At 67.7% G+C, this 56970-nt stretch carries 47 protein-coding genes, 2 tRNA genes and 1 pseudogene (1 of these 50 only partly in view); 16 read left to right on the plus strand and 34 right to left on the minus strand.

The features are described from left to right. A pseudogene (locus tag G7B69_RS01855) lies at positions 1–400 on the minus strand (energy transducer TonB); the annotation flags it as partial. Between the two features lie 116 nt (positions 401–516). Then, positions 517–2577: an ATP-dependent DNA helicase RecG gene (recG, locus tag G7B69_RS01860; protein WP_166176168.1), complete on the minus strand. Its 2061-nt coding sequence runs from the start codon at positions 2575–2577 to the stop codon at positions 517–519. 133 nt (positions 2578–2710) lie between these two features. Between recG and G7B69_RS01865 the strand changes: the two genes are divergently transcribed. The 3 genes from G7B69_RS01865 to mfd all read left to right on the plus strand — a co-directional run bounded on the left by G7B69_RS01865 (position 2711) and on the right by mfd (position 7149). Next, on the plus strand, positions 2711–3223 hold the full coding sequence (locus tag G7B69_RS01865; protein WP_166175541.1) for a hemerythrin domain-containing protein: 513 nt from the start codon (positions 2711–2713) through the stop codon (positions 3221–3223). A gap of 31 nt (positions 3224–3254) precedes the next feature. Next, positions 3255–3527, plus strand: a complete 273-nt coding sequence (locus G7B69_RS01870; RefSeq protein WP_166175543.1) for an FAD assembly factor SdhE — start codon at positions 3255–3257, stop codon at positions 3525–3527. A gap of 136 nt (positions 3528–3663) precedes the next feature. Then, positions 3664–7149: a transcription-repair coupling factor gene (gene mfd / locus G7B69_RS01875; protein ID WP_166176170.1), complete on the plus strand. Its 3486-nt coding sequence runs from the start codon at positions 3664–3666 to the stop codon at positions 7147–7149. On the opposite strand, the gene G7B69_RS01880 is transcribed toward mfd, so the two are convergent. Then, entirely contained in the window at positions 7146–7949 is an 804-nt protein-coding gene (locus tag G7B69_RS01880) for an EAL domain-containing protein (RefSeq protein WP_166175545.1), read from the minus strand. The genes mfd and G7B69_RS01880 overlap by 4 nt on opposite strands. Positions 7950–8059: 110 nt before the next feature. Between G7B69_RS01880 and G7B69_RS01885 the strand changes: the two genes are divergently transcribed. Then, positions 8060–8845: an NAD kinase gene (locus G7B69_RS01885; protein WP_166175547.1), complete on the plus strand. Its 786-nt coding sequence runs from the start codon at positions 8060–8062 to the stop codon at positions 8843–8845. A gap of 10 nt (positions 8846–8855) precedes the next feature. On the opposite strand, the gene G7B69_RS01890 is transcribed toward G7B69_RS01885, so the two are convergent. Beyond that, entirely contained in the window at positions 8856–9086 is a 231-nt protein-coding gene (locus G7B69_RS01890) for a hypothetical protein (protein WP_166175549.1), read from the minus strand. A gap of 277 nt (positions 9087–9363) precedes the next feature. On the opposite strand from G7B69_RS01890, the gene G7B69_RS01895 reads away from it, so the two are divergent. Then, positions 9364–9438 (plus strand) — tRNA-Asn (locus G7B69_RS01895). A gap of 39 nt (positions 9439–9477) precedes the next feature. Here the strand turns inward: G7B69_RS01895 and G7B69_RS01900 are convergent. The 6 genes from G7B69_RS01900 to G7B69_RS01925 form a co-directional block, all read right to left on the minus strand. Continuing rightward, complete coding sequence (locus tag G7B69_RS01900) at positions 9478–10227, minus strand: class I SAM-dependent methyltransferase (protein ID WP_207785927.1); 750 nt, start codon at positions 10225–10227, stop codon at positions 9478–9480. Positions 10228–10266: 39 nt separating this feature from the next. Continuing rightward, a complete protein-coding gene (locus G7B69_RS01905; protein WP_166175551.1) occupies positions 10267–10464 on the minus strand; it encodes a hypothetical protein in 198 nt (65 codons plus the stop codon). A 57-nt stretch (positions 10465–10521) separates the two neighbouring features. Beyond that, entirely contained in the window at positions 10522–11724 is a 1203-nt protein-coding gene (locus G7B69_RS01910) for an MFS transporter (protein WP_166175553.1), read from the minus strand. Further along, the gene (locus G7B69_RS01915; protein ID WP_166175555.1) at positions 11714–12580 is read right to left on the minus strand and encodes an SMP-30/gluconolactonase/LRE family protein; all 867 of its coding nucleotides are present in this window, start codon (positions 12578–12580) and stop codon (positions 11714–11716) included. The genes G7B69_RS01910 and G7B69_RS01915 overlap by 11 nt, the downstream gene beginning before the upstream one ends. Before the next feature lie 63 nt (positions 12581–12643). Beyond that, the gene (gene secA / locus G7B69_RS01920; RefSeq protein ID WP_166175557.1) at positions 12644–15388 is read right to left on the minus strand and encodes a preprotein translocase subunit SecA; all 2745 of its coding nucleotides are present in this window, start codon (positions 15386–15388) and stop codon (positions 12644–12646) included. Between the two features lie 82 nt (positions 15389–15470). Continuing rightward, positions 15471–15740 carry a hypothetical protein gene (locus G7B69_RS01925; RefSeq protein WP_166175559.1) on the minus strand — a complete coding sequence of 90 codons (270 nt, stop codon included), beginning with the start codon at positions 15738–15740 and terminating at the stop codon, positions 15471–15473. Between the two features lie 127 nt (positions 15741–15867). Between G7B69_RS01925 and argJ the strand changes: the two genes are divergently transcribed. Continuing rightward, positions 15868–17094, plus strand: a complete 1227-nt coding sequence (gene argJ, locus G7B69_RS01930) for a bifunctional glutamate N-acetyltransferase/amino-acid acetyltransferase ArgJ (protein ID WP_166175561.1) — start codon at positions 15868–15870, stop codon at positions 17092–17094. Between the two features lie 8 nt (positions 17095–17102). Continuing rightward, positions 17103–17903, plus strand: a complete 801-nt coding sequence (locus G7B69_RS01935) for an inositol monophosphatase family protein (RefSeq protein ID WP_166176174.1) — start codon at positions 17103–17105, stop codon at positions 17901–17903. Here the strand turns inward: G7B69_RS01935 and trxA are convergent. The 8 genes from trxA to ahcY all read right to left on the minus strand — a co-directional run bounded on the left by trxA (position 17900) and on the right by ahcY (position 30731). Further along, on the minus strand, positions 17900–18220 hold the full coding sequence (trxA, locus tag G7B69_RS01940) for a thioredoxin (RefSeq protein ID WP_166175563.1): 321 nt from the start codon (positions 18218–18220) through the stop codon (positions 17900–17902). The two genes, G7B69_RS01935 and trxA, sit on opposite strands and share 4 nt — an antisense overlap. A gap of 60 nt (positions 18221–18280) precedes the next feature. After that, positions 18281–21745, minus strand: a complete 3465-nt coding sequence (gene addA / locus G7B69_RS01945) for a double-strand break repair helicase AddA (protein ID WP_166175565.1) — start codon at positions 21743–21745, stop codon at positions 18281–18283. Next, entirely contained in the window at positions 21742–24690 is a 2949-nt protein-coding gene (gene addB, locus G7B69_RS01950) for a double-strand break repair protein AddB (protein WP_166175567.1), read from the minus strand. Before addB ends, addA begins: the two co-directional genes overlap by 4 nt. A 10-nt stretch (positions 24691–24700) precedes the next feature. Further along, on the minus strand, positions 24701–25417 hold the full coding sequence (locus G7B69_RS01955; protein ID WP_243414993.1) for a nucleotidyltransferase family protein: 717 nt from the start codon (positions 25415–25417) through the stop codon (positions 24701–24703). Then, a complete protein-coding gene (locus tag G7B69_RS01960; protein WP_166175569.1) occupies positions 25414–26391 on the minus strand; it encodes an aminoglycoside phosphotransferase family protein in 978 nt (325 codons plus the stop codon). The genes G7B69_RS01955 and G7B69_RS01960 overlap by 4 nt, the downstream gene beginning before the upstream one ends. After that, the gene (tsaE, locus tag G7B69_RS01965) at positions 26388–26822 is read right to left on the minus strand and encodes a tRNA (adenosine(37)-N6)-threonylcarbamoyltransferase complex ATPase subunit type 1 TsaE (RefSeq protein WP_166175571.1); all 435 of its coding nucleotides are present in this window, start codon (positions 26820–26822) and stop codon (positions 26388–26390) included. The genes G7B69_RS01960 and tsaE overlap by 4 nt, the downstream gene beginning before the upstream one ends. Further along, positions 26819–29161, minus strand: coding sequence for a sensor histidine kinase (locus G7B69_RS01970; protein ID WP_166175573.1), 2343 nt, complete (start codon positions 29159–29161; stop codon positions 26819–26821). Before G7B69_RS01970 ends, tsaE begins: the two co-directional genes overlap by 4 nt. Before the next feature lie 163 nt (positions 29162–29324). Continuing rightward, a complete protein-coding gene (gene ahcY / locus G7B69_RS01975; RefSeq protein ID WP_207785928.1) occupies positions 29325–30731 on the minus strand; it encodes an adenosylhomocysteinase in 1407 nt (468 codons plus the stop codon). Between the two features lie 169 nt (positions 30732–30900). On the opposite strand from ahcY, the gene G7B69_RS01980 reads away from it, so the two are divergent. Next, entirely contained in the window at positions 30901–31380 is a 480-nt protein-coding gene (locus G7B69_RS01980) for a peroxiredoxin (RefSeq protein WP_166175575.1), read from the plus strand. A gap of 66 nt (positions 31381–31446) precedes the next feature. Here the strand turns inward: G7B69_RS01980 and G7B69_RS01985 are convergent, their stop codons facing one another. Then, on the minus strand, positions 31447–33021 hold the full coding sequence (locus G7B69_RS01985) for an amino acid permease (protein WP_166175577.1): 1575 nt from the start codon (positions 33019–33021) through the stop codon (positions 31447–31449). Between the two features lie 147 nt (positions 33022–33168). Here G7B69_RS01985 and panB point away from each other — a divergent pair, with 147 nt between their 5' ends. Together panB and G7B69_RS01995 are read left to right on the plus strand one after the other, a co-directional pair. Continuing rightward, positions 33169–34038 carry a 3-methyl-2-oxobutanoate hydroxymethyltransferase gene (gene panB, locus G7B69_RS01990; RefSeq protein ID WP_166175579.1) on the plus strand — a complete coding sequence of 290 codons (870 nt, stop codon included), beginning with the start codon at positions 33169–33171 and terminating at the stop codon, positions 34036–34038. 229 nt (positions 34039–34267) lie between these two features. Then, positions 34268–35404 (plus strand): alpha/beta fold hydrolase, encoded by a 1137-nt coding sequence (locus G7B69_RS01995; protein ID WP_166175581.1) that lies wholly within the window; start codon positions 34268–34270, stop codon positions 35402–35404. A 102-nt stretch (positions 35405–35506) separates the two neighbouring features. Here the strand turns inward: G7B69_RS01995 and G7B69_RS02000 are convergent, their stop codons facing one another. Next, a complete protein-coding gene (locus tag G7B69_RS02000; RefSeq protein WP_166175583.1) occupies positions 35507–36430 on the minus strand; it encodes a DUF8021 domain-containing protein in 924 nt (307 codons plus the stop codon). Positions 36431–36856: 426 nt separating this feature from the next. On the opposite strand from G7B69_RS02000, the gene G7B69_RS02005 reads away from it, so the two are divergent. Next, positions 36857–37900 carry a DUF475 domain-containing protein gene (locus tag G7B69_RS02005; protein WP_166175585.1) on the plus strand — a complete coding sequence of 348 codons (1044 nt, stop codon included), beginning with the start codon at positions 36857–36859 and terminating at the stop codon, positions 37898–37900. Here the strand turns inward: G7B69_RS02005 and G7B69_RS02010 are convergent. From G7B69_RS02010 to G7B69_RS02035, 6 genes are all read right to left on the minus strand, one after another. Beyond that, positions 37887–38837, minus strand: a complete 951-nt coding sequence (locus tag G7B69_RS02010) for a bile acid:sodium symporter family protein (RefSeq protein WP_166175587.1) — start codon at positions 38835–38837, stop codon at positions 37887–37889. The genes G7B69_RS02005 and G7B69_RS02010 overlap by 14 nt on opposite strands. 39 nt (positions 38838–38876) lie before the next feature. Next, positions 38877–40676 carry a tetratricopeptide repeat protein gene (locus G7B69_RS02015; protein WP_166175589.1) on the minus strand — a complete coding sequence of 600 codons (1800 nt, stop codon included), beginning with the start codon at positions 40674–40676 and terminating at the stop codon, positions 38877–38879. Beyond that, positions 40660–42024 (minus strand): PEP-CTERM-box response regulator transcription factor, encoded by a 1365-nt coding sequence (gene prsR / locus G7B69_RS02020; RefSeq protein WP_166175591.1) that lies wholly within the window; start codon positions 42022–42024, stop codon positions 40660–40662. Before prsR ends, G7B69_RS02015 begins: the two co-directional genes overlap by 17 nt. Beyond that, positions 42024–44117, minus strand: coding sequence for an XrtA/PEP-CTERM system histidine kinase PrsK (gene prsK, locus G7B69_RS02025; RefSeq protein WP_166175593.1), 2094 nt, complete (start codon positions 44115–44117; stop codon positions 42024–42026). The genes prsR and prsK overlap by 1 nt, the downstream gene beginning before the upstream one ends. Then, positions 44114–45499 (minus strand): TIGR03013 family XrtA/PEP-CTERM system glycosyltransferase, encoded by a 1386-nt coding sequence (locus G7B69_RS02030; RefSeq protein WP_166175595.1) that lies wholly within the window; start codon positions 45497–45499, stop codon positions 44114–44116. Before G7B69_RS02030 ends, prsK begins: the two co-directional genes overlap by 4 nt. A 120-nt stretch (positions 45500–45619) precedes the next feature. Next, on the minus strand, positions 45620–45901 hold the full coding sequence (locus tag G7B69_RS02035) for a hypothetical protein (RefSeq protein WP_166175597.1): 282 nt from the start codon (positions 45899–45901) through the stop codon (positions 45620–45622). A 147-nt stretch (positions 45902–46048) separates the two neighbouring features. Here G7B69_RS02035 and G7B69_RS02040 point away from each other — a divergent pair, with 147 nt between their 5' ends. Continuing rightward, positions 46049–46477 carry a hypothetical protein gene (locus tag G7B69_RS02040; RefSeq protein WP_166175599.1) on the plus strand — a complete coding sequence of 143 codons (429 nt, stop codon included), beginning with the start codon at positions 46049–46051 and terminating at the stop codon, positions 46475–46477. Positions 46478–46531: 54 nt separating this feature from the next. Further along, positions 46532–47164 carry a nuclear transport factor 2 family protein gene (locus G7B69_RS02045; protein ID WP_166175601.1) on the plus strand — a complete coding sequence of 211 codons (633 nt, stop codon included), beginning with the start codon at positions 46532–46534 and terminating at the stop codon, positions 47162–47164. Positions 47165–47185: 21 nt separating this feature from the next. Here G7B69_RS02045 and G7B69_RS02050 read toward each other — a convergent pair. From G7B69_RS02050 to efp, 4 genes are all read right to left on the minus strand, one after another. Beyond that, positions 47186–47270: transfer RNA gene (locus tag G7B69_RS02050), tRNA-Leu, on the minus strand. A gap of 55 nt (positions 47271–47325) precedes the next feature. After that, the gene (locus tag G7B69_RS02055) at positions 47326–48162 is read right to left on the minus strand and encodes an inositol monophosphatase family protein (RefSeq protein WP_166175603.1); all 837 of its coding nucleotides are present in this window, start codon (positions 48160–48162) and stop codon (positions 47326–47328) included. Positions 48163–48168: 6 nt separating this feature from the next. Further along, positions 48169–48540 carry a hypothetical protein gene (locus G7B69_RS02060; protein WP_166175605.1) on the minus strand — a complete coding sequence of 124 codons (372 nt, stop codon included), beginning with the start codon at positions 48538–48540 and terminating at the stop codon, positions 48169–48171. A 2-nt stretch (positions 48541–48542) separates the two neighbouring features. Further along, on the minus strand, positions 48543–49106 hold the full coding sequence (gene efp / locus G7B69_RS02065; RefSeq protein ID WP_166175607.1) for an elongation factor P: 564 nt from the start codon (positions 49104–49106) through the stop codon (positions 48543–48545). Between the two features lie 100 nt (positions 49107–49206). Here efp and G7B69_RS02070 point away from each other — a divergent pair, with 100 nt between their 5' ends. Both G7B69_RS02070 and G7B69_RS02075 read left to right on the plus strand, forming a co-directional pair. After that, positions 49207–49554, plus strand: coding sequence for an elongation factor P (locus G7B69_RS02070; RefSeq protein WP_166175609.1), 348 nt, complete (start codon positions 49207–49209; stop codon positions 49552–49554). 51 nt (positions 49555–49605) lie between these two features. Next, entirely contained in the window at positions 49606–50958 is a 1353-nt protein-coding gene (locus G7B69_RS02075) for an FAD-binding oxidoreductase (RefSeq protein WP_166175611.1), read from the plus strand. Here G7B69_RS02075 and G7B69_RS02080 read toward each other — a convergent pair. The 3 genes from G7B69_RS02080 to G7B69_RS02090 form a co-directional block, all read right to left on the minus strand. Then, on the minus strand, positions 50955–52697 hold the full coding sequence (locus tag G7B69_RS02080) for an acyl-CoA dehydrogenase C-terminal domain-containing protein (RefSeq protein WP_166175613.1): 1743 nt from the start codon (positions 52695–52697) through the stop codon (positions 50955–50957). The two genes, G7B69_RS02075 and G7B69_RS02080, sit on opposite strands and share 4 nt — an antisense overlap. A gap of 8 nt (positions 52698–52705) precedes the next feature. Further along, positions 52706–53086, minus strand: a complete 381-nt coding sequence (hisI, locus tag G7B69_RS02085; protein WP_166176180.1) for a phosphoribosyl-AMP cyclohydrolase — start codon at positions 53084–53086, stop codon at positions 52706–52708. Between the two features lie 329 nt (positions 53087–53415). After that, complete coding sequence (locus G7B69_RS02090; RefSeq protein ID WP_166175615.1) at positions 53416–54159, minus strand: ComF family protein; 744 nt, start codon at positions 54157–54159, stop codon at positions 53416–53418. A gap of 74 nt (positions 54160–54233) precedes the next feature. Between G7B69_RS02090 and G7B69_RS02095 the strand changes: the two genes are divergently transcribed. Next, positions 54234–54998 (plus strand): methyltransferase domain-containing protein, encoded by a 765-nt coding sequence (locus G7B69_RS02095; RefSeq protein WP_166175617.1) that lies wholly within the window; start codon positions 54234–54236, stop codon positions 54996–54998. Here G7B69_RS02095 and ppdK read toward each other — a convergent pair. Beyond that, on the minus strand, positions 54984–56970 hold the 3' portion of the coding sequence (gene ppdK / locus G7B69_RS02100; protein ID WP_207785929.1) for a pyruvate, phosphate dikinase. It continues 680 nt past the right edge of the window; 1987 of the gene's 2667 nt are visible here — the last part of the coding sequence; the start codon falls outside the window, past its right edge — the gene reads right to left on this strand; its stop codon occupies positions 54984–54986. The genes G7B69_RS02095 and ppdK overlap by 15 nt on opposite strands.

A 56970-nucleotide genomic window follows, 5' to 3' on the forward strand; every position in this document is an offset into this window, starting at 1 on the left:
CGTCGCCGGCACCGTTCCCCTCGCCGCCGAGGCCGCCGCCGCCGTTGCCGTCGCCGACGCCGCCGGCGCCCTGCCCCGGCCCGGGCAGCGCGGAGGCGCCGGTGTTGGCGGCCGGGCCCATTCCCGCCTGAGAAGCGGTCACGACCGGCGGCGGGACGATGAGCGGGCGCACCGGCGGCGCCACGATCTGCGTCGCCTGGTTGCGCAAGTTGCGCGGCGATGCCCGGTGCTTCGGCGCCGGCTTGTCGACATGGCGCACTTCGGGCGGCTTGGGCCGCTCGGTCGGCTGGGGTTGCGGCGACGAGAGCGCCACCGAGACCAGCGACAGGGATTGCCGCGCCGCCTGCCGGACTCCCAGGCCGAGCACGAGCAACGCGGCCATCAGCGCGACGATCGCCACCGACGATGCCGCCGACAACGCGCGAGGAGGGTGCCAAGCATACATCTGTGGCGACCTAACAGCGAGGGCATGCACCTTCACTGAATGTTCCAGTCAGGCTTGCGATCCCCGTACGGTTACCCGCCGCGCAGCAACTGCACGCCCCAATCGCGCTCGAACAAATAGAGCAACAGCCGCGCCGCCTCACCCCGTTCGCCGGTCAGCCCGCCGTCGCGCTCGACCAGCAATCGGGCGTCGTCATGCGCCAGGGGCAACAGGCGCTGGATCTGCTCGAGGTCGGCGATGTGGAAGGGGGTGTCGCCGCTCTGCCGGGTTCCGAGCAGTTCGCCGCCGCCGCGCAGCTTGAGGTCTTCCTCGGCGAGACGGAAGCCGTCCTGCGTCTCGCGCATCAGTGCGAGGCGCTGCTTGCCCGTTTCGCTAAGCTCGGCGCTGCGCAACAGGAGGCAGACCGACTTGGCGCTGCCCCGCCCGACCCGTCCGCGGAGCTGGTGGAGCTGGGCAAGACCGAAGCGTTCGGCTTGCTCGATCACCATCAGCGTGGCGCTCGGCACATCGACGCCGACCTCGATCACCGTGGTCGCGACGAGGAGCTTGGCGCCTCCGGAGGAGAACCGCTCCATCGCGGCGTCCTTGATCTCGGGCCTGAGCTGGCCGTGGACCAGCACGACCTGGTCGCCGAACCTGTGCTGCAAGGCGGCAAAGCGGGCCTCGGCGGCGGCGATGTCCTCGCTCTCGTGCTCGCGGACCATCGGGCAGACCCAGTAGGCTTGGCTACCGCTTTCGAGATGTCGGGCCACTCCGTCGACCACCTCCGGCAGCCGCTCGACCGCGATCACGCGGGTATCGATCGCTTGCCGTCCCGGGGGCATTTCGTCGAGCTGGCTGACCTCCATCTCGCCGTATTGCGCCAAAACCAGCGTGCGCGGGATCGGGGTCGCGGTCATCGACAGGGTGTGCGGCGTCAGCTTGCCCTTCTGTGTCAGCAGCAGCCGCTGCGAGACCCCGAAACGGTGCTGCTCGTCGATCACCACCAGGCCCAGATTCTTGTATCCGACCGTCTCCTGGAAGATCGCGTGGGTGCCGACGACGATCTGGATGCTGCCGTCCATCAGGCCGATCAGGATGCTCTCGCGGGCGCGGCCCTTGTCCCGGCCGGTGAGCAGCGCGATTTGCACGCCGGTCGCCGCGGCGAGCTGGCGCAGCGTGTCGTAGTGCTGGCGGGCGAGGATCTCGGTCGGCGCCAGCAGCGCCGCCTGCGCGCCGGCCTCGACCGCGATCAGCATCGCCTCGAGCGCAACCACCGTCTTACCTGAGCCGACGTCGCCCTGCAGCAATCGTAGCATCGGGTGCGGCTGGGCCATGTCGCCCTCGATCTCGCCGATCGAACGCCGCTGCGCGCCGGTCAGCGAATAGGGTAGTCGGAGCTTTGACCGCAGCCGCCCATCGCCCTGCAGCGGCTGCCCCTTGCGGCGGCGATTGTCCGCGCGGACGAGCAACAGCGCGAGGCTGTTCGCCAGCAGCTCGTCGTAGGCCAGGCGGTCGCGCGCCTCCGGATGCTCGGCGCGGTGGGCGAGCGCCAGCGCGTCGCGCCAGGCCGGCCACTTGTGCTTGTCGAGCAGGCCGGGCTCGATCCATTCGGGCAGCTCGGGCGTGCGATCGAGCGATTGCGCGACGAGGTCGGCGACCCTCGGCTGAGTCAGCCCCTCGGCCAGCGAATAGACCGGCTCGACGAGATGCCCCATCAGCCCGGCGCTGCTCTCGGCCACATGGTCCGGGTGGACGATCTGCAGCATGTCGCCATAGCGATCGAGCCGTCCGGCGACCCAGCGCGTCTCGCCGACCGGCAACTGCTTTTTGGCGGTATAGCTGGCGCGGCCGAAATAGGTCAGCGCGAGGACGTTGCCCTTCACGTCCTGCGCCAGCACCCGGTACGGCCCGCGGTTGTTCCTCGGCGCGCGGTGCTCGACGGGAGTCAGCGCGACGACGATCTGCTCGCCTTCGGCGGCCTCGTCGAGATCGGTCACCGCACGGCGCTGCACGAAGCGGTCGGGCAAGTGATAGATCACATCGCGCACCCGGGTCAGCCCGAGCTTCTCCAGCGGCTTCTTCAACTTGGGGCCGACGCCTTCGAGGCTGTCGGCTTCGGCGAACAGCGGGTTGAGGCGGTCGGGGCGCATGGTCACGGTCTAATCGCCCCGCCCGGCGTCGTCACCCGCCACCGCGCTGAGATATGTTAATTGGGGGAACTTCGCCATGATTGAGGCTTTAGGCGAGCAAGGGCGCTCCCTGCCCCCACCACAGGAGCAAATCATGGCGCAACAGGAGTTTACCGACGCGATCGCGATGCTGAAAGCGGACCATCGCAAGGTCGAAGAGCTGTTTTCGAAATTCGAGAACGCCAGCGGCGACGGCAGGAAGCAGCAGCTCGCCGAACAGATCTGCAACGAGCTCAAGATCCACACAATGCTCGAGGAAGAGATCTTCTATCCCGCGCTCGAAGGGAAGATCGAGGAAGACACCCTCAGCGAAGCCTATGTCGAGCATGACGGGGCCAAGGTACTGGTCAACGACATCATGGCCGGCGGCCCGGACGACGACTACTACGACGCCAAGGTCAAGGTGCTGGGCGAGGAGATCGAACACCACGTCAAGGAAGAGGAAGCGCCGAGCGAAGGCATGTTCTCGCAAGCGCGCGACACCGACGTCGACCTCGTCGAGCTGCGCGACCAGATGCTGGCACGAAGGGAAGAACTGCTGGCGCAGGTCGAAAGTGGCGGCCTGCCGCCGGCTCAGCCGACCGTTGTGACGCCCCAAGCGGCTTGACGCGCCCCGGCTGAAGGGAGAGGGGGCGGGCATGATTGCCGCCCCCGATCTCGCCCCTCGCCTGGCCCGCGCCCGCTTCCGGGCCTGGCATCGCGGCACGCGCGAGGCCGATTACATGATCGGCGGGTTCTTCGACCGGCACCACGCCGCCTGGTCACAGGCCGACCTCGAATGGTTCGAAGCGCTGCTCGAGGAAGACGATGTCGAGATCATGGCCTGGGCTCTCGGCAGCGCCGAGGTGCCGGAAAGCTATGCTGGTCCTCTCATGCAGGCGCTGAAAAAGCTCGATTACGTCACCATATAGCTTGCGCGATGCGCGCCTGGCCGCCTAGGCGGCTCGCAACGCACAAATACCCGCCGGTGACGCCGTTTCAAAACGCGCCGGCGGGTATTCGCGCGTGCCCGCAACCCGTGACTACCAGGACTTTCCGACCCAGCGCATGCCCGATCTGAGCCGAATTCTTTCCGCCGACAGCCCCCTGACCCTCGCCTCACTGGCGCGCGGCGCACAGCCACTGGTGATGGGCGACCTCGCGCGCGCTTCAAAAGGCCGCGCGGTGTTCGTAGCGCCCGACGAGCAGGCGATGCGCGAGGTGGTCGACGCCGCGCGCTGGTTCGCGCCCGAGTTGCAGGTGATCGAGCTGCCCGCGTGGGACTGCCTGCCTTACGACCGCGCGAGCCCGGCGTTGTCGGTCAGCGCGCGGCGGCTTTCGGCGCTGCACCAGCTTCAATCGGGAGAGCGCGGCAAGCAACTGCTGGTGACGACGGTCAACGCGCTCCTGCAACGCGTGCTGACGCCGTTCCGTATCCGCGAATCCGTCCGCGAGTTGAAGCCGGGCATAACGATCGGGCACGAGAGCCTCAGCGCGCTGCTACAGCGGCAAGGCTACTCGCGCACCGACACCGTGGTCGACAACGGCGAGTTCGCGGTGCGCGGATCGATTTTCGACCTCTTTCCGTCCGGTCTCGAGCAAGGGCTTCGCCTGGATTTCTTCGGCGACGAGCTCGAAAGCCTGCGGCTGTTCGACCCCGGCACCCAGCGCACCACCGAAGTGATCGACGGGCATTTGCTGCTGCCCGCGAGCGAAGCGCTGCTCGACGAGGAATCCATCAAGCGCTTCCGCTCCCGCTATCGCGAGCAGTTCGGTGCGCATGCGACGCAGGACCCGCTCTACCAGGCGGTCAGCGAAGGCCGCCGTCTCGCCGGGATGGAGCACTGGCTGCCGCTGTTCGAGGACAAGCTGGCTACGTTGTTCGATCACCTTGGCCACGACGACCTGATGGTAATCGATTCCGCCGCGCTGGCGGCCGCGGACGAGCGCTTCAAGGACATCGACGACTATCACCGCCAGCGCGGCGAGATCACCGGGCAGGCAGCGGGGAGCTACCGCCCGCTGGCCACTGACGCGCTTTACCTCTCGCCCGACGAATTCGCCGGGAAGCTGGTGGGTTGGCCGGTCCACCGCGCGGACATCTTCGCCCAGCCCGAAAGCGCCTCGGTGCTCGACTTCGCCTTTCGCTCGGCGCGCGATTTCGCCCCCGAACGCTCACGCGGCGACAACGTCTACGAAGCGGCCGCCGCGCACCTCAAGGCCGTCGCCAAGGATGGCCGCAAGCCGCTGTTCGCCGCCTATTCGACCGGGTCGCGCAGCCGCATCGTCTCGATCCTCGAGGAAGCCGGCGCCAGGGCGCGACTGGCCGATAGCTGGCAGGAAGCGCTCGGTCTCGCCGCCAAGGGGCCGGTGGCGCTGGTCCTGCCGCTCGACACGGGCTTCTCGAACGACGCGATAGACTTGTTCACCGAACAGGACCTGCTCGGCGACCGGCTCGTACGCCGGCGCAAGAAGCGCAAGGATTCGGACGCCTTCCTCGCCGAACTGGCCGCGCTCAATGCGGGCGACTTGGTGGTTCACATGGATCACGGCATCGGCAAGTACCTGGGCCTCGAGCCCATCCAGGTCGGCCAGAGCCAGCACGACTGCGTGCGGCTCGAGTATGCCGGCGGCGACAAGCTGTTCATTCCGGTCGAGAACATCGACGTGCTCAGCCGCTACGGTTCCTCGGAGGAGCTGGTCCCGCTCGACCGGCTCGGCGGCGAAGGCTGGCAGCGCCGCAAGGCGCGGCTCAAGGAGCGCATCCGCGAGATAGCCAACGACCTGCTGCGCACCGCCGCCGCCCGCGCGCTGCGCAAGGCGCCGGTGTTCGTGGCCGAGGAGAGCGCCCTCGCCCAGTTCGTCGACCGCTTCCCGTGGGACGAAACCGACGACCAGGAACGCGCGATCGAGGACGTGCTCGGCGACCTCGCCGAAGGCAAGCCGATGGACCGGCTCGTCTGCGGCGACGTCGGTTTCGGCAAGACCGAGGTCGCGCTGCGCGCCGCGTTCGTGGCGGCGATGAACGGCGAGCAGGTCGCGGTGGTTGCGCCAACCACCCTGCTCGCGCGCCAGCATTTCCAGAACTTCTCCGATCGCTTCACCGGTTTCCCGCTCAAGGTCGGCCGCCTGAGCCGCCTGGTCGGGGCCAAGGAAACCAAGGAAACGCGCGAGGGCCTCACCGACGGCACGATCGACATCGTCATCGGCACCCACGCGATCCTGTCGAAAACTACCAGGTTCAAGCGCTTGGGCCTTGTAATCGTTGATGAAGAACAGCGCTTCGGTGTCACCCACAAGGAAAAGCTCAAGCAGCTTCGCGCCGACGTGCATGTCCTCACGCTCACTGCCACGCCGATCCCGCGCACGTTGCAGATGGCGATGAGCGGGCTGCGCGAATTGTCGACCATCCAGACCCCGCCGGTCGACCGCCTCGCGGTGCGCACCTACGTCATGGAATGGGACGACATGGTCATGCGCGAGGCGCTGCTGCGCGAGCATCATCGCGGCGGGCAGAGCTTCATCGTCGTCCCCCGCATTGCTGACATGGAATCAGTCAGCGACTGGCTCCACAAGCACGTCCCGGAAGTGAAGTTCGTCACCGCCCACGGTCAGATGAGCCCGACCGAGGTCGAGGAGCGGATGGGCGCGTTCTACGAGAAGAAGTACGAAGTGCTGCTCTCGACCACCATCGTCGAGAGCGGGCTCGACATCCCGAGCGCCAACACCATCATCATCCACCGTGCCGACCGCTTCGGGCTCGCCCAGCTCTACCAGCTGCGCGGGCGCGTGGGGCGGGCCAAGCTGCGCGCTTATGCCTACCTGACAACGGGGAAGGACACGCAGCTGTCGGAGGTGGCCGAGAAGCGGCTCAAGGTGCTCGGCGACCTCGACAGCCTCGGCGCCGGGTTCCAGCTCGCCAGCCACGACCTCGACATCCGCGGCGCCGGCAACCTGCTCGGCGACGAGCAGTCGGGCCACATCCGCGAGGTCGGCTTCGAACTCTACCAGTCGATGCTCGAGGACGCGATCCTGGCCGCCAAGGCCGGTGAAATGGGCCTCGAGCGCGAGCGCGAGAGCGTCAGCCCGCAAATCACCGTCGACGCCCCGATCATGATTCCCGACACCTACGTGCCCGATCTCGCGGTGAGGATGGCGCTTTATCGCCGGCTCAACGATGCCGAGCCGGGCGACATCGAATCACTCGCCGCCGAGATGATCGACCGCTTCGGCCCGCTGCCGCAGCCCACGGCCAACCTGATAAAGCTGATCGAGATCAAGCACCAGGCGATCGCCGCCAACGTCGCCAAGATCGACGTCGGCGCGCGCGGCACGCTGGTCACCTTCCACAACGACGATTTCCCTGATCCGGCCGGCCTGATCGCCTACGTCGAGCGGCTCCAGGGGACCGCGAAGCTGCGCCCGGACATGAAACTGGTGATCAACCGCGCCTGGGGCGACCCAGCAGCCCGGCTCAACGGTCTGGTCCAGTTGACCAAGGGACTCAGCGGCATCGTGAAACGCGCGGCGAAACGCGAGAAAGTGCCGGCTTAGCCGGCGGCGAAGTCGGCGAAGGCCCTTGCCGTCATCGGCGCGCCGCCTAGGAAGCCCTGCCATTTCTCGCAGCCTTCTCGGGCGATGGCGAGGCGCTGTTCCTCGGTTTCGACCCCCTCGGCGACGACCCACAGGCCGAGCGCCCAGGCCATCGCGACAATCCCGCGCAAAACCGCGCGGTCGCGCTCGTCGTCGACGATACCCTCGATCATCGAGCGGTCGAGCTTGAGCCCGTCGAGCGGCAAGTGCTTGAGATAGCGGAAATTGCAGAATCCGGCGCCGAAGTCGTCGAGCGCGATGCGAATACCGCGGCGCGCCAACCGGTCGAGTTGGACACCGCTACGGTCCAGTTCGGAGACGAGCGCCTGTTCGGTGAGCTCGATCGTCAGGCGCTCGGGACCGAAATCGGCGACGGTCAGGGCGGCCAGGATCGTGGTGCCAAAATTGTCGTCGAGGAGATCGGCTGCCGAGATATTGATCGACAACCGCAAATGCTCCGGCCAGGCGCTGGCGACGGCGAGCGCGCGGATCGCAATGTGGCTGGTGAGTTCGGTCGCGCGGCCGCAGCGCTCCGCAATGTCGAACAGTGCCTCGATGCCGATCCGGCCCAGCCGGGGATGATTCCAGCGTGACAGCGCTTCCGCGCCGACAAGCCGGTTTCCGGCGCTGGCGAACTGTGGCTGGAAGAGGATCTCGACCTGGCCCAGTTCGATCGCCGCGGTCAGTTCCTCCGACCGCTTGCCGCCGCCGCGCCGGTCGGCAAGCCCACGGCGGTCGGGAATGGTGTCGGCGCTGAACATTGCCGTGCTCTGGCTGACTGCGCGTCCCGCGTCTGCCGTTTCGCGGTGCGCGTTGCAAATCGGGACGGGGGTCCATAGGTATCTGCCGCGCCGCCAAGGAGGGGCCGCCGATGGGCGTGAAGACGGAATTCGAACGGCTCGCCCTGCTCGCCTCACCCGTGGAGAAGGCGCAGGAAACCGCTCGCCAGCTTGCCGGCGCGGCCGACTGGGTGCCGCTGGAGGAGGCCGACGCCGCGGTCGTGCTCGGCGGCGACGGGTTCATGCTGCAAACGCTGCACCAGATGCTCGACGAGGGGCGCGTGATCCCGGCTTACGGGATCAATTTGGGTACCGTCGGCTTTCTGATGAACCCGCATCGTTCCGGGAACGTCGCCGCCCGGCTCGCCAAGGCGCGGCACATCGCAGTCGCGCCGCTGCGCATGACCGCGATCACCCAGGACGGCGCGCATCACGTGCACAACGCGATCAACGAGGTTTCGCTGCTGCGCGAAACGCGCCAGACGGCTAAGATCGAGGTTACCGTCAACGACAAGGTGCGCATCCCCGAGCTGGCTTGCGACGGGGTGCTGCTGGCGACGCCGGCCGGCTCGACCGCCTACAACCTGTCAGCCAATGGGCCGATCCTCCCGCTCACCTCCAACATGCTCGCGCTGACGCCGATCAGCCCGTTTCGGCCGCGCCGCTGGCGCGGCGCGATCTTGCCCGATCAGAGCACGGTCACGTTACGCGTGCTGGAACCTGCCAAGAGACCGGTCGCCGCCGTCGCCGACCAGAAGGAAGTGCGCGACATCGCCGAGGTGCGGCTGGCGATCGATCACGGCAGCGAATTGACGCTGCTGTTCGACCCCGGCCACAGCCTCGACGAAAGAATTGTCAGCGAGCAGTTCGTCGCCTGAAGATCGTCGCCTACGGGCTGACCGGCTTGTTGTTGTTGTCGCTCGAGGACGCAATCACCGCGACGATGGCGACCGCCAGAATGGCGATCAATGCTGGAAGCGCGGCACCAGGTACGCCGGCGAGTTCTTCGCTGTCCCCTGTCGGCGAGCTGGCACGAACCGCGCTGGCGGCAGCAGCCGGCTGCGACAGCAAAAGGCCGGTTGCGGCCAGACAGGTAAGAGCGCTCTTCATCGGCTTCATGGTGATCTCCGTGTTGCAACCCGTGGTGCGCCGGGTGGCACATCCACACAGGAGCATCGCCCGGCGCGGACCTGAGTTCCGCGTCATGCGATCAAGGGTTTTTCCCAGGCGGCGAGCCGAGCGGCGGAAGATCTCGCAAGATACAGAGATATAAGGAAAAATGCGGAACGGATGCTCGCCGGCGGAGGCAGATTGGACACCGGCGAACTTGCCCGTTCGACGGGCTTGCAAAACCCCGAGGCCGCCCATATAGGCGCGGACCTGCCCATCGGGCTGCTCCCCGATAGCTCAGCGGTAGAGTAGGTGACTGTTAATCACTTGGTCGTTGGTTCGAATCCAACTCGGGGAGCCAATTTTCCGCCGTCGCTGACGCCGCCGGCCCGCTCTGCGGTCAGCCCGGCTTCTTGAAGCGCAGCGCCAGCTTGTCGGTCTCACCTTGGATCGAGGGATCGCGCACCCCGAGCTCGTGTGTGTCCTTCGGGTTGGCAAGCAGGGTCGATTGCGCATCGAGCTTGAAGCCGGCTGCCTGCACCTCTGAAGTCACCGCCGCCGGGTCGATCCGGTGCAGCGTCGAGGTCGTGGTCGTGCCCGCGCCGGCGGCCGCGGCGTGATCCTCGATGAAATAGACGCCGCCCGGCTTCAGCGCGGCGAAGGCCGCGGCATTGAGCCCGGGGATGTTGGCGGTCGGGCCGTTGTGGAAATCGTGGTAATTTTCGGTCGTCCACACGACGTCGACCGGAGTGTCGAGCTTGAAATTGGCGAGGTCGGTGGGGACCACGGTGACGTTGCCGTACTGCGCGGCGAGCGCGTTGAGCGCGTCGAGCCCGCCAGGGCGATTGGCAAACCCTGTCGGCACCAGCGCATAAATGTGGCCCTTGGGCCCGACGGTCCTGGCGAGGATGCGCGTGTAATACCCGCCGCCCGGCATCAATTCGGCCACCTTGTCGCCCGGCTTGACCCCGGCGAAGGCGACGATCTGCGCCGGTTTGCGATGGACGTCGCGCGCGGTGTCGGCGGCCGGGCGCTGGGTGTCCGCAACGGCAGCGGAAATCGCCGGCGAAACGTTCTGCGCCGCCGCGCTCACTGCGAGGCTCGAGGTGGCGAGGGCTAGCGAAGCGGTAAAGGCGAAGGCAAGTCTCACGATGTCTCTCCCGGTCCTGGCGTTGTTGGAAGCCTGGATTTAAAGCGAAGCGGCCTTGCGGAAGCGTTCGGCCGCTTGCGTCGCGATGTTCTTCTGCTCATCCTCGCAATCGGCCTCGACAAGATCCTCGATCTCTTCGGCCGCGCGCTTCAGCAGATGCTGCGCCGCTTTTACCTTGGCTTCGGAATTGGCGAGCTCGTGCTCGAGGTCGCGCGCCGACTCGTTTCCTTGCGTCATCTGGTGACCCTCCTGACTGCCGCGCGATGCTAAGCCAATCGGGCGGCAAGGCAAGGGTTAGCCGGGTGCGGCAGCAGGCTTGCGCGCCTGCACGGCGATCTGCAGCGCCAGTGGCACTGCCAGCGCGATCATTGCGGCGCCGGCGTACCATGGGGCGTCGTGTCCGAACTCGTAGATCAGGCCGAACGTCGGCGGCGCGATGATGCGGGAGAATGCGTTGGAAGCCATCAGCAGCCCCATCACACTGCCTTGCCGCTCCGGCGGGACCGTGCGGCTGGTGAGCGCGCCCGAGGTCGGAAACGCCAGGCTGTGACCCATCATCAACGTGCCCATCAGCAGCACGGCGACGTAAGGCTCGCGCAGGATCGGCTGCAGCAGCATCGATGCGGCGAGGACGACGATCCCGCCGGCGATCACCCGCCCCTCGCCGAAGCGCACGACAAGCGGATGAAGGAAGAACAGCTGCACGATCAGCCCGCCTGCACCGATGGCGATGAAGGCGAAGCCGAGGTCCCTCGCGGTCCAGCCGAAATTGGCCTCGCTCCACAAGCCGTAGACCGCCTCCATCGAAGCGAACGCAGCGATGCCCAGGAACGAGATCACGAACAGTCGCAGCAGCAGGGTGTGCGAGGTCACGTAGCTCACCGCCTCGCCATAACGCGGCAACGGGGCGGCCCGGCCGAGCGGCGCGCGCGCGTCGCGCAGCACCAGCAGCGACCAGACTGCGGTGATCGCCGACAGCGCAGCGGCGGCGAGGATCGGGGCATGGAAATCGGCCAGGCTTCCGCCCTCGCCGGCAAGCAGCCCGCCGATCACCGGCCCGAAAGCAAAGCCGAGCGAGAAGCTCGCTCCGAACAGGCCCATGGCCTTGGCCCGCTTCTCCGGTGGTGACGCATCCGCGAGGAATCCTTGCGCGACGCTCAGCGTGCCGCCGAAGAAGCCGTTGACCACGCGAATGGCGATGGCGATCCAAAGCCCCGGGGCATAGGCGAACGCGACATAAGTGATCGCCGCGCCGGCGGTGGTCGCCACCAGCACCGCGCGGCGGCCCCAGCGGTCGGACTGGCGGCCCCAGAAGATCTCGCCGAACACGTTGCCCAGGCTGTAGGCGGCGAACAGCAGGGCGACCTCGAAGGCTCCGGCGCCGAACAGGGGGCCGTAAAACGGTAGCAGCGGCAGGATCAGGCTGAAGCCGGCGATGTTGACGAACACCGCGAACATCAGCGGCAGCATCCGCTTGTAGTCGATCTCACCCGGCATAGCGCGGCTCCGGCAGGCCCTGCACGTTCAGCCCGTCGATCACGAAGCAGCAACCGTCGTCGGGTGCGGCTTGGCGGCCGGGGATGAACGAAGGGTCGATAGTGGGCACGAACAGGCGGTCTAGCTCGGCCCCGAAGAACATCACGCTGGCGGGGATTCGCGTCGGGAAGGCGATCTCGCGCAGCACTTCGCCGGCCGGGCTGACGCACAGCACCACCCCGCCCTCGCATATCGCGGTCCACAGGTTGCCGCCGGCATCGACCGTCGCACCGTCGGGGATCGGGCCCCACGGCGAACTGTCGAAGAACGGACGCCGGTTGGTCGCGGCGCCGGTCTCGAGGTCGTAGTCGTACGCGTAGATCAGGTGGCGCAGGCTGTCGGCGTGGTAGAGCGTGCGGCTGTCGGGCGACCAGCACGGGCCGTTGCCGAGGTGAATGTCCCCGTCGAGCTGGGTGAGCAACCCCCGCTCCAGCGAATAGAGCCCGCCCTTCGGCTCCTTCATCGCCCGGTGGCTGGTGCCGAACACGAAACGGCCAGCGCGATCGACCTTGCCGTCAGCGAGCTGCACCTCAGGATCCGGCGGATCGAGCAGCGCCAGCGGCTCGACCGCACCGGTTCGAAAATCGAGCGAATGCACCCCCGATCCGAGCGCGACGATTGCTCCACCGCCTTCGCGCAACGCCATCGAACCGATGACCTCGGGGACGCCCCAACGCTTCACATCGGGCGAAGCGGGGTCCCAGCGGAACACGGCCTTTTCGACGATGTCGATGTAGTACAGTACCTGCTCGGCGACGTCCCACACCGGCCCTTCGCCGACCTTGCATTTCGGCAGGTCGAGCTTGCTGATCTTCATTGGCGGCGCTTCCTCTCGCCGCAATCCTAACAGTCGTTACGATTGCGGCAAGGGGGTTGCCGCTTAGTCGGCGGCGCCGTGGCAGTGCTTGTATTTCTGGCCCGAGCCGCAGGGGCACGGCGCGTTGCGGCTCAAGTCCATCCCGGCGTAGGGATTGTCGCGGTCAGCGCCGCCCGCTTCGGCGGCGGCGAAGGTCGTCGCCCCGAGCGCGCCGAACATCTCCGGAATTCGCGCCGACCCATCCCGGTCGGCCGAATCGTCCATGCCCGTAAACGGATCGATATGCCCGGTGAGGAAATCGGGCAGCTCAGGCAGGCTCGCCTGTTGCGGAGCGATACGCAGCTGGCTGTTCAGCAGAATGCGTGTCACATCCTCGCGAATGGTCTCGAGCATCAGCTCGAACAGGCCGAACGCTTCCTGCTTGTATTCGTTGATCGGCTGTTTCTGGGCATAGGCGCGCAGGAACACCACCTGACGCAGCGCGTCGAGCGTCGCGAGGTGCTCCTTCCAATGGTAGTCGAGCCGATCGAGCAGGACCTGCTTTTCGACCTGGCGCCAGACCGCGCCGTCGTTCTCGGCGATCTTGTCGGCCATGATCTTGTCGGTCATCGCGACCAGCCGTTCCTCGATCATCTCGGGCTCGACCGCATTTTCCTGCAACCAGTCCTGGAGAGGCGGCTCGATGCCGAGGACGTCCTTGATCTTGGCGGCGAGGGCTTCGATGCCCCAATTCTCGGGGTACGATCCCGGCGGGCAGGCGGTGCCGACCATGGCGTTGATGGCATCGTGGCGCATGTCGACCACCACATCGTCGACGCGCTCGCTGTCCATGATCTCGCTGCGCTGCTCGTAGACCACCTTGCGCTGGTCATTCATCACGTTGTCGTACTCGACGACTTGCTTGCGAACTTCGTAGTTGCGCGCTTCGACCTTCTTCTGCGCGGTCTCGATGGCCTTCGACAGCCACTTGCTGCCGATCGCCTCGCCGTCGGCGAGGTTCGAGTTCATCATCCGCGCGAACAGCGTATCCGGGCCGAAGATGCGCAGGAGGTCGTCCTCGAGGCAGAGGTAGAAGCGTGACAGGCCGGGATCGCCCTGACGGCCCGAGCGGCCGCGCAGCTGATTGTCGATGCGGCGGCTCTCGTGGCGCTCGGTGCCGAGCACGAACAGGCCGCCCGCGGCGAGCACCTTCTCGCGCTCGGCGGCGACCTCGGCCTTGATCTGGGCGATGGCCGCATCGCGCGTGGGGCCTTCCTCGAGGTCCTTGAGCTCGTCCTCGATGCGGAACTCGACGTTGCCGCCGAGCTGGATGTCGGTCCCGCGGCCGGCCATGTTGGTGGCGATGGTCACCGCGCCGAGCCGGCCGGCCTGGGCCACGATGTGCGCTTCCTGCTCGTGGAAGCGCGCGTTCAGCACGGCGTGCTTGACCCCCTCCTTCTCGAGATAGCTGGAAAGCAGCTCCGACTTTTCGATCGACACCGTGCCGACGAGCACCGGCTGGCCGATCTGCTGCTTCTCCCGGATCGACTTGGCGATCGCTAGGAACTTGTCCGCCGTGTTCTTGTAGAATTCGTCTTCCTCGTCGATCCGCGCGACCGGCTCGTTGGTCGGGATCTCGACGACGTTGAGCTTGTAGATTTCCCAGAACTCGGCCGCCTCGGTGGCGGCGGTGCCGGTCATGCCGGAAAGCTTGGGATACATGCGGAAGTAGTTCTGGAAGGTGATCGTCGCCATCGTCTGGTTCTCGGGCTCGATCTGCACCCCTTCCTTGGCCTCGACCGCCTGGTGCAGGCCGTTCGACCAGCGGCGCCCTTCCATCATGCGCCCGGTGAACTCGTCGATGATGACGACCTTGCCGTCCTTGACGATGTAATCGATGTCGCGCTTGAAGATGATGTTGGCCTTCAGCGCCTGGTCGAGGTGGTGGACGACCTGGGTGTTCTCGACGTCGTAGAGGTTGTCGGTCGAAAGCAGCCCGGCTTCGGCGAGGCGCCGCTCGATCTCCTCGTTGCCTTCCTCGGTCAGGCTGACGTTGCGGGCCTTCTCGTCGACCTCGTAGTATTCCGCCTCGAACGTCTTCACGACCTCGTCGAGCTGGATGTAGAGATCGGCCTTGTCCTCGGTCGGGCCGGAGATGATCAGCGGCGTGCGGGCCTCGTCGATGAGGATCGAATCGACTTCGTCGACGATCGAGAAATTGAACGGCCGCTGCACTTGCTGCTCGCGCTCGTGCTTCATGTTGTCGCGCAGGTAATCGAAGCCGAACTCGTTGTTGGTGCCGTAGGTGACGTCGGCGGCATAGGCCTCGCGCCGTTCCGGCTCCGAGAGGTTGGGCACGATCACGCCGACGGTGAGCCCGAGGAACTTGTGAATGCGGCCCATCCATTCGGCGTCGCGCTTGGCCAGGTAGTCGTTGACCGTGACGACGTGGACGCCCTTGCCCTCGATGGCGTTGAGATAGGTCGCCAGCGTGGCGACGAGGGTCTTGCCCTCGCCGGTCTTCATCTCGGCGATCTCGCCGCGGTGGAGCACGATGCCGCCGACCAGCTGGACATCGAAGTGGCGCATCCCGAGCACGCGAACCGAAGCTTCGCGAACGGTGGCGAAGGCCTCCGGGAGGATGTCGTCGAGCGTCTTGCCGTCGGCGAGCTGCTCGCGGAATTTCTGCGTCTGCGCCTGCAGCTCGGCATCGCTGAGCGCCTGGATTTGCGGCTCGAGCGCGTTGATGGTGGCGATCGTCCGGTCGAGCGAACGGACGTAGCGGTCGTTGGCCGACCCGAAAATGGCTTTGGCAATGGTGCCGAGCATGACGAATTCCTGGTGTTGAAACGAAACAGGCGGCCGCGCGGCTCGGCGCGGCCGTAGCTAAACGACTGGCGGAAGCGTCAGGCTATTCGAGCGCGCGGTCGGCGCGGAGCATCACCGGTGGCAGCACGACCGGCGGCCGCGGCTTGGGACAAGGCGCCTTGCCGGCGTCCTTCTGCGGTGCCGGCGGTGTGAGCGCGGGGCCGCTGCTCGGCAGCGTGCACTTGCTGACGAACTCGGCACTGGCGACCAGTCGCACGCTGGCGACGTCGCTCACCTGCGCCGCCTGCGCCGGAGCGCCGGCGGCGGCCAGTCCGGTGAGGATCGCAAGGATGGTGAGCAATCGGCGCAGCATGTCTCCGGATAGATAGCAATGCGGTCTGATTTGTCCATGAAAAGCGCCCCGGTTTTCAGCCGGAACGGCAGCCCGATGGCGCAGCCGATTGTCGCGCCGTCCGCGATTGCCTATGCGCTGACCCGCCATGGACCTCGAACGCTCGCCACTTGCCCTGCCGTTTCCCGCCATCCCGCCGATCGCCGGCGTGACGCCGCGCGTCGCCCGCGCACACTACAAGGATTGGGACCGCTGCGACCTGACATACGTCGAACTCGCCGAAGGCACCGCTGTCGCCGGGGTGTTCACGCAGAACGTTTGCTGCTCGTCCGAGGTCGAAATGGGGCGCGAGCAAGTGCGGCTCGGCCGCGCGCGCGCACTGGTTGTGAACGCCGGCAATGCCAACGCGTTCACCGGTTTTCGCGGACGCGAGGCGGTCGAGCAGATCATGGCGCAAGTCGCCCAGCACCTCGGCTGCGAGCCGAGCGATGTGTTCGTCTCCTCGACGGGGGTGATCGGTGTGCCGCTGCCAAAGGACAAGGCGCGCGAAGGCGTCGCCGCGGTGTTCGCGGCACCTCAGTGTTCATGGGAAGAAGCCGCCGCAACCATCGGCACGACAGATACATTTCGCAAGGGCGCACTGGCGACCGCGGTGGTCGACGGGCGCACCGTCACGATCGCCGGGATCATCAAGGGCAGCGGGATGATCGCGCCCGACATGGCGACGATGCTCGGCTACGTGTTCACCGACGCGGCCGTCGAATCCGCATTCCTCCAGCGCCTGCTCAGCGCTGCGGCGGCCGATACCTTCAACTGCATCACCGTCGACAGCGATACTTCGACCAGCGACACCGTGCTCGCCTTCGCCACCGGCGCCCCGGGCAACGCTCCCCTAGCCTCCTTCGACGACCCGGGCGCAGACGCCTTCGCCTCCGCCCTGCACGACGTCTGCCGGCAGCTCGCCCAGCTTGTCGTCCGCGACGGCGAAGGCGCGCAGAAGTTCATCGAGGTGCGGGTCACCGGCGCGACCAGCGACGACAGCGCGCGCCGGATCGGCCTCGCGGTGGCCAACTCGCCGCTGGTCAAGACCGCCATCGCCGGGGAGGACGCGAACTGGGGCCGCGTGGTGATGGCCGTCGGCAAGGCGGGCGAGCCGGCCGACCGCGACAAGCTCTCGATCGGTTTCGGCGGCACCTGGGCGGCGCGCGACGGGCAGCCGCTCGCCGATTACGACGAAGCCCCCGTCGCCGCGCACCTCAGGGGCCGCGAAATCCAGGTCGAGATCGATCTCGGTCTCGGTGAGGGACGCGCGACGGTGTGGACCTGCGATCTGACCCACGGCTACATCGCCATCAACGCCGACTACCGCTCGTGACCGACATCATGGCCTTCCACCAGGCCGTGCATGATCTCCTGCGCGAGGTCTCGCAGAAGGCGATCCTGCCGCATTTTCAATCGCTGGCGGCCCACCAGATCGAGGAAAAGGCCGCCGACGATTTCGTCACCGTGGCCGACAAGCTGTCCGAAGAGCTTTTGACCGAAGGGTTCGGCAAGATCATCCCCGGGCTGCCCGTCGTCGGCGAGGAAGCGGCCTTCGCCGATCCCACAGTTCTCGAGCGCTTGTCCGGCCCATGCTGGATCGTCGACCCGATCGACGGCACCCACAATTTCGCTCACGGGCGGCAACCCTTCGGCATCATCGTGGCGATGGCCGAGGCGGGTGTGGCGCACACCGGCTGGATTTACGATCCGCTCAGCGATCGCCTGTGCATCGCCCATCGCGGCAAGGGGGCCTTCATCAACGGCGAGAAGATCGTCGCGCGAGCCACCGGCACCGAGCCGCCGGTGGCCGCCATTTCGCTGATCTTCGTCGACCCCTCGCGCCGCGAGGCGATCCGCGAGCACATCGCGCCGCATTACACCTTGGTCGACATTCCGCGCTGCTCGGCCGAGCAGTATCCGCACCTGGTGCTCGGGCAGAACGACCTCTCGCTGGTCGAGCGCACGCTCGCGTGGGATCATGCGGCAGGCGCGCTGTTCCTCAACGAAGCGGGCGGCAAGGCAGCGCGGCACGACGGCTCGGCCTACCGCGTCGACGAATGGGACAAACCTGGCCTGATCTGCGCCTCCTCACCCCGGCTATGGGACGAGATGGCCGAGCGGCTTGCGGCGCTGGCCGCCTAGATTACGCTCTCGATCCAGCCCTTGAGCTGGCTCTTCGGCGCCGCGCCGAGCTTTTGCGCGACCGGCTTGCCGTCCTTGAACAGGACCATCAGCGGGATCGACTGGACGCCGATCTTCCCCGGAATTTCGGGGTTCTCCATGATGTCCATCTTGGCGATGGTCACCTGCCCGGCAAGCTCCTCGGCGATTTCCTCGAGCGCCGGGGCGATCATCTTGCACGGCCCGCACCAGTCGGCCCAGAAATCGACCAGCACGGGCGTCGACGACTCGAGCACGTCGGTCTGGAAGCTGGCATCGGTGACGGCTTTGGTGGGCATCGGAGAGGCTCCTTCGGGTGTTCTCGCCAATCTAGGGCTCTCGCGTGGGGTTGCAACGGCTCACCCGGGAAAGCTTTCCTCAATCCCCACCAATCGGGCCTTGTGCTCGGCGAGCAAGGCGGCAGGGATCGGCACGATCAGCGGCGTCTGGGTGTAGAGCACCGCCGACTCCACCTTGCGGCCGGGATAGATCGCCTCGAGCGCCGCCGTGTAGGCGGCCATCTGCCTGAGTGTCGCCGGCGGGATCTCGGACAGGCTGGCCGGTGGCCGGCGCGCGGTCTTGAAATCGACCACCAGTACGCGGCCGGGCTCGACCAGCAGGCGATCGGCGGTACCGGCGATCACTTGCCCGGCGACGGTGGCAGCCAGCGGGACTTCGGCAAGCGCGGAAGGTGAAAATATCTCCGCCCAGCCCGGCGCTTCGAGGACCACCAGCACCGATTGCAGAATCGCCTCGCGCTCGGCTTCGGCGACGTCGGCGGCCTGGCGCGCGAGCCATTCGCGTGCCCTGCCCAGCCGCTCCTCGGGCGCGAGCTCGGGCAGGCGCTCGAGCAGCTTGTGGATCAGCACCCCGCGGCGCGCGGCGAAGCTGTCGGCGCCGGGCGGCAGCGGCGGATCGGCGCCTTCGTCCTGTCCCGCCGAGGATGGCGCCAAAGGCCTCGGAGGTCGCGGCTCGGGGCCGATCGGTGTCGTGGCCCAGGAAGGAAGCACGGCGCGCGCGGTGGTCGTGCTGCCCGCCTTGGCGACGATCGCCGCTGCCCGCTCGCCGCGCACCTGCCGCGCGCCCCAGATCGGGTCGACGACCGGCTCATCGCCGAACAACGGCGCCAGCCGGGCATACCAGCTGTCGGGCGCCGGCTCTTTCTCGCCGCTCAGCAGCGCGCCGCCGATGAACAGCGCTTCCTCGGCGCGGGTCATGGCGACGTAGAGCAGGCGCCAGTGCTCCTGCCGGTCGGCCGCCGCGGCTTCGCCTTCGGCGGCGGCAATGCGGCCGACCTTCTCCTCCTTCGACAAGTCGGGCAGCGGAATCGTGCGCCCGCCGCCGCCCGGCAGGTCTTCCTTGAGCGTAAGCCCGCGCGTCGGCGAGCGGTCGGGATTGCCGGTGGCGTCGGCGAGAATCACGATCGGCGCCTGCAGGCCTTTCGAGCCGTGGACTGTCATCACCCGCACCAGCCCTTCGCTGGCGCCGGTCTCGCGCTTCAGCTCGCCCTCGCCCGCATCGAACCACTGGATAAACCCGGCCAGGCTCGGCGTGTGCGAAGCCGAGTGAGCCAGTGCGGCGTTGAGCAGCTCGTCGATGGGGTCATTGGCCTCACGCCCGAGCCGCGAGACCAGCTTGCGCCGCCCCTGCCACGGGCCAACCAGCATCCAGTGGAGCAGCGCTTGCGGCGGTTCGAAGTCGGCGCGGGCGAGCAATTGCCGCAGCTCGTCGGCGACGCGCATCGCCTCGGGCGAACGGCTGCGTCGCAGGTGGTCCCATAGCGCCACACCTTTGTCGCGGTAGCCGTGCTCGAGCAGTTCGTCCTGACTCCAGCCGATCAGCGGCGAGACCAGCAGGCAGGCAAGGCTGAGATCGTCGAGCGGCTGGGCGGCGAAGCGCAGCGCAGCCATCAGGTCCTTCACCGCGAGCGGCGCGCCGAGGCGCAGGCGGTCGACGCCCGCCACCGGCACCCCCGCGGCGTGCAATCGCGCGACGATCAGCCCGGCCAGCTCGCGGCGCTTGCGCACCAGCACCATGATGTCGCCCGGTCCGGCGTTGCGCGCCCGGCCTTTGACGAGCGGGAAGCCCCCACCTTCGCTTTCCGGGCGCAGCCACGCCTTGACTTGCGCGGCGATATTGTCGGCCATCGCGCGCTCGGGGCCCGGCAGCCAGCTGTCGGCCGCCTCGGGCTCCTCGGCCTCTTCCTCGCTCTCGCCGCCGACGGGGTGCCACAGCCCGACGAGACCGGGGCGCTTGTCACCGACATGCGGATCCGGCGGACGGTCCAGCCCGAACGCCTCGTGGCCGATGGCGCCGATCGCCTCGTCGACGAAATCGAGCACCGGTTGCGCGGTGCGGTACGAGCGGCCGAGGCCGAGATTTTGCAGCCCGCGCGCGTCGAGATTGTCGAGCGCGGCATCGGCCATCGCCTTCTCGAAGCGCCTGCGGGCATTCTCGAAGTTCTCCGGGCTGGTGCCCTGGAAGCGGAAGATCGCCTGTTTGTAGTCGCCGACCGCGAAGACGGTGCGCAGCTTGTTGTCGCGCTGGCCCTCGCCGGCAAAGAACTCCTCGGTCAGGGCGTAGATTATCGACCACTGCGCGGCGTTGGTGTCCTGCGCCTCGTCGATCAGGATGTGGTCGAACTGGCGATCGAGCTTGTAGCGAATCCAGTCACCGAGGTCGCGGTTCTGGAGCAACGCCGCGGCCTGGCGGATCTGGTCGTCGAAATCGATCAGCCCCTCGCGCGTCTTGGCCTCGTCCCACGCGAGGGCGAAGCGGCGGCCGACGGTGAGCGCCGGGGTGAGCAGGTCGGCCAGCGCCAGCAGCGCGGCCTGCTCGCGGACGGCATCGAGGCATTGGCGCACCCGTTCGGCCATGCCGGCATAATTGGCATCGAGTCTTTCGAGGTAGCGCAGCGAGCGCACGCTGCCCTCGTTGGTGAACAGCGCCTTTGCCAGCAGTTCGCAGTCCGTTGCACGCGCCGCGGGATCGGCGGCAAGCCATTCGCCGATCGCCTCGATGCACTTCTGCGCCGTCGCCGTGCCCCACGCGGCGTTGATTTCGACGCAGCGAACGAGCGCCGCGCGGTCGAACACATCGTCGCAGCACAGCGCAGCGAGGCTGTCCGGCCCGGCATCGAGCGGCAGTCCGATCAATTGACGCACGCGATCGCCCAGCGGCTCCTGCCACCCGCCGGGGCCGAGCCAGGCATCGCGTGCCTCGGCGCAACGCATCAGCCACTTGCGCGCGCCGTCGGGGCCCATGCGCACGCTGAGCATTTCGAGACCGTCGAGCAGCGCGCGCTCGCCGCGCTCCTCCCACTCGACCAGCAAGTCGGCGAGCACGCGCATGGCGAGGATCTCGCGGTCGCGATCCTCCATCGGCTTGGTGCCCGGGATCAGCCCCGCTTCCTCCGGGAAAGCCGCGAGCAGCCATTGCGAGAAGGCGTGGATCGTGTCGATCCGCAGGCCCCCGCCGGGGCAATCGAGCACTTGCGCGAACAGGGAGCGCGCGCGAGCGATGGTTTCGGGCGTTGCCTTCTCGCCGATGTTGGTCAGCGCCTTGGCCAGCTCGGTCGATTCGAGCCGCACCCAGCTTGCCAGCACTTCGTTGACCCGGGTCGCCATCTCAGCGGCGCCGGCCTTGGTGAAGGTCAGGCAGAGGATCTGCCCGGGCTCGACGCCCTCGCGCAGCAGCAGCCGCAACACCCGCGCCGAGAGCACTTGCGTCTTGCCCGTGCCGGCCGAAGCCGAGAGCCAGACGCTGTCGCGCGGATCGACGGCCTGGGCCTGCTCGTCCTTGAGCGGATGGACCTCCCCGCTCATGCGCCGCGCCCCAGCCATTCGTCGAGCCGCATCAGCTGGTCGAAGCTCGAGTAGCCCGGCGCATCGGGGTTGAGCCGCGCGGTGAAAGGCTGGTCGCCGAGAATCCAGCGGTCGAGGGCGTCGTCGAGGTAACGCTGCGCTTCGGGCAGGAAATCGCCCGGCGCGATCCCCGTGCGCTTGCCGTCGACCAGCAGCGGCGTGGCGACGAAGCCGAACTTGTCCTTTTCCTTGCGCGACTTGGCGAGCGACCAGTACTCGAAGACCGTCGTTTCGCCTTGAAGGTCGGCAAACGCGCCGTGGCGCACCATCAATCCCGTGGTGCCGAGCTGCAGCGCGTAACCGTTCTCGACCTGCTTCCCGCTGGGCGGCTGGCCGGTCTTGTAGTCGGCCACCGCCAGCGTGCCGTCGGGCAACCGGTCGATCCGGTCGGCCTTGCCGCGGATCAGCACCCCGCGGTACGTCCACTCACCCTTCTTCTCGATCAACGTCGGCACGCGCCCGGGGTTGGCGGCGATCTCGCCTTCAACCCATTCGAGCGCCTTCATCAACCGCGGCCGCCACAGGGCGCGCATCAGCGGGTGGTGGTTCATCTCGGCGAGCACTTCGTCGGCGATCTCGTGCATCGGCCGGCCGGTGTTGTGCCAGGTCTCCAGCACCTTGTGCGCCGCGGTGCCGCGCCATTGCGGCGTCGGCTCGACGTCGAGCGGATCGAGCTCACCAAGCTGGAGGATCTCGGAGGCGTAGAACTGGTACGGATCGGAGCGCAGCCGGTCGAGACCGGTCACGCTGACCCGCACCCGCCGCTGCTCGGCGCTCGGCCTCGGCTCCGGGCGCGGGTACAGGTTCGCCGGCTCGCCATCGTCGAGCGCGCGAGCAAGCGCGGCGATCTCGCGTTCCTCATGGCGCTCGCCGAGGTCGCGGCCAAGCAGCGCCTTGACGCGCAGGAGGAAGCGCGAGGGGATCGCCGGCCCCTGAACGTCGCGTTGGGATCGGCTCAGCACCACCTCGGGTGTGCCAAGCAGGCCGGCGAGGTCGTGCGCCGAGAGCCCGATGCGGAAGTCGGCCGCCGGCACCCCGAGCGCGCGCAGCACCCCTGGCGGCAGCAGCGGGTCGAGCGAGGGAGTGGCCGGCCAGGTGCCCTCGTTGAGCCCGGCGCAGATCACCAGCTCGGCGCGGGTCATGCGCGCTTCGAGCAAGCCGTAGATCGCCACCCGCGGATGGCCGCCATAGGGCGGGCGCACGGCGACCCGCTCCATCGCGTCGCGCAGCGCGGCGGGCAGTTCGCTGGGGTCGATGGCGAAGCCGGTCTCGGCGGCGTGGAGGCGCAAGTCCTCGATTAGGGCGGACAGCGCGCGGCCGTCCTCGCGCGCCCAGGCGCCGTCGCCGCACAACTTCTCAGCAGCGACCACGAGCTTGTCGAGAATCTCCGCCAGCGGCCGACGCTCCTGACTCATCAGCGGTTCGAGAATGGCGGCGACGCCGGCCCACCAGTGCTCGACACCCGCCCTCGCGGCGATTGCCTTCAGCGGGGCCAGCCCCGGCGCGGGGCGCGGGCCGCGCAGCTTGAGCTCAAGGGCCCGGACATTGTCGAGCCATCCGCCCCGCCCGTCGCCGGAGCGCACCAACGGGTGCTCGAGCAACGCCATGAGCGGCACCGGCGCGGCTTCCTCGGCGGCCGTTTCGGCGAGCAGCAGCAGGAGCCGACCGGCGGCGGTCTGCGACAGCGGGCGTCCGGCGGAATCGTCCGCCTCGATGTTCCATCTGCGCAAGTGGTGGACCACGCGCCGCGCGAGGCCGCGATCGGGAGTGACCACGGCGGCCCGCTTCTCAGGGTCCTCGAGCGCCTCGCGCACCAGCAGGGCGATCGCCTGGGCCTCCTCCTCGGGATTGGCGGTTTCGAGCAGCCGCACGCCCGAAAGCCGCCGCCTGTCCGCCGGCAGCGAGACCCACGCCTTGCTCGCCTCGGGCGGCAGGAACAGGTTGGAGATCGCGTGGCTGCGCTCGGGCGGTCCAACGCCGAGGCCGGCGCGATGCCACTGGTCGACCTCGCCGCGAGCCACGCCCATGCGGTTGAGCAGCAGCTTGAGATGGTACTGCGGATGCGTCACCGCGTCGCCCCGCGCGAACGGCGGATCGCTATCCGACGCTCCGGCTTCTCCGAGTTCCTCCCACACGTCGGAAGGCATCGACAAGTCGAGGTCCGGCAGGATCACCGCGCCGTTCGGCAGCTCGGAAACGACCCGCAGCAGCTCGGCCAGCGCGGGCGCGGCGCTGGTCACGCCGGCGGCGACGATCGGCGTCGCCGGCGGCTCGGCGCGCCACTTCTCGGCCGCGCGAGCAAACAACCGGTTGCGCCGCGCCGCCGCGTCGATCTCGCCGCGCGCGCGAAGTTCGTCGCGCCACATCGCGTGGACGGCGGCGAACAGCTTGGTGTTGGCCAGCCAGTGTTCGGACATCTCGGCGAGCACTTGCCGCACGCGTTCGCCGAACAGGGCTTCGGGGTCGATATCCTCGACCAGCAGCCGGTCGATCGCCCGGGCGATTTCCTGCGCCATCCGCAGCAGCGCCGCGCCGCGCGGCGGCTCGCGCTTCAGCGCCGTCATCGCGGCAGGGAGGAACTCCGCCAGCTTGAACAGCCGCCGGGTCGGATCGGCCGCGGGCGGGATCGCCGAGCCGGCGCCAAGCGGGTCGAGCAGCGGGCCCAGAGTCTCGTCCAGGTCGAGATCGCCGACCACCGCCATCCGCGGCATCAGCAGGCCCGCCCCCGACAGGCGGATGAAGGCCTCGCTGACCGTCCGCACCGTGCGCGTGCTCGGCAGCAGCAGGGTCAGCCGGGCAAGGCCGACCTCGGGTTCGGAGTATCGCGGCAGCAACCCGGCCACGAGCGCATCGGCGAAGCCCCGGTGCGCGGCAATCGAATAGACCTGCGGTTTGCGACCCCCCATCAGTGCGTCTTCAGCCCTCCCTCAGCGCCGCTTCGGTAGCAGGTATCGCCGCCGGCGTCCCGACCTCGAACCACTGTCCGGTGAAGGCAATGCCGTAGAGCCGGCCTTCCTCGATGGCGCGATCCCACAGCACGTTGGTCGAGAACGGACCTTCGGGCGCATCGCGCAGCAGGCGGTGGCTGACGAGCTGGATGCCGGTGTAGATGAACGGCGCGATGCGCCCGGAGCGGCGGCGGGTGACATGGCCGGTGGCATCGAGTTTGAAATCGCCCTTGCCGCGGAAATTGTGCGCCCCGCGGTGCGGCACCAGCGCCAGCAGTGCGTCCATTCGCGCCGCATCCCAGGCGTCGGACAAGTCGTGGAACACGTCTTTCGGACCGTCGAGCCAGATGTTGTCGCTGTTGATGCAGAAGAACGGGTCGGGGAGCAGCGGCAATGCCCGAACCATCCCGCCGCCGGTTTCGAGCAATTGCTCGCGTTCGTCCGACACGGCGACCATCGGCGCGGCTCGGGCCGTCACATGGGCTTCGAGCGCGTCGGCGAGGTAATGGACGTTGACCACCGCCTTGGCGATCCCCGCCTCGGCTACCCGGTCGAGCGCGTGGTCGATCAGCGGCTTGCCGGCGACCCGCACGAGCGGCTTGGGCTGGCTGGCGGTGAGCGGCCGCATCCGCTTGCCCAGCCCCGCGGCGAGCACCATCGCGGTGTCGGAGGCGAGCTCGCTCACTGAAGCTCGCCGCCGCCGGTGTCGCGCACTTCCTGCGGGATGTTGCGGGCGAACCAATCGGCGACCGGCGCCAGCGCGGGATGCTTGAGGTCGCGTTCCAGCGCTTCCCACACGCGCGGTATGAAGGCGAGGTAGCGCGGCTTGTCGTCGCGCTTCCACAGGCGGCTGAAGATGCCGACGATCTTGGCGTTCCGCTGCGCGCCGAGGCGGGCATAGTCGGCTTCGAAATGCTCGCCCGCGTCGACCCGCGCCAGGTAGCGGTCGAGCATTCGCCGCTCGAGCGCGGGCGATACGTCGCGCCGCGCGTCCTGCAGCAGCGAGACGAGGTCATAGGCCGGATGGCCGACCAGGGCGTCCTGGAAGTCGATCAGGCCCTGGTGACCGCCACCCAGCAGCATGATGTTCTCGGCGTGGTAATCGCGCAGGACCGTCACGCCGGGATCCTGGCGCGGCAGCATCGGCAGCAGGACTTCCTCGAACGCCCGGCGATAACCCTCTTCGTCGACAGCGAGCCGCATTGCCGGGCAATACCATTCGGTGAACAGCCCCGCCTCGCGCTGGTAGGTGTCGAGATCGTACGGCGCGAACGGCCCCGGCGGCGATTGGTGCAGGCGAACCAGCGCGTCGATCGCGCGCTCGTAGACCTCCTCCTCGGCGTGCGCGTTGTCGTCGAGCCAGTCGCGCATGCGGTCCTCGCCGAAGTCCTCGATCAGCACCAGACCGCGCGAACGGTCCTCGGCGTGGATCTCCGGAGCGCGGTGGCCGTGCGCGGTGAGCCATTTGCCGACATCGAGGAACGGCCCCGGGTCCTCGTGAGGCGGCGGCGCGTCCATCAGCATCGCGCTGCGTCCACCGTCACGCACGCGGAAATAGCGGCGAAAGCTGGCGTCGCCGACGAGCGGCTCCACCCGGGCCCCGCCCCATCCCGCGCTGTCGAGAAATTCGTCGAGCCCTTCAGGGAGCTTGTCATTCATGGCCAGCGCCCATGCCAATCCGCACCGGGTTCGACAATCGCCTTGCGCCCGCTTCCCGCAATTTCCAGCGCGATCGAAAGGCAGCCCGGCTCATGCGCGAAGCCGCCGGCCTTCTCCGGCCACTCGGCAATCAGCGCCGCGCCCTCTCGATAATCGTCCAGCCCGAGTTCCTCGGCCTCGCGCGGCCGCTCGAGCCGGTAGAAGTCGGCGTGCACCAGCGGCGGCTCGAGATCGTAGGTTTCGACGATGGTGAACGTCGGCGACGGCACCTCGCCTCGATGCCCCAGCGCGGCAATGATCGCCCGCGCCAGCGTAGTCTTGCCGCTGCCGAGCGGGCCGGAGAGCGCGACGACGTCGCCGGCGCGCAAGTGAACGGCGATCCGCGCGCCCAGCGCCTGCACGGCCGCCAAGTCCGGCAAATCGAGAATCACGGCAGCCAGATCGTCGCAGTGGTACCCACGCCGGGTTCGCTCTGCAGCTCGAGGCGCCCGCCATGCGCCTCGATCAACTGGCGCGCGAGCGGCAGGCCGAGTCCGCTTCGGCGGGTATCGGGCAAGCCGTCCTTGCTGATCCGGGTGCCGTCGAGCGCGCGGGCGAGCTCACTCGGCTTCATGCCGGGACCGTTGTCCGAAATGACGATCCTCGCGCCCTTCTTCTGACGCGACAGGGCGACGAGGATCTTCCCGCCCTTGGGCGTGGCGGTGATCGCGTTGTCGAGCAGGTTGCCGATCGCCCGCCCGAGCTGGCGCTTGTCGGCCTGGATGACGCCCGCCCCCTTGTCGCCGCGCAAGTCGAGCGCGAGGTCGCTTGCCTCGATCGCTTCTTCGCGCTCGCGCACCACGTTGGTGACGAACGACAGCAGGTCCACCTCCTCGGTGGCGATCGGCAGCAGGCCGGCTTCGCTCTGCGTCAGGTCGAGCACGCTTTCGATCTGCGCCCGCAACCTGTCGACAGCGGAGAGGATCGCCGCGACATAGTCCTGCGCCTGCGGGCTCAACTCGCCGGCGATCCCGCCCTGCAGCAGTTCGGCGAAGCCGCCGATCGAGGTCAGCGGGGTGCGGAACTCGTAGCTCATGTTGGCGAGGAAGCGGGTCTTGACCGCGTCGGCTTCCTCGAGCGCCGAGGCCCGCTCGCGCAGCACGTCCTCCGCCTTTTTCGAGTCGGTAACGTCGAGCACCGTGAGCAGGCCGTTGCCGTCGGGCAGCGGCACCCCGGCGAACTCGAGCGTGCGCCCGTCGGACAACTGGACTTGCCCGCCTCGCTGCTGGCGGTCGAGCGTGGCGGCGCGAACGATCTCGCCGATCGCGGCGCGCTGGCCCGGACGGGCGAGACGCGGGCCGATCCGCTCGAGCACCGCGTCGATCCGCGGATGGGCGTCGAGGAATTCCTCGGGTAGTCCCCAGATGTTGCCGAACCGGCGGTTCCACAGCTGCAGCCGCCCGTCGGGAGCGAACACAGCGAGCGATTCGAACAGGCTGTCGAAGGTCGCCGCGCGGGTGCGCAGCAGCGTGTCGCGAGTGGCCGAGAGGGCGAGCGATTCGGTGCGGTCCTCGGCGATCAGTACCAGGCCGCCGTCGGGCATCGGCTGGGCGACGATGCGCAAGTGAGTGCCGTCGCTGAGCGTCCAGGCTTCTTCCTGCGCGGCATCGGCGCTGAACCATTCGGCGAGTTCCCGGCGCCACGCCGGGAAGTCGCGCACTTCCGGCAGCCGGCCCGCGTCGCGCGCCATGTCGAGGAAGCGGTCGAAGCTCGGCGGGTCGATGTGGCACGCGGCGCCGAGCGCGAAGATGCGCTGGAACGGCTGGTTGGAGAACGCCAGGGTGTGATCGCCGTCGAACTGGGCGACGCCGATCGAGAGCTGGTCGAGCATCGAGCGCTGGGCTTCGCGGAAGGCGCGGAATTCGCGCCCCTGCTCCTCCATCTCCTCGATATCGATCGCATAGCCGGCGACACCCTCGCCACCGAGCGGCAGGTCGCTGACCCGCAGGGTGCGGCGCTGGGTGCCGACGGTCGCCTGGACGATGCGTTCGACCGGCAAGTCCTTGTCGCGCGCCTGCTTGGCGATCTGCGCCGGGGTCAGGCCGTCGACCCGTTCGATCAGCTCGACCTGCTTCTTGACCACCGTCTCCGCATCGGCCGCTTCGACGGCGCTGACGTAGGCACTGTTGACCAGGCGCAGCTTCATGTCCGGCCCGCGGAACCACATGGGGATCGGTGCCGCTTCGATCAGGCCGACGAGCGCGGCGAAATCGCCCTGCGCGCGCATCGTCTCGGCCCGCAGCCGGGTCAGCTCGCCCTGGCTTTCGGAGAAGTCGAACCACCACAGCAGCGCCGCGCCGGTCGGCGAGATCGCCGGATCGGCGAGCTGCCCGCGCACCGCCAGGCTGCGGCCCGAGCCGATCGGGGTGACGACCATGCGGAAGGGCGAAGCGGTCTTCTGGGTCCGGCGCACCGCTTCGGTGAGCTCGGCCAGCTCGCCGGCGAACAGCCCCTCATCCTCGCCGGCGAGCTCGCTGAGGTAACCGGGCATGCGCTCGAGCCCTAGCCAGGCGGCGATCCGCTCGGGCGCCTCGATCTTGCCGTCGGACTTTACGAGCATCGGCACCGCCGGCGAATCGTCGATCATCCGCGTCAGGCGGCGCGCGGTGACCCGCGAGGCCTTCGCCTGCCGCGCCTGCCGGCGCGCGACGAGCGCGAGCCATGCGGCGGCGAACGTCCAGCCGGCAAGCAGCAGCCCGAGCAGCGGCAGCGCGGTGGGGGAAAGATCCATCCGCCTCAGCTATTCGGGCGAAGGGTGCGATGCAATGTCCTTCGAGACGCTCGGCCTGCGGCCTCGCTCCTCAGGATGAGCGGTGGATTTTCCCGACCCGCTCATCCGGAGGAGCGGCCGAGGAGCTCGCGCAGCGAGCGTCTCGAAGCCGCGTCTCGAAGGATCAGTAGCGATAATGGTCCGGCTTGAACGGCCCCTCGACCGGCACGCCGATGTAGTCGGCCTGGCGCTTGCTGAGCTGGGTCAGGTGCACACCGAGCTTGCCGAGGTGCAGCGCGGCAACCTTTTCGTCGAGGTGCTTGGGCAGCACGTAGACGTCGTTGTCGTACTCGCCGCCCTTGGTGAACAGCTCGATCTGGGCGAGGACCTGGTTGGTAAAGCTGCAGCTCATCACGAAGCTCGGGTGGCCGGTGGCGCACCCCAAGTTCACCAGCCGGCCCTTGGCGAGCACGATGATCTGCTTGCCGTCGGGGAAAGTGACCACGTCGGTGCCGGCCTTGACCTCTTTCCAGTCGTAATTGTCGAGCGCGGCGATCTGGATCTCGCTGTCGAAGTGGCCGATGTTGCAGACGATGGCCATGTTCTTCATCGCCTTCATGTGCTCGGCGGTGATCACGTCCTCGTTGCCGGTGGCGGTGACGAAGATGTCGGCGCGCTTGACCGCCTCTTCCATCGTCACGACCTCGTAGCCCTGCATCGCCGCCTGCAGCGCGCAGATCGGGTCGATCTCGGTCACCAGCACGCGCGCGCCGCCGTTGCGCAGCGAATCGGCGCTGCCCTTGCCGACATCCCCGAACCCGGCGACGCAGGCGACCTTGCCGGCCAGCATCACGTCGGTCGCGCGGCGGATCGCGTCGACGAGCGATTCCTTGCAGCCGTAGAGGTTGTCGAACTTCGACTTGGTCACGCTGTCGTTCACGTTGATCGCCGGGAACGGCAGCTTGCCCTGCTTGGCGAGGCTGTAGAGGCGGTGGACGCCGGTGGTGGTCTCTTCCGAGACGCCCTTGATGTTCTTCACCGTCTGCGTGAGGTAGCCGGGCTTGCGCTTGAGGAAATCCTTGAGCGCGCGGACGAACTCGAGCTCCTCGGCATTGGAGGGCTGGAACAGCTCCTCGCCGGCCTCGACCCGGGCGCCCCACAGCGCGAACATCGTCGCGTCGCCGCCATCGTCGAGGATCATGTTGCAGGTCTCGTCCTCGCCCCAGTCGAAGATCTTGCCGACGTAGTCCCAGTAATCGGCCAGGCTCTCGCCCTTGATCGCGAAGGTCGGGATGCCGGCGGCGGCCATCGCCGCGGCGGCGTGATCCTGGGTCGAGAAGATGTTGCAGGTCGCCCAGCGCAGCTCCGCGCCGAGCGCCTGGAGCGTCTCCATCAACACCGCGGTCTGGATCGTCATGTGCAGCGATCCGGTGATCTTCGCGCCCTTCAACGGCTTCGACGCGCCGAATTCCTCGCGCGTGGCCATCAGGCCCGGCATCTCGGTTTCGGCGATGGCGATTTCGTCGCGCCCGTACTGGGCGAGGGTGATGTCCTTGACGATGTAGTCGTGCTCGGCAACGGCGGTAGCCACTGGCTTGTCTCCTGCAAGATGCGGATGAGGGCGCGCCGGGGCTCCATGCGTCGCCAGTTCGGGCGCTCATATACGCTGCTCGTGCGCGGCGGCAACCCCAAGCCGCCAGTTGCATGGCGCTAGCGAAGCTCTATCTACGCGCTGGACGGAGCAGGAAGGAACATTTCAGATGACGATAGCCAAGGGCGACAAGCTGCCCGACGTAACGCTGGTCAAGGCGACCGCCGAGGGGCCGCAGAAGGTCCAGTCGGGCGAATACTTCAAGGGCAAGAAGGTCGCGCTGTTCTCGGTGCCGGGCGCCTTCACCCCGACTTGCTCGGCCAAGCACCTGCCGGGCTTCGTCGAGAAAGCGCAGGACCTCAAGGCCAAGGGCGTCGACGAGATCGTCGGCACCGCGGTCAACGACGCGTTCGTGCTGCAGGCGTGGAACAAGGCCAACGGCTCGGACGACATCACCATGCTGGCCGACGGCAACGGCGATTTCGCCGAGGCGCTCGGGTTGACGATGGACGGCAGCGGTTTCGGCCTCGGCAAGCGCGGCCAGCGCTTCTCGATGATCGTCAACGACGGCGTGGTCGAGGAATTGAACGTCGAGGCGCCGGGCGACTTCAACGTCTCGAGCGCGGAGCACATGCTCGGCCAGCTCTGAGGCTCGGCCAGGCAACGAAAAGGGGCGCCGGTCGCGAGACCGGCGCCCCTTTTTCTTGGCCCAGGCTCAATCCTTCGGCGGGTGGATCGGAACCATCGTGTCCTCGCCACCGATCTCGTCCACAACCTCGACGATCCCGCGGCCGAGATGGCTCTTGCCGCGGCTGTAGAAGAAGTAAACGAACAGCCCGAGCACGCTCCAGCCGGGCAGGAACAGCATCGCCGCGCTCGGCAGGTTGAGGAACAGGAACACGCAGCCGAGGATCGTCAGCCCACCGATCAGCCACACGGCCGGGACGCGGAAGCTGCGCGCGCGCGCCGGGTCGGTCTTGCGCAGCACGATCACCGCCACCGCCACCATCAGGAAGGCATAAAGCGTCCCCGCATTGGAGATGTCGGCCAGACTGCCGACCGGGAAGAACGCGGCGGCGATCGCCACGCCGACGCCGGTGATCATCGTCACCACGTGCGGGGTGCGGTACTTCGGATGGACCTTGCTGAGCCCGGCCGGCAGCAGGCCGTCGCGGCTCATCACGAAGAAGATGCGGGTCTGGCCGAAGATCAGCACGAGGATGACCGAGGGCAAGGCAAGGAACGCGGCGACCCCGATCAGGTTGCCGGCCCAGGAGAAGCCGAGCACCCGCAGGACGTGCGCCAGCGGCTCTTTCGAGCAGACCAAAGCATCCGCATACTGAGCCATCGCGCATTGCTGGGCGAGCTCGGACGATCCGGTCACCAGCGGGCCGTCCGCACCCATGATCGGGTTACCGCCGACCGTGCCGATCGCCCCCGCGGCGACGAGGATGTAGAACACGGTGCAGAACAGCAGCGAGCCGACCAAGCCGATCGGCACGTTGCGCTGCGGGTTCTTGGTCTCCTCGGCGGCGGTCGAGACCGCGTCGAAGCCGACATAGGCGAAGAACATCGTCGCCGCCGCGCCGACCGCGCCGACGCCGGTGCCGAAACCGCCGAACACGCCGGCCGGGAGGAACGGATTGAACCGGCCGGGCTCGAACTGCGAACTCGTGAGGGTTATCGCGACGAAACCGGTCAGCGCCACCACCTTGATCATCACCAGGACGGCGTTGACCTTGGCGCTCTCGCTGGTGCCGATGACCAGCAGCCAGGTAACCAGCAGGGCGATGACCAGCGCCGGCAGGTTGATGAACCCGCCTTCGACGCCGCCGAGCGACAGCGGCCCGGCGCTCAGCCAGGTCGGTAAGTGGACGCCGAAGAATTCGTTCAGGAACGTGCCCGTGAAATACCCCGACCAGCCGACCGACACCGCCGAGGCGGCGATCGCATATTCCATGATCAGGGCCCAACCGACCGTCCACGCGAAGAACTCGCCCACCGTGGCATAGGTATACGTATAGGCGCTGCCCGCGACCGGAATCATCGAGGCGATCTCGGCATAGCAGAGCGCGGCGACGATGCAGACCGCGCCGGCGATGGCGAAGGCGAGCATCAGCCCCGGTCCGGCCTTCTGCGCGCCGACCGCGGTCAGCACGAAGATGCCGGTGCCGATCACGCAGCCGATGCCGAACAAGGTCAGCTGGAACCAGCCGAGCGTTCGTTTGAGCGATTTCTTCTCGGCCGTCGCAAGGATGGCGTCGAGCGGTTTGACGCGACTGAAAATCATGAGGTGCTTCCCTCTAGTCCCTGTGCGGGTGGCGGCAGAAGGCCCCCACCTCGTGCATGGCGGCGGAAGCTAGCGGCCTGACGGGGCATGACAAGCCTGAAACGCTTGGGCTTCCCCCGGTTTGTCGGCAGGCCTAAAGCCCCGTTCATGTCCACGACCTTCCAGCTCGACACCTCGACCAGCCGCGCCCACCCCACGCCGCAGCCGATGCGGCGGCTGACGGTGCCCGAAATCCAGCGCCGCAAGGCCGCCGGCAAGACCGCGCAGCCGCTGGTCATGCTGACCGCCTACACCGCCCGTCAGGCGCAATTGCTCGACGCGCATTGCGACATGCTGCTGGTCGGGGATTCGCTCGGCCAGGTGATCTACGGCCTGCCCACCACGTTGCAGGTCACGCTCGACATGATGATCGCCCACGGCGCCGCGGTGGTGCGCGGCAGCTATCACAGCGTGGTGATCGTCGACATGCCGTTCGGAAGCTACGAGCAGAGCCCGCAGCAGGCCTATGCCTCGGCGGCGCGGGTCATGGCCGAAACCGGCTGCGCCGCGGTCAAGCTCGAAGGCGGCGCGGCGATGGCCGAGACCATCGCGTTCCTCGTCCAGCGCGGCATCCCGGTGATGGGCCACGTCGGGCTGACCCCGCAGGCGGTCAACGCCCTCGGCGGCTACGGCGCGCGCGGGCGCACGCAACTCGAGCACGAGAAGATCGTCGCCGACGGCCAGGCGGTGCAGAACGCCGGCGCGTTCGCGGTGGTCATCGAAGGGGTGGTCGAGCCGATCGCCGTGGCCCTCACCCAGAGCCTCGAGATCCCCACCATCGGCATCGGCGCTTCGGCGCAATGCGACGGGCAGGTGCTGGTCACCGAAGACATGCTCGGCATGTTCGAGCGCGTGCCGCGCTTCGTGAAGCGCTACGGCACCATCGCCGAGACCATCTCCGCCGCCGCAGAACTCTACGCCAAGGAAGTGCGCGAGCGGAGTTTTCCGGGGGCGGAGCAGGTTTATTCGGCTGAGTAGCCGCGGCTCAGCTTTGCCGGAGCAACGATCCCTGATGCCGCAACCCGGTAAGTCGCCACTTCGACGGAGCCGGCTTCTCCTTGCCGCCCTCGTGGCAGCTGCGCTGGCTGCCGCGTGGGGTTACTCAAGGTGGCAAGCAGCAACGGAGCCGCCACACTCCCGGCTTGCGCTAAACGCGCACTACCCCGAGATGCCTGCGGACGGTCACCATCGGTACCTGAATCTTCCGATGGATTATGGCGACAAAAGCGGCGGGCTTTATCGTGGGTTCTACATACTCAGCCCGAACTTCGATCCGAAGGGGCCAGTTGTCTTCATCTTGACCGATGGACAAATGGAATTGGTCGGCCCTCGGCCGGACTTCGCCTTCTTCGACGAGCAGCTTCCCGGTATGTCTTACGTACTGATCGGGCATCGCGGCCATAGCCCGACGCTGTTCCCCGAGGTCTATTCCAACGGCAAGCTGGACCTTGGCCGCGCAACGACTCTTTATGGCTCATGGCAGCGTGTCGAGGATATCGAACGGGTGCGACAAGACATGGTCGCGGCGAAGCTCTTGCCTTCAGACGGCCGCATCCTGATCTTCGGCGCCTCCGGCGCCGGGGTGCTCGCCCAGCAATATCTCGACCGGTATGGCGAACATGTAAGCCGCGCGCTGCTGGTGTCGACGGGCGCGCCGGACCTGGCTCGCCAACATGGCTGGACCTACGCCCGCAACCTCGCCGAGATGGATCCGGAGACAGGCAGACTGTTGTCGAAGATGACAGCCCTTGAAAAGGGCCATCACGCCGATCTGGCCTACATGCTTTTCCAACTCGGCAGGGAGGGTGCGGCCGGCATGAAGAAGGTCCGCGAGGTTGTCCGTGCGGAGCTCAACCACAACCCACTCCCCTATGCCTGGTACGAACTCCATCCGAGCCTCAACTGGCCCCTCAGTCGTGCCCTGCTGGACCAGCCCGCCGCCACCGCGGCGAAGGTGCGGATGTACGAACTCCTTGGGCCCGATCTGCAGGCATCGAAATCATATGGCTACGATCTGCCGCTCTATCTCTGGTCGCGAGAAATCCTCGCGAATTTCCTCGATCGGCGCGCCCCGTTGCCAGACTTGCGGTTGGATCGAAGCCGCTACCAGGGAGAGGTCCTGGTGATCGCGGGCAAGGACGACATTGTGTTCTCTCCCGCAATAGGACGAGCCATCGCGTCGGCTTACCCCAAAGGGCGATATCTTTTGGTGCGCGGCGGCCATCGACTGGAATTGGATCGGGGATACCAGCATGCGCTTAGACGCGCTTTCCTCCGCCACGGCCTGAGGTCAGCCGACACTTCCTCGCTTCTGCGCTCGGCGCCCGCCTTGCCTGTTCGCTGAAATTACCAATTGGATGAATATCGCACAGGAGTGTCGAGCATGGACGTATCGCGCCCGCGTCGTGCATCCGCCGAGCCGACGTTCGCGCCATGCAGTAGCCCATCAAGGCTGCACAATCCCCTCCCTGATCGGCCACCCGCCCAAATCCAGTGCCGGCGGAAACAGCCGCATCCAGGCCTGCACCATGTGGATCTGCCCGTCGTAGACCTTGAACATCTCCCACGCGGTCAGCCGGTCGGAGCCGGGGCCGCGCTGGTTCCATGACAGGCGCATGATCACGATGCCCATGCGCTCGTCGACGACGATGTCGCGCACCGTCACCCGGCCGAGCTGCTTGAATATCGCCAGCGACTGGTTGCCGATGTCCTCGCAGCCGGGGGCGAACTTGCAGCCCGGGCCGGCCATCAGCGCGCCGTTCTCCAGCCGGAACGCCTCGGGGGCGAAGGGCGTGCCGATCGCGTTGAAGGTCTTCGCTTCGCTGAGCCCGCGCGGGTAGAACATGGCGATGCGGATCATTTCGTCGCGGCTGGCAAGCTGGTCCGGGCGCGGCGGCAGGTCCATGCCCTCGGCCGGAGCGCCGCTGTAGGCATCGATGTTGTAGATCATCCCGTCGGTGCGGCTGCGCGTGGTCACCAGCTCGAGCTCGCTGAGCTTCTGATCGCCGTCGATCTTGACCCGCACCACGAGCAGGATCGGCGCGCCGGATTCCTCGACCATCACGCCGGCGACCGCCTGGCCCGCGCGAGTATCGATGATGTCCTGGCGATAGCCGCGCAGCTTGGTCACCGAGCGCGCCAGGCCGACCTTGTCGAGCGGCTTCTCGACGCCGTCCTCGGTCACGCGCAGGCTCGCGGCGACGGGCAGCTTCTTCACGTCGTGATCGACGAGGGCGTAGAGTACCTCGGAAACCTTGCCGCGCAGGCACTCGCGGTCGCAGGTCGGCGCCGGGTGGGCGGCCGCGCGGGGCGGCTGCGCGGCGACGGCGGCCGACGAAAGGATCAGGCACAACGCAGCGATGATTTTCATGGATTCTCTCCCCTTGGCCCCCAATTCTAGCGATCGGTGGGGCCGTGTATAGTCGCGCCGGATTGTAGGAAATCGAAGGTGAAAACGCTTTCCTACACGATGCGATTCATGCCACGTCGGCTGGATGATCCGCGCGCTCACATTCCCCCATAAGCTGTCTCCTGCGGGGAGCGGAATCCTCGGAAATAATCGAGAGACTTTGCCGCACCCAGAACTGTGTCAACGCTGTCAACTTCGTCAGCAAACCGGCCGGCGAGCTGAACGGAAGACATTGGATTCGTCACCCTGGACCGTGTCAGCCTTGTCCAGCGAGTGTAAACTTCGCCCGGCGGGGGGCCACAAATCGGGGGGGGACATCCGCCAATTGCACCCCGTCAACGGTGTCAGGGGCGTGTCAACTTCGCGGCGTTTGGGAAGGGCCGCCTGATGCTGCGCCAGTTCCGCGGGTCGATCCTCTTCGCTCTCGTCGCCTTCGCGCTGGCCGGGTGGTACGGCTGGTCGCACACCCAATCGGCGGCGGGCACGATCGAGACCCTGTGGATCGTGCTCGTGCTGTCGGTGCTCGAAGTCTCGCTCAGCTTCGACAACGCGGTGGTCAACGCCACCGTGCTCAAGCAAATGGACCCCGTCTGGCAGAAGCGCTTCCTGACCTGGGGCATGGTGATCGCGGTGTGGGGGATGTACATCCTCTTCCCACTGGTGATCGTCGCCGTCGCGGCCCAGATCGGCCCGGTCGAGGCGGCGCATCTCTCGCTCGAGGAACCGGCGCGCTACGAGGCGATCGTCTCGTCGGCGCACGGCAGCATCGCCGGGTTCGGCGGCGCCTTCCTCGGCATGGTCGGCCTCAAGTTCTTCTTCGACGAGGAGAAGGACGTGCACTGGGTGCGCACCGTCGAGCGCTTCCTGTCCGGCGTCTCGACGGTCCGCGCTGCGGAGATCGCTGTGCTGCTGCTGGCGCTGTGGGCGGTTTCGGCGCAGCTGCCCTCGCCCGCGGACCATAGTTTCCTGATCGCGGGCATCCTCGGTGTGGTGGTGTTCATCGCCATCGACGGGCTCGGCACGCTGATGAAGAAGCGCGAGGAACGCCAGCGCAAGGCCGGCGCGCTGGTCAACGCCGGGCTCGGCGGGTTCCTCTACCTCAACGTGCTCGACGCTTCGTTCAGCTTCGACGCGGTGATCGGGGCCTTCGCGCTGTCGAACAACATGGTGGTGATCGCCCTCGGGCTGTCGATCGGGGCGATGTTCGTCCGCTCGATGACGGTGATGCTGGTGCGCAAGGGCACGCTCGGCGAATATCGCTACCTCGAGCACGGGGCGTTTTGGGCGATCCTCGCGCTGGCGGCGATCATGCTGCTGTCGGCGAAGATCGAGGTGCCCGAGACGGTCACCGGGCTGATCGGCGCGGTATTGATCGGCTTTTCGCTGCTGTGGTCGGTGCGCCACAACCGCCGCGACGCTAGGTCCGGCTGAGCCGCGTCGCCAGCGGAGCCGAGAGCACCAGCTGGAAGAGGTGGTAGACCAGCACCGGCAACAGCACGAGGCCTGCGGTGGCGGGACCGAACAGCACGCTGGCGAGCGGGGCGCCCATCGCGATGCTCTTCTGCGCGCCGGAATAGAGCAGCGCGATGCGGTCGCCGCGCTCGAGCCGGACAAGCCCGCCGACGAGCCAGGCGCCGCTGAAGGCAAAGGCGAGAAAAAGAAGAACCGCGCCGATTAGCACCGCCCACTCGCCCGGCCCGATCAGCGTCCACAGCCCTTCCCGCACCGCGCCGGAGAAGGCGACGTAGACGGCGATGGCGATCGAGCCGCGATCCATCCAGGTGGCAAGGTCGCGATGCTCGCGGACGAGATGGCCGAAGCGGTTCTGCGCCGCCTGGCCGAGGAGGAACGGCAGCAGCAGGATCAGCGCGACCTTCTCGAGCCCGCCGAGGTCGAACGCCGCCGCCTGGCTCCCGGCCATCAGCGAAAACAGCGGCGCGGTGACCACGACGCCGAGGATGTTGAGCAAGGCCGCGGCGACCACCGAGTGCGCGACGTTGCCGCCGGCGAGCGAGCAGTAGGCGGTCGCCGACTGCACCGTGGAAGGCAAGGTGCCGAGGTAGAGGAAGCCGAGCGCGACCAGCGGCGGCAGCCACGGCGCGACGAGCAGCGACAGCCCCCATCCGGCGAGCGCCATCGCCCCGAAGCACCAGGCGATCAGCGGCAGCAGGAACCGCACGTTGCCGATCCCGCGGATCACCTCCGCGCGCGGCAGCCTGAGGCCGTTGAGGAGGAAGAGGAGGAACACCGCCGCGTTCGAAACCGCCTGCGCCACCCCGCGCCAGCGCTCGGAGACCGGCAGCACCGAGGCGAGCACGATCGCCACCAGCAGCAGCCGCACGAGCGGGTCGATTCGTCTGAGCGGCATGGCCCGGCGAGTGCCTGCGCGGCGAACCTCTGTCCAGCCTCAGCGCACGGCCAGCGCCGGCTCCCCGCCGAGCGCGCGGGCCTTGGCGAGCAGGACATCGGCCCCGCTCGTCTCCGTGCCGTTTGCCTCCAGCGCCGCCGCCAGCACGCTCGTCGCGCGGGGGCTCGCCCGCTCGAGCGCATAGGCGCGGCGTGCGTTGGCCAGTGCCCGCCGGCGGTCGCCGAGGTGGAGCTGCGCGTCCGCCAGGTCGGCGATCAGTCGCGGGTCGCCCGCCCCGCCGGGCAGCCGGGCGGCATGGCCGAGCAGCATGGCGGCGCGCCGCCAGTCACCGTCCCGAGCCGCCGCCCGTCCGACAAGCGCAGCCATTGCGCGGTCCTGTGGATGCTGGGCCAGGTACCCGGCGAGCTCGGCCTCGGCGAGGCCGTCTTGCCCGAGCGCCCTCTCGGCCGCGGCGATGCGCTGCGCGAGCGAAGCAGTCCAGCGCACCCGCTTGGCCGAGCGATAAAGCGCCAACGCGCCCGCAAAGTCGCCGCCGAGCAACGCCGCGTCGCCCGTGAGAACCTCGATGTCCGACGAGTTCGGATAACGCTGGCGCAGTTTGAGGCTGTACTCCGCCGCCTCCACCGTGCGCCCTTGCGAAAGCAGCTTGCGCAGCGTCGGCACGGCGACATCGGCGGCGGTCGGGTCGGCGCCCCAGCGATAGATCGCCAGGTCGCCCGCCTCGGACGGAGCCAGCGGGCCGACCTGCGCGTCCGGAGCGCGGGCGGCACGGTCGAGAAAGGGCGCGGCGAGATCGCGCCGGTCGATCTGCTCGTAAGCCCGTCCGACCAGCGTCAGCAGGTACGGCGAGGCATCGGACCTCGCAGCGCGCCCGGCAAAGCGGGCGATGACCTCGCTCGCATCGCCATCGGCCAGCAACGCGCTGGCGAGCAGTCGCGCGGCCGTCTCATTGTCGGGCTGCAAGTCCGCCAGCTTGTCGAACCGCTCGACCGCCAGCTCGGTGCTCCCCGCACGGTATTCGAGCAGGCCGGCAACCACCATTCCAGCGGGGCTTTCGTCGTAAGCCCCCTTTGCGCTCCACAGCAGCCTTCGGGCAAGCTCGTCCTGCCCGGCCCGCGCCGCCAGCACCGCCTGGAGGAAGTAGGCGCGCGGATCGGTGCGGTCGATCTTGACCATGGTCCGGGCGACGGCGAGCATCTCGCGGTAGCGTCCGAGGTCGCCGAGCGTCGCGGCGTACTCGCCGAGCACTTCGAGGTCCTTCGGCGCCCGCTGCGCCGCGCGCTCGAACCACGGCTGCGCCGCGGCGAGGCCTTGCGCGTCGCGCACCAGCTCGGCCTGGAACTTGAGCGCCCGCGGCTCGCCGGGATCGATCGCCAGCGCGCGGTTGACGGCGTCGGCGGCGAGATGCTGCTCACCCGCCTGATAGCGCAACCGGCCGATATCGACCCACAGCCGCGCGTCCGGCTTGCCGGCCTGCAGCGCGCGGTCGAAAGCCACCGCCGCCGGCGCGAAATGCCCCGCCGCCAGCTCGAGCTTGCCGAGCGCATGGTAGCCGCGCTGCGCGCTCGCCGGGTCGAACCCGCCGGCCGCGAGCCGCTTCCGCGCCTCGTCGAAGTCCCCCCGCAACAGTGCCGCTTCGCCGAGGTAGGCATCGACCGCCGCATGGGGTTCGCCAGCGTCGAGCGCGCGGCGCGCCGCGACTTCGGCGGCTACCCCGTCTCCCCGGTCGATGGCCGTCGCCGCATCGGCCAGCGGATCGTCGCGCCCGCCGGCCAGCGCGGGGAGCGCCAGCAGGACAAGCAGGACCGCCAGGAAGGCCTTGTCAGGCCTGCAAGTCATATTGCTTGAGCAGGTCGTACAGCGTCGGCCGGCTGATCCCGAGCAACTTGGCGGTGTTCGAGATGTTCCCCTCGCTGCGCGCCAGCGCGTGGCGGATCATCTTGCGGTCGGCCTGCTCGCGCGCGCTCTTGAGGTTGAGCGCCTCGGCCTCGCTGCCTTCGGCATCGTCGAGATCGAGATCCTCGGCGCCGACCATCTTGCCGTCTGCCATGATTACCGCGCGCTTCACCCGGTTCTCCAGCTCGCGCACGTTGCCCGGCCACGGCCAGCCGTCGATCGCCGCCAGCGCGTCGGGCGCGAAGCCCTTGACCTGCGGGTTCATCTCGGCGGCAAAGCGGTTGAGAAAGGCCTTGGCCAGCAGCGTCGCGTCGCCGGGCCGTTCGGCCAGGCTGGGAATCTTCACGACTATCTCGGCGAGGCGGTAGAACAGGTCCTCGCGGAAACTTCCCTGGGCGATCATCGCCTCGAGGTCCTGGTGCGTCGCGCAGACGATCCGCGTATCGACCGCGATGTGCTGGCGCCCGCCGATCCGCTCGATCGTCCGCTCCTGCAGGAAGCGCAGCAGCTTGACCTGCAGCGGCAGTGGAATGTCGCCGACTTCGTCGAGGAACAGCGTGCCGCCGTCGGCCAGCTCGATCTTGCCTTCGGTGGTCTTGACCGCGCCGGTGAAGGCACCCTTCTCGTGCCCGAACAGCTCGCTCTCGAGCAGGTTCTCGGGGATCGCCGCGCAGTTGATGGCCACGAAGTTGCCGCCCCGTCGGCCGCTCGCCTCGTGCAACCCACGCGCCAGCAGTTCCTTGCCGGTGCCGCTCGCGCCGAGGAGCATCACCGAGACGTTGGTGTTGGCGACGCGCTCGATCGTGCGGGCGACGCGGATCATTTCGGGAGCCGCGGTGATCAGGGAGCCGAGCACCCGGTTGCCCTCGCCCGCCTTGCTGGCGAGCTGCCGGTTCTCGGCTTCGATCCGGTGGAGGTTGAACGCGCGGCGGACGATCAGGCCGAGCTGCTCGATGTCGACCGGCTTCTGATAGAAGTCGTAGGCACCGCGCTCGATGGCGGTCAGTGCGCTCTCGCGCGCGCCATGGCCGCTGGCGACGATGACCTTGGTGTCGGGTTTCAGCCGCATGATCTCGTCAAGCACGGCGAACCCTTCGCTGGTCCCGTCGGGATCGGGCGGCAGGCCGAGGTCGAGCGTCACCACCGGCGGTTCTTCCGCCCGCAGCGCGGCGATCGCACTCGCCCGGTCGCCGACGATGACCACGTCAAAATCGTCATAGGCCCATTTGAGCTGCGCCTGCAGGCCTTCGTCGTCCTCGACGATGAGCAGCTTGGGTTTCATCTCGGCCATCACGCCACCTTTTCCGTTGTTTTCTGCATCGTCCGAATCAACTCGGCCGCCTCGGCCAGCGGCAGGTGAATCGCGAAGCGGCTTCCCAGTCCTTCGTGACTCTCGACCTCGAGCCGGCCGCCCATCGCCCGGACGATCTCGCGCGCCTCGAATGCGCCAATGCCGAATCCGCCCACCTTCGACGAATGAAACGGCTTGAAGAGCCGCGAGCGGACGAACTCGGGCGTCATGCCGGGTCCGGAATCGGTCACTCCGATCACGACCTCGTTTCCATCGCGGGTCGCCTGCAGCATGACCGGCTGGTTCTCGCCGCTCGCCTCGACCGCGTTTTGCACCAGGTGCACCAGCGCCTGCTCGAGCGCCTCCGGCTGGGCCTGCACCGAACAGTGAACCGCCTCGAGAACGGTCACCTCGTGCTGCGCCCGGTAGCGCTCGGCAATTCGGCGAAGCAGCGGCGCAATCTCGACGGGATGAACCGGCTCGTGCCCTTGTGCCCCATATCGCCCAAGCCGGGTAAGAAGGGCGTTGAGCTTTTCGCTGCTGTTCTTCAGCGTGACCAGCATATCGGCGCGGAACTCCGGGTTCTCGGCATGCTTCTCGGCGTTGCGAGCGAGCAGGGCGAGTTGGCTGGCAAGGTTCTTGATATCGTGCATCACAAAGGCGATGCGGCGATTGAACTCATCGAACCTCTGCGCCTCGCCGAGTGCGTCCTGGCTCGCTTGCTCGGCCAGGTAGCTGGCAAGCTGCCGGCCGACCACGCGGAGCAGGTCGAAGTCCTCCCAGTCGAGCTTGCGCGCATGGGGCGGGCGCGCCAGCGCGACGACTCCGAGGAGTCGCTCGTAGTGCAGCAAGGGCACCATCGCCCATGCGTCCGGCTCATCCGCAATCCAGCCGGGGATCGCTCCTTCGGGCACGCCCTCCGCCTTCCCGGCGCGCCACTGGTCGAGGTCGAGAATGAATTCGGCCTCGGCAAAGAACCGCGCCGCCGCCTCGCCAAGTGCTGGCGCCGGGACGTGCGGCGCTGGCCATTGCCAGCGTGCTTCGAGCGTCAGGCCGGCATCCTCCGCGGGCGTGAGCAGCAGGCCGCCCGGACTGTCCGTGATGTCGGCGACTGCCTGCACCACGCGTTCCGGCAGCGGCGAGGCGCCCGGTCCGGCGCGACCCATCGTACGGGTAAAGCGCAGCCATTCCTCGCGGTAATCGTAACGATGCTGGAACAGATGCTTGATCGTCGTTACGCGCAGCCACCTGCGCAGCCGGCGCGACGGCAAGACTATCAGCGCGACCGCGCTGGCGGCCGCCACGAACGCGATCTGCACCAGCCGCACGAAGTCGCCGCCGATCGCCGCCAGTCCCTCGTACGCGACGACCATCACCAGGAAGTAAGCGCCGATGAGCAGCAACGAGAACGACTGAAACGCGAACGAGCGCGATGGCCGGAACACCTGCTGCCCGTCTTTGGCCATGGCGCCCAGCACGAGCAGGCCGAGCATCGCAAGTGGCACGAAGCCCCGCAATCCGTCGAGCGCCTCCGGGATTTCGCCACCGAGATAGGCCACTGTGTAGTAATTGAGATCGTAGGCCCACAGAAGGGCGAGCGCAGCGGCCGGCCAGCGCATGCTCGTCCGGTTCGGCGAGGATGCGCCGACATAAAGATTGTGCACCAGGACGAGCGCCCCGGAGCAGAACAGCAGACGAAGTGCGTTGGCGACGTGCTGCAGCGGATCGGCCGCAGCCGCGTCGTTCAGGCCGGGCACGGCGAGCGCGACAGCGATCTGCAGCAACTCGACAAAGGCGAGCGCGGCGACCACCGGGCGGATCGGCGCGACGCTCGCATGACGGCCGTCCTGGACGAACAACCGGTAAAGCATCCACAGCCAGGCAAGACTGGCGAGGCTGTAAAGGAGTCGCCCGGTGACGGCGGAATCGCCGTACGCGATGACCGAGACCGACCACAGGGCAGTCAGCCCCAACGCCACCGCCGCGGTGCCGGAAGCCATGCCAAGCCGTGCCCGATGCGTCGCCAGCCAGCCGCCGAGCACAAGCGCTCCGATTGCCGACAGGAGGTAGCCCGAGAATGCCAAACCGCTCATCGCGCGCCCTCCGGCCAGAGGATCACCCGCAAGGTCTGCAGCATGATCAGCAAGTCGAGGAAGGGCGTGTAGTTCTTGGCGTAGTAGAGATCGTATTCGAGCTTGGCCCGCGCGTCCTCGATCGAGGCACCATAGGGATAGTTGATCTGCGCCCAGCCGGTGATCCCCGGTTTGACCATGTGCCGCTCGGCATAGAACGGCAGCTTGTCCTCGAGGTCCTCGACGAACGTGGGCACTTCGGGGCGCGGGCCGACAAAGCTCATCCGCCCGGTGAGCACACTCCATGTCTGCGGCAATTCGTCGATGCGCAGCTTGCGGATCAGCCTGCCGAGCCGCGTCACGCGCGGATCGTCCTTCTGCGCCCACTTTGCCCCGTCCTTTTCGGCGTCGGTGCGCATCGAGCGTAGCTTGATGAGCTCGAACGGCTCGCCGTAGAGGCCGACGCGGCGCTGGCGGAAGAAGGCCGGGCCCCGGCTGTCGAGCTTCACCAGCACCGCGAAAAGCGCGATTACCGGAAAGGTGAACAGCAGCAATGCCGAGCTCGCTGCGATGTCGAAAGCGCGCTTGGCGAGGCTCGAGAGCATCCTTCCCGAGGAGAATCCGTCCGAGAATATCAGCCAGCTGGGATTGAGCGTGTCGAGGTCCACGCACCCGGTCTCGCGCTCCATGAAGCTCGAGAAATCGTTGACGTAGACGCCGGCGGTCTTGACCCGCAGCAAGTCCTTCAGAGGCAGCGAATTGCGCCGTTCTTCGAGCGCCAGCACCACTTCGCTGGCGCCGAGGTTCTGCACGTGCCGCGACAAGTCGGCGATTGCCTCGCGCGGCACGGCCTCCGCGATCACTTGCTGACCGGGATTCATCGCGACGTAACCGGCGATGACGAAGCCGCTTGCCGGCCGTTCGGCGAGGCGACCGATCCGTCGGGCGCGGCTTCCGGCACCAAGCACCAGCACCCGCCGGCGGAACGCCGCGGCGCCGAGGACCCCGCCAACCACCAGCCGGTTGGCCATCAGCAACGCGATCGCCAACACCATCGCGTAGAGCAGCGTCGAGCGCCAGAACGTGTGTCCCTGCAGAACGAAGGCGATGAAAGCGAACAGGAGCACCGCAAGGCTGACGCCGACGAGCAGCCGGGCGCCTGCAAAGCGCATCGAGCGCAGGGCGTCGGCCCCGAACACGCCGACGGCGATCATCGCGCTATGGGTAACGACCGCAAACGCCAGCAATATCGGCAACCGCGCCGCCAGCGATCCGGATGCCATGCCGATCTGGTCCGCGCGCAGTACCCACGCAAGATCGCCTGCCACCAGTAGCAGCGTGAAATCGAACAGCCCGAGCAGCAGCACCGCATGCGGGACGTAGTGCTTGAACAGTCGGATCATCGCTCCCACCGGCGGCGTCCGCTCCCCTTTGCGGACGCGCCCGGATTAGGCGGGATAGATGAAATGTCGGTAAATTTTACAACTGCTCACAAAGTTCGGAAATTGTTGGCGTTCCGCGTTTTAGTGAGTGGTGTTGTTCGCCGCGTCCTTGGCCGCGTCGCCGACATTCTGCGCGGCATCGCCCACCTGGTTGGCGGCGTTGGCGATCGCGTTGTCCTTGTTCGCCTCGGCCCCTCCCCACTTGTTGAAGGCCCAGACGCCGATGACCAGCGCGACGATGATCAGCAGTGCGATAAGGAATAGCCCGCCGCCACCCGAACGTCCGCCGTCGGAAATCACGGTTGTGTGGGTATGGGTATCGCCGTCCGGCGACTGGACTTCGGTGACGCGTTCTTCGACCATTGTTCCATTCCCCTTGGTTGAGGTTGGCGGCGAAACGCCCCACGCGCCCGGCGAGTTCCCCCGAGGCCGGCCCCGGGCACGGCGACAGGCGCCCTTTAACCACATTCCGCGCCCGGCGCTTAACCGGCAGGATCTAAGCCTTTGGCAATGCGCCGCAATCCGACTCCACCGATCACACCGCAACTGTACCGCAGGTTCGCCGCGGCGACGGTGGCGATCGCGGCGCTGCTGGCCTTTTTCGCCAATGGCGAGAACCAAGAGGCCGTCGCGGCCGCCAGCGCCGCCGGACGGCCGGCCACGCGTCAGCCGGCGGTTGAGAAGCCGCGGCTCGAAATCCCCCCTGACGCGCACGCGGGCAGTTGGGATGATGATGAGGGCGATGACATGGGTCAGCAGCAATCCAACCTCGTCGGGGCGGGCAGAGGCGGCGGCGCTGTGATCAGCTCGTCGCTACTGGACGGTGAGGGCGGCGACGAAGAGCAAGGCGAGGCGGTAACTGACGCACCTACCCCGTCGCAAATCGCCGCGGCCACTGCTGCCTCACGCCTGCGCAGCGGCGCTCGCGGAATCGACTAGCCCAAGCCCAATTCCGTCTTGTCCCTGAGCCACGGCATCTGTCATGGCGTTGGCATGTCTGACTCATCGCCCGATCTCGCCGCAGAGCTGGCCGCATTGCGCCAACGGCTCGATTCGCTCGAAGCCCGCACCCAAGCGGCCGAGGATCACCTGGCAATCGCCAATCTGCAGCGCGCTTACGGATATTACGTCGACAAGAGCCAGTGGGAGCACGTCGCCGACCTTTTCGCGCGCGACGCGGTCCTCGAAATCAACGGCCGCGGCCGCTTCATCGGGCACGAGCGGATTCGCGAGTACATGCGTCACTTCGGCCCGCCGAAGCGCGGGCTGCTGATGAACCATATGCAGCTGCAGCCGGTCATTCATGTCGAGCCGGATGGAGTTCACGCCCACGCCAGGGTTCGCGCCCTGATGATGGTCGGCCAGATGGGCGACCACGCCATGTGGGGCGAGGCGATCTACGAGAACGACTATCTCAAGGAAGACGGCGTGTGGAAGATCGCCCGGCTAAAGGCCTGGCAGGTGCTCTACACCCCGTACGACAAGGGTTGGGCGGTGGAAGCGAGCCCACTGCTGAGCGAATTCGGCGACTTTCCGCCCGACGAGCCGATCGAAGCCTATCCGGTGTTCCCGGACTACTTCTGCCCGCCATACCACTACCGCAATCCGGTGAGCGGGCGCGAATAGGCGCTCGATTTCTCTGGTGGTTGGTGCCCCTGGCCCGACTCGAACGGGCACTTCCGAAGAAACTCGATTTTGAGTCGAGCGCGTCTACCAATTCCGCCACAGGGGCTTCCCGTGCGCTGGGCCGCTTAGCGAAGGCGCGGCTGGTGCACAACGGGGCGTGACTAGCCTTTGAGCGCGCCCACCACGATCTTGTGCAGCCGCGAGTGCAGCGGATCGTTGCCGGCGATGACCTGCTTGTCGCAGATCGGCAATGAGCGGCCGCGGTAATCGCTGACGAAACCGCCCGCCTCGCGCACAAGCAGGCACCCCGCGGCGGTGTCCCATGGGGCGAGGTCGCTTTCCCAGAACCCGTCGTAGCGGCCCGCGGCGATCCATGCGAGGTCGAGCGCGGCCGAGCCGAAGCGGCGAATTCCCGCCACTTGCGGGCCGACGGCGTTGAGGATCTTGCCCCACTCCTCGAAATCACCGTGGCCGTGATAGGGAATTCCCGTGGCGATCAGCGCCTCCGACAACTGCCGGCGGCCGGAAACGCGCAGCCGTGCGTCCTGCAACCAGGCGCCGCGGTTCTTCTCGGCCCAGAAGGTCTGGTCGGTGATCGGCTGGTAGACCACTCCGGCAACCACGTCGCCCCAGCCCGACCCGTCCGGGCCCTTGCCGTCGAGCGCCGGCTCCTGCGCGGCGATCGAGATGGCGAAATGGGGGATGCCGTGGAGGAAGTTGCTGGTCCCGTCGAGCGGATCGATGATGAATCGCGGCTTGCCGGCCTCGCCAGGAATCTCCCCGCCCTCTTCCATCAGGAAGCCCCAATCGGGTCGCGCGGCGCGCAATTCGTCCCACAGCGTGCGCTCGGCGGCCTGGTCGGCCTTGGAGACGAAATCCGCCGGTCCCTTGCGGCTGACCTGCAAGTGTTCGACCTCGCCGAAGTCGCGCCGCAAGCGGCTGCCCGCCTTGCGGGCGGCGCGCTCCATCACGCGAATGAGGCCGGTGATCATCGCCATCGACTATTATCGCCCTTGCGGCGCCCCGGCCGGCGGCTTGGCCGCCGCTGCGCTAGCAGACGGCTTGTAACCGCACACGGCCACCATTGCGCTGAGCAAATCGTCCGGCTTGGCGCGGTCGACCTTGCCCGGATTCGCCTCGATAAGCTTGTCGATTGCGGTGCTGATCGTCTCGAGCTTGTTCGAATAGATACACCCCATCAACGACGCCTTCACATCCTCGGGCACCTTGTCCGATTGCATGGCGCTCGCCAGGACGGCGAAATTCTGCACCGCATGCTCCTGCTGCGCGGCGTTGATCGGGGCGCTCGCGGTTGCCTGCGCGAAAGCAGGAGCAGAAAGCAGCAGCACGGTCGCGGCGATTGCGATCTTCTTCATAATCAATTGGCCTTTCCGACGTATGTCCGCTCGTACACGTCGACGACGATCCGGGTGCCGCTTTCGATGTGCGGCGGCACCATGACCCGAACGCCGTTGTCGAGCAGCGCCGGCTTGTAGCTGGACGAAGCTGTCTGTCCCTTGACCACCGCGTCTGCCTCGACGATCGTCGCTTCGACCTGGTCGGGCAGCGCCACGCTGATCGGCTTTTCGTCCCACATCTCGAGCGTCACATCCATGCCGTCCTGGAGGAACGCGGCGGCCTCGCCCACGAGATCCGCCGGCAGGTTGATCTGCTCGTAATCGTCCTTGTCCATGAACACGAGCATTTCGCCGTCATGGTAGAGGAACTGGAAGTCCTTGGTGTCGAGCCGAACGCGCTCGACCGTGTCGGCGCTGCGGAAGCGGACGTTGGTCTTGCGCCCGTCCTGCAGGTTCTTCATCTCGACCTGCATGTAGGCCCCGCCCTTACCAGGCTGGGTGTGCTGGATCTTGGCGACCTTCCAGATGCCGCGTTCGTATTCGAGAATGTTGCCGGGACGAATGTCCACGCCGCTGATCTTCATCGCTGCCTGCCTTGATGGAGCTGTTCGGGAGATTGCGCCGCGCCCTAGGCGCTACCCTCAATTCATGCAAGCGCAACGCGGGCGTGCTATGGCGGCAGGCATGACCCGCTCGCTCTCATTCGCGGCGCTGCTTGGCGCGATCTCCTCCACCGCCTTCGCGCAAGGACCGATCGATACGGTCCTGCGCGGACCCTACGTCTGCGAATTGCCGGGCGACGCCGCCGGTCGGGCGGGAATTCCGCAGCCCGACCGCAGTTTCACGATCGAGAGCTCGTCGCGCTATACCGCACCGCAAGGCGCGGGCACTTACTTGCGGCGCGGCGTGCGGCTGGACATGACCAGCGGTCCGCGGAAAGGGGAAGCCTACCTCGTCGTCCGCCCGGGGTTCCTGCGCGAACGTCAGGCCGACGGTACGCCTGGCCGCTTGCGCTGCGTCTTGCAGAGCTGATCCGCCACGCCGGAACGCTTCGCCGGGCCGCGCGCTTGTTCCAGCAACCGCATGGCCCGTGATACCTTCAAAGCTCTCGAACCGCTGGTCGCGCGGGCGATCTCCGCCGGTGAAGCGGAATTCGACGGCGAACGCGACCGGGTCACCTGGAACAAGCGTCTGGCACTGTCGCGGGCACCCGATGCAGTGGTCGCGGTGCATTCCGCGGAAGAAGTCGCTGCAACCATTCGTTTCGCCGCCGCCAACGGTTTCAAGGTTTCACCCCGCGGCGGCGGGCACAACTACCAGGCTTCCGCACTGCGGGACGGCGGGATTCTCCTCAATCTGGGGGCGCTCAATACCGTCGAAATAGATCGCGGCGCGCTGACCGCGAGGGTCGGGGTCGGCATCCAGGGCCATCCGCTCAGCGAACAGCTGGCGGCAGCGGGCTTGGCCTTTCCCGTGGGTCACTGCGTCGACGTCGCGCTGAGCGGGTATTTGATCAACGGCGGTTTCGGCTGGAACTCCGGCGAATGGGGCGCCGCCTGCGCCAATGTCGAGGCCATCGAAATGGTCACCGCGGCCGGCGAGATCGTGCTGGCGAGCGCCGACCGTCATGCCGAGCTCTTCTGGGCCGCCCGCGGTGCCGGGCCGGGCTTCTTCGCCGCCGCGACGGCCTTCCATCTCAAGCTCCATCCTCTGCCGGCTACCGCTTACGCCTGGCGAGCCGCGTTCGCGGCGTCGAGCGCGCCGGCGTTGGCCGACTGGCTCACAGCCGCCACCGCCGCCGCTCCCGCCGGAACCGAGGTCGGCTGCTTCCTGTTCGCGCATTGGGACACCGGCGAGCACGCGATCGTGCTGCGCGTGTCGGCTTGTGGTGACAGTGAAGCCGAGGCGCGCGACAAAGTTGCACCGTTCGTCTCACCGCCGCCGGTAGCGCGGAAAATCGGCGACGCTAAGGGCGAAGCGCTGCCGTTCACCGAACTGTTCAAACTGTCCCCCATGCCGTCTGGCAAACGGGTCGCCGCCGACCACGCGTGGAGCGACGCGGCGGTCGGCGATTTGCTGATGGCGGTGCATGACCTGCCCGCGCCGAGCGCGGATTCGACGGTCGACATCGTCGCGTTCGGCGGCCACACGCCCGTCGCGGTGCCGCGCGACGCCGCGCTCACGGTCAGCGGCGGGACGGGTGTCGGCATCTACGGCTTGTGGGACGATCCCGCCGACGACGAGGTCAACCGCGCATGGGTTCGCCGGGTGGACGAAGCGCTCGCCCCCTACCGCACCGGGCGCTATGTGGGCGAGGCGGACTTGACGCTCGAACCGGGGCGCCGGGCCGAGTGCTTCACGCCCGACGCGCTCGCGCGGCTCGACGCGCTTCGCCGCCGCTACGATCCGGACGGCCTGTTCGCCGTCTGGCCTTAGCTCCGCGGGAACGCTTCGGGGTCGAGCGCCATCATCGCTTGCGCCCCGGCCTCGATCTGGCGCGTCAGCGCGGCGCAGTCCGGCAACCAGCGCTCGGCGTAGTAGCGCGCGGTGACCAACTTGGCGGCATGGAACGGGTCGCTCTCGTGTCCCGCTGCAACCTGCGCCATGCGCAACCACATCCACCCGATTGCCAGCGTGCCCATGAGTTCCATGAATGCGTATGAGCCGGCGCCGAGCGCGTCGGAATCGAGCCTGGCCTGGTCGATAAGAAACCGCGCCGCTTCGCGCGCTTCGTGCACCGCCTCGCGCAATGGCAGGGCGATGAAACGTGTCGAAGGGCTCGCCTCCTCGCAAGCGCCCTCGACCAGCGCCAGGAAGCGCTCGGCCACCTGGCCGTTGTCGCGCGCCAGCTTGCGTCTGGCGAGGTCGAGCGCCTGCACTCCGTTGGCACCCTCGTAGAGCATTGCGACGCGGGCATCGCGGACGATCTGCTCCATGCCCCATTCGGCGATGTAGCCGTGCCCGCCAAAGCATTGCTGCATCGCCACCGCGGTCTCGAAGCCCTTGTCGGTGCCGAAACCCTTGATCACCGGTGTGAGCAGCCCGACCAGCGCGTCGGCCGCCTCCCGCTCCTCGACGCTGTCGGCACGGTGCGCCAAGTCGATTTGCAAGGCGGTCCACAGCACCAGCGCGCGCATGCCCTCGGTGAACGCACGGGCGTCCATCAGCAGGCGGCGAATGTCCGGCTGGACGATCAGCGGATCGGCGGCGGCAGAGCTTCCCGGCGCTCTGCCCTGCTTGCGCTCAGAAACGTAAGCGACGGCGTTCTGGTAGGCGAGCTCGGCCTGGGCGAGACCCTGGTTGCCGCAGCTGAGCCGCGCGGCGTTCATCATGATGAACATCGCCGCCAGGCCGGCGTTCGGCTCGCCGACCATCCAGCCGGTCGCGCCGTCGAAGTTCATCACGCAAGTCGCACTGCCGTGCACACCCATCTTGTGCTCGATCGCCCCGCAAGTGGCCGCGTTGCGGGTCCCGTCGGGCAGGATTTTCGGAACGAGGAACAGCGATATTCCCCGCGATCCCTCCGGCGCGTCCGGGAGCTTCGCCAGCACGAGATGGACGATGTTGTCGGTCAGGTCCTGTTCGCCGCCCGAGCAGAAGATCTTCTCCCCGGCGATGCGGTAAGTGCCGTCCGCCTGCGGTTCGGCGCGGGTGCGGATAAGGCCGAGATCGGTACCGGCCTGGGCCTCCGTCAACGCCATCGTTCCCAGCCATTCCCCGGAGACGAGCTTGGGGAGGTAGCGTGTCTTGAGGTCGTCGCTTCCCTTGGCGAGCAGCACGGCGACCGCGCCGTGGGTCAGGCCGGGATACATGTTGAAGGCATGACAAGCCGAGTCGAGATACTCCTCGATCACCGTAGCCAGCACATGCGGCAAGCCCTGTCCGCCATGCTCCTCGGGCAACCCCAGCGTGCCCCACGCAGAATCGACGTAGGCCCGGTAGGCTTCCGGAAAGCCGCCCGGGGTACTGACCGAGCCGTCAGCGTGACGCGTGCAGCCTTGCGTGTCGGCCACACGGTTAAGCGGGGCGATCACCTCGGCGGCGAAGCGTCCGGCCTCGCGGACGATCGTGTCGACCAGGTCGGCATCGATGGCCAGCTGCGGATAATCGGTGATCCCGAGCAGGTCGGTGAGCACGAAGCGCGTGTCGCGCGCTGGCGGAGTGTAGCTTGGCATGGTCTCGATCAGCCGATGCGCTGGAGTTCGTCGCCTTCCAGGGCGCGGTAGAAGCAGCTGCGCGCTCCGGTGTGACATGCTGGGCCTTCGGGCAAGGCTTTGACCAGCAGCGCGTCCTGGTCGCAATCGACGAGGATCTGCCGGACCCGCAGTACGTGGCCGGAACTCTCCCCCTTTATCCATAACCGCCCACGGCTGCGCGAGTGGAAGTGGGCGAGCCCTGTCTCGCGCGTCTTGTCGACCGCTTCACGGTCCATGAAGGCAACCATCAGCACCTCGCCGGTGTCGGCGTGCTGGACGACCGCCGTCAGCAGACCCGCCGAGTCGAATTTGGGATCGAAGTTGCCGCCCCTTTCCCGGTCCCCGCGTTCAGTTTCATTGCCGGAGATGGCCGTTTCCTTTCAGACTCTTGCCAAGAAGGCCCGCGCGGGTGCCAGCTTGTTGCACGATAACCACAGATGCAGGCCAAAATCCATCGGCCCACGCGAAGGTGCTTTTTTCGGCAACCTTTCGGTGAAATGAATAGGTGCGCGGCTTTGACGTAGCCGCCAGTCCAGACCGGACGCGCCACGCGCCAAGGGATGGGGGGTCTCGGTACCGGACTTGCAAGGACGGGCCGAAACATGAGGGTTTGGATCGGCGGCATCCACTGGGGGCGATGCCTCGGTCCAGCGATTTTCGTCACGCGAACGCCCGGGGTAACCCCCGGGCGTTTTGCTTAGGTGGCATGCGCGAGCGCTTCTTCGAGTACCCGCGAGAAGCAAGCGACGACCACCTTCCCTGCCCCCGCACGCTTGAGCGCGGAAACACAGGCGTCGCTGGTCGCGCCGCTGGTCATCACATCGTCGACCAACAACACCTGCGCGCCCTTGAGTCCGCCGGCGCGGCGCGGGTTGACAGCGATCGCCCCGGACAGCGCGCGGGCTCGCGCCTTGCGGCCAAGCCCGCCGAGCACCGGGGTCGCCTTGCGCCGGACAAGCCCGTCGACAACCACTTCCGCCCCCGCCAGGCGCGCAATCTCCCGGGCCAGCAGCGCCGACTGGTTGAACCCGCGCCGCCACAGCCGCAGCCGGTGCAGCGGAACCGGCACCGCCAGCCACTCGCCGTCGAGTTGTGGCAGCCGCGCCGCGATCAACCGAGCGAGGAGCGGGGCGAGCGCAATGCGGCGGCCGTGTTTGAAGGCGAGCACCAGCCTGCGCGAGGCATCGTTGTAAAGGGTCCCCGCGGCGATCCCGTCGTGTCGCGGTGCATCGGCGAGACATGGAGCGCAGACCGTGCCTTCGCGCTGGGTATCGCCGAATGGCCGCTGACACAGCGCGCACGCCGGGTCGCCCGGAATCGCCAGCTCCTGCCAGCACGCCGAGCACAGCCCGCCCTGCGCGGCGAGGCCCTCGCCGCACAGCGGGCAACGGGGCGGGTAGATCAGATCGATCAGCGGGGCGACCGGCTCGAGCAACTTCACCGAACCATGCTGCCTCGGTCAGGCGCGTCGGGCAAGCGCTTGCGCATCCTGGGCAGGCGCGGCAGGGACCGGGCGTGACCGCCCCGCCTCGCATCTTCGCACCCGAGCGCCGCCGAGCGGCTCGCCAGCGCATCGCGGCGCGACAAGCGCGGCCGGGCGCGGCGCGGTTCGTGCTCGAAGACTTGGTCGAGGATGTCCTCGAGCGGCTCACGTTCCTGCGGCATGAGCCCGGCAAGGCGCTTGTAATCGGCGACTGGACCGGAGTGCTGGCCGCGGAGCTCGAACGGCGGGGCGGCACGGTGACGAGCGCTGATGCGTTTACGCTCGACGAAGAGCAGCCCTTCCCCGTCTCCGGGCTCGATCTGATCGTCAGCCTCGGTACGCTCGACACGGTCAACGACCTGCCGGGGGCAATGATCCATATCCGCGAGGCGCTGGCGCCCGGCGGACGCGCGATCGCCTCGTTCGTCGGCGCCGGAAGCCTCGCCAACCTGCGCCGCGCGATGCTGACCGCGGACGGCGAGCGGCCCGCTGCGCGGCTGCATCCGATGGTCGACATCCGCGCCGCCGCCGCGCTCCTGCAGCGTGCCGGATGGGCCGAACCGGTGGCCGACAGCCGGACCATTCGCGTTTCATACCGCTCGCTCGACCGGCTCGTCGCGGACTTGCGCGACCAGGGTCTCGGCAATGTCCTCGCCTCGGCGGCGGCCCCGCTCGGCAAGGCGGCGCTGGAACGAGCCCGAGCAGCGTTCCTCGAAGGCGCCGACGCCGGCGGACGCGTGGTCGAGAGCCTCGAGATCATGACCCTTAGCGGCCGTCGCTCCTTACGCGGATCGTAGGGCCGCCTGCGCCGCCGCCAGCCGCGCGATCGGCACGCGGAAAGGCGAAGCGCTGACGTAGTCGAGGCCGACCTGTTCGCAGAAGGCGATGCTCGCCGGGTCGCCGCCATGCTCGCCGCAGATGCCGAGCTTGAGGTCGGGCTTCGTCGCCCGGCCCCGCTCGGCAGCCAGCGAGACCAGCTGTCCCACGCCCTCGATATCGAGGCTGACGAAGGGATCGCGGGCGAAGATCCCCTTCTCGACGTAAGTGGGCAGGAAGCTGCCCGCGTCGTCGCGGCTGAGGCCGAGCGTCGTCTGGGTGAGGTCGTTGGTGCCGAAGGAAAAGAACTGCGCCGCCTCGGCGATGTCGCCCGCGGTCAGCGCGGCGCGCGGCAGCTCGATCATCGTGCCGACGAGGTATCCGACCCGCTGGCCGCGCTCGGCGAAAACCTGCGCCGCCGTCTCGCCCACCAGCTTGCGGAGGATTTCCAGCTCGCGCCGGGTAGCGACGAGCGGGATCATGATCTCGGGCACCACCGGATCGCCGCCCTTGGCGCTGACCTCGCAGGCCGCCTCGAAGATCGCCCGCGCCTGCATTTCGTAGATTTCGGGGAAAGTGATGCCAAGGCGGCAGCCGCGGTGGCCCAGCATCGGGTTGGCCTCGTGCAGCTCGGCGGCGCGGCGCTTGAGGTGCGCGGCGGACACCCCGCTCGCCTCGGCCAGCGCCTCGAAGTCGGCATCGCCGTGCGGCAGGAACTCGTGCAACGGCGGATCGAGCAGGCGGATCGTGCACGGCAGGCCGGCCATCGCCTCGAAGATCTGCGCGAAGTCGCCGCGCTGCTCGGGCAGCAGCTTGGCGAGCGCCTTGCGGCGCCCCTTCTCGTCGTCCGCCAGGATCATCTCGCGCACCGCGGCGATACGCCTGTCGTCGAAGAACATGTGCTCGGTCCGGCACAGGCCGATGCCTTCGGCGCCGAACTTGCGCGCCGTGCGGCAGTCGGCCGGAGTCTCGGCGTTGGTGCGCACCTTCATCCGCCGGTGCCGGTCGGCCCATTCCATCAGCGTGGCGAAGGCGCCGGCGAGCACGGGCTCGATCGTCGGCACTTCGCCGTCCATGACTTCGCCCGTCGCGCCGTCGATGGTGATCGTGTCGCCTTCGTCAAGGAGCGCGGTGCCGATCACGGCAGTGCGCGCGGCAAGGTCGATGCGGACTTGCGACGCGCCCGAGACGCACGGCCGGCCCATTCCCCGGGCGACCACCGCCGCGTGGCTGGTCATCCCGCCCCGCGCGGTGAGGATGCCCTGCGCGGCGTGCATCCCGTGGATGTCCTCGGGGCTGGTCTCGACCCGCACGAGGATCACCTTTTCGCCTCGCGCCACCCACTTCTCGGCGGTATCGGCGTCGAGCACGATCTTGCCCGAGGCGGCGCCGGGGCTGGCGGGAAGCCCCTTGGTCAGGACGTTACGCTTCGCATCCGGGTCGAGCGTCGGGTGGAGCAACTGGTCGAGCGCCATCGGGTCGATGCGCAGGATCGCGGTGCGCTCGTCGATCAGGCCTTCGCCGACCATCTCGACCGCCATCTTGAGCGCCGCCTTGGCGGTGCGCTTGCCGCTGCGGGTCTGGAGCATCCACAGCTTGCCGCGCTCGACGGTGAACTCGATGTCCTGCATGTCCTTGTAGTGCCGCTCGAGCAGGTCGAACACCTGGGCGAGCTCGGCGTAAGCGGCGGGCATCTCCTCTTCCATCGACGGGGCCCTGGCCCCGGCCCGTTCTCGCGCGGCCCTGGTCAGGTACTGCGGCGTCCTGATCCCGGCGACGACATCCTCGCCCTGCGCGTTGACCAGCCATTCGCCGTAATAGGCCTTCTCGCCGGTCGAGGGGTCGCGGGTGAAGGCGACGCCGGTGGCGCTGGTCTCGCCCATGTTGCCGAAGACCATCGCCTGGACGTTGACCGCGGTGCCCCAGTCGCCGGGGATGTCGTTGAGGCGGCGG

The sequence above is a fragment of the Croceibacterium segetis genome (assembly GCF_011320115.1).
GTDB classification, from domain to species: domain Bacteria; phylum Pseudomonadota; class Alphaproteobacteria; order Sphingomonadales; family Sphingomonadaceae; genus Croceibacterium_B; species Croceibacterium_B segetis.

What these genes read in the sequence shown, in the direction of transcription:
- G7B69_RS02000 (WP_166175583.1), bottom strand. Translation starts at nt 36,430, where the DNA reads ATGAAAATCATCGCTGCGTTGTGCCTGATCCTTTCGTCGGCCGCCGTC.
- argJ (WP_166175561.1), top strand. Translation starts at nt 15,868, where the DNA reads ATGGACCTCGAACGCTCGCCACTTGCCCTGCCGTTTCCCGCCATCCCG.
- G7B69_RS01885 (WP_166175547.1), top strand. Translation starts at nt 8,060, where the DNA reads ATGGGCGTGAAGACGGAATTCGAACGGCTCGCCCTGCTCGCCTCACCC.
- G7B69_RS02015 (WP_166175589.1), bottom strand. Translation starts at nt 40,676, where the DNA reads ATGACTTGCAGGCCTGACAAGGCCTTCCTGGCGGTCCTGCTTGTCCTG.
- G7B69_RS01970 (WP_166175573.1), bottom strand. Translation starts at nt 29,161, where the DNA reads ATGGATCTTTCCCCCACCGCGCTGCCGCTGCTCGGGCTGCTGCTTGCC.
- secA (WP_166175557.1), bottom strand. Translation starts at nt 15,388, where the DNA reads ATGCTCGGCACCATTGCCAAAGCCATTTTCGGGTCGGCCAACGACCGC.
- G7B69_RS02075 (WP_166175611.1), top strand. Translation starts at nt 49,606, where the DNA reads ATGGCCCGTGATACCTTCAAAGCTCTCGAACCGCTGGTCGCGCGGGCG.
- prsK (WP_166175593.1), bottom strand. Translation starts at nt 44,117, where the DNA reads ATGAGCGGTTTGGCATTCTCGGGCTACCTCCTGTCGGCAATCGGAGCG.
- G7B69_RS01910 (WP_166175553.1), bottom strand. Translation starts at nt 11,724, where the DNA reads ATGCCGGGTGAGATCGACTACAAGCGGATGCTGCCGCTGATGTTCGCG.
- prsR (WP_166175591.1), bottom strand. Translation starts at nt 42,024, where the DNA reads ATGGCCGAGATGAAACCCAAGCTGCTCATCGTCGAGGACGACGAAGGC.
- G7B69_RS02035 (WP_166175597.1), bottom strand. Translation starts at nt 45,901, where the DNA reads ATGGTCGAAGAACGCGTCACCGAAGTCCAGTCGCCGGACGGCGATACC.
- G7B69_RS01880 (WP_166175545.1), bottom strand. Translation starts at nt 7,949, where the DNA reads ATGTTCAGCGCCGACACCATTCCCGACCGCCGTGGGCTTGCCGACCGG.
- G7B69_RS01890 (WP_166175549.1), bottom strand. Translation starts at nt 9,086, where the DNA reads ATGAAGCCGATGAAGAGCGCTCTTACCTGTCTGGCCGCAACCGGCCTT.
- G7B69_RS01935 (WP_166176174.1), top strand. Translation starts at nt 17,103, where the DNA reads ATGGCCTTCCACCAGGCCGTGCATGATCTCCTGCGCGAGGTCTCGCAG.
- G7B69_RS01960 (WP_166175569.1), bottom strand. Translation starts at nt 26,391, where the DNA reads ATGAATGACAAGCTCCCTGAAGGGCTCGACGAATTTCTCGACAGCGCG.
- trxA (WP_166175563.1), bottom strand. Translation starts at nt 18,220, where the DNA reads ATGCCCACCAAAGCCGTCACCGATGCCAGCTTCCAGACCGACGTGCTC.
- addB (WP_166175567.1), bottom strand. Translation starts at nt 24,690, where the DNA reads ATGGGGGGTCGCAAACCGCAGGTCTATTCGATTGCCGCGCACCGGGGC.
- G7B69_RS02030 (WP_166175595.1), bottom strand. Translation starts at nt 45,499, where the DNA reads ATGATCCGACTGTTCAAGCACTACGTCCCGCATGCGGTGCTGCTGCTC.
- G7B69_RS01995 (WP_166175581.1), top strand. Translation starts at nt 34,268, where the DNA reads ATGGATTATGGCGACAAAAGCGGCGGGCTTTATCGTGGGTTCTACATA.
- G7B69_RS02080 (WP_166175613.1), bottom strand. Translation starts at nt 52,697, where the DNA reads ATGCCAAGCTACACTCCGCCAGCGCGCGACACGCGCTTCGTGCTCACC.
- G7B69_RS02060 (WP_166175605.1), bottom strand. Translation starts at nt 48,540, where the DNA reads ATGAAGAAGATCGCAATCGCCGCGACCGTGCTGCTGCTTTCTGCTCCT.
- G7B69_RS02055 (WP_166175603.1), bottom strand. Translation starts at nt 48,162, where the DNA reads ATGGCGATGATCACCGGCCTCATTCGCGTGATGGAGCGCGCCGCCCGC.
- G7B69_RS01905 (WP_166175551.1), bottom strand. Translation starts at nt 10,464, where the DNA reads ATGACGCAAGGAAACGAGTCGGCGCGCGACCTCGAGCACGAGCTCGCC.
- addA (WP_166175565.1), bottom strand. Translation starts at nt 21,745, where the DNA reads ATGAGCGGGGAGGTCCATCCGCTCAAGGACGAGCAGGCCCAGGCCGTC.
- G7B69_RS01985 (WP_166175577.1), bottom strand. Translation starts at nt 33,021, where the DNA reads ATGATTTTCAGTCGCGTCAAACCGCTCGACGCCATCCTTGCGACGGCC.
- G7B69_RS02070 (WP_166175609.1), top strand. Translation starts at nt 49,207, where the DNA reads ATGACCCGCTCGCTCTCATTCGCGGCGCTGCTTGGCGCGATCTCCTCC.
- G7B69_RS01870 (WP_166175543.1), top strand. Translation starts at nt 3,255, where the DNA reads ATGATTGCCGCCCCCGATCTCGCCCCTCGCCTGGCCCGCGCCCGCTTC.
- panB (WP_166175579.1), top strand. Translation starts at nt 33,169, where the DNA reads ATGTCCACGACCTTCCAGCTCGACACCTCGACCAGCCGCGCCCACCCC.
- G7B69_RS02040 (WP_166175599.1), top strand. Translation starts at nt 46,049, where the DNA reads ATGCGCCGCAATCCGACTCCACCGATCACACCGCAACTGTACCGCAGG.
- G7B69_RS02010 (WP_166175587.1), bottom strand. Translation starts at nt 38,837, where the DNA reads ATGCCGCTCAGACGAATCGACCCGCTCGTGCGGCTGCTGCTGGTGGCG.
- mfd (WP_166176170.1), top strand. Translation starts at nt 3,664, where the DNA reads ATGCCCGATCTGAGCCGAATTCTTTCCGCCGACAGCCCCCTGACCCTC.
- recG (WP_166176168.1), bottom strand. Translation starts at nt 2,577, where the DNA reads ATGCGCCCCGACCGCCTCAACCCGCTGTTCGCCGAAGCCGACAGCCTC.
- G7B69_RS02005 (WP_166175585.1), top strand. Translation starts at nt 36,857, where the DNA reads ATGCTGCGCCAGTTCCGCGGGTCGATCCTCTTCGCTCTCGTCGCCTTC.
- G7B69_RS01925 (WP_166175559.1), bottom strand. Translation starts at nt 15,740, where the DNA reads ATGCTGCGCCGATTGCTCACCATCCTTGCGATCCTCACCGGACTGGCC.
- G7B69_RS01865 (WP_166175541.1), top strand. Translation starts at nt 2,711, where the DNA reads ATGGCGCAACAGGAGTTTACCGACGCGATCGCGATGCTGAAAGCGGAC.
- G7B69_RS01915 (WP_166175555.1), bottom strand. Translation starts at nt 12,580, where the DNA reads ATGAAGATCAGCAAGCTCGACCTGCCGAAATGCAAGGTCGGCGAAGGG.
- G7B69_RS02045 (WP_166175601.1), top strand. Translation starts at nt 46,532, where the DNA reads ATGTCTGACTCATCGCCCGATCTCGCCGCAGAGCTGGCCGCATTGCGC.
- G7B69_RS01980 (WP_166175575.1), top strand. Translation starts at nt 30,901, where the DNA reads ATGACGATAGCCAAGGGCGACAAGCTGCCCGACGTAACGCTGGTCAAG.
- efp (WP_166175607.1), bottom strand. Translation starts at nt 49,106, where the DNA reads ATGAAGATCAGCGGCGTGGACATTCGTCCCGGCAACATTCTCGAATAC.